We start from the raw sequence: 56,506 nt of genomic DNA on the forward strand, positions 1-56,506 counted from the left end.
GTCAGAAGGGCGTCCAGTTCAGTCTTCACAAACCGATCTTGGATGCCCTTCGTCACGCCCGCCGGACATCACCAAATTTCACATCAACGATCTAGGGCCTGTTCGTCGTCCGGACCAACTTTGGCCGAACGTTCACAACTCCACCCGTACGACCTTGCCGCCGTCCTCGGTGGGGTGGACCTCCCAGTGGTGGACGAACCGGTCCACGATGTAGAGGCCGCGGCCATCGGTGCCGGTCAGCTCGGTCGCCTTCATGACGACGGGCTCGGGCGACTCGTCCCAGACCTCCAGGACCGGCGTGCCGTCGTCGCGCCGGAAGCGCACGCCCACGACCTGGTCGGGGCTCGACGCGCGGATCGCGTTGGTCACCAGCTCTGACACGACCAGCCGGACCGTGTAGTCGTCGCCCAGTCCCCACAGCGCCCACACGGCCGCGGCAAGGTCGCGGGCCTCCTTCACCGCCGTGAGCACCGGCTTGAGGACGAGCGTGAAGATGAACGGGTCCTCCTGTCGTTCGCTGCCGTCCACGCCGCCGTCTCCGTTCATCGAGATCTGTGAAGTAGTGACCACGATGAGTGACATCGGAGTACGTTGACCACGTTCCGGTGAACTTCTGGAAATCAACGGCGATGGACGGTCACGCGTGAACATCAACGAACCTCCCGACCCGCGGTCCTCCCTGTGGGGTGCCATGGCCTACTTCCTGCGCTTCCAGCGCATGGAGAAGGGGCAGTCGGGCTACGCGCTCGCGGAAATGCTCAACTGCGCTCGCTCATCGGTTTCCAGATTGGAGAACGGCGAGGCGAAGTTGACGCCGCAACAGGCCGACACGATCGACGAGGCGTGGCGCACGGGCGGCCTGTTCGGCGTCCTGCTCTACTACGCCGCCCGAGCCAGCGACCCCGACTGGTTCAAGACCTTCGAAGCCCTGGAATCCCGCGCCTCAGTGATTCACAGCTTCAGCGGCCAGCTTGTCCCAGCCCTCTTCCAGACCCCGGCCTACGCGCGCGCTCTACTGGTCGCTGGTCGGGCAGCAGACGTCGAGGGCGCGGTCGAGGCTCGGATGTCCCGGCAGTCGATCCTCAAGAGAGGTGAACCGCCCGAGCTGTGGGTGCTGCTGGCCGAATCGGTGATCGACTGGCCGGTCGGCGGTCCGGTGGTCATGCGCGAGCAACTCGCTCGGCTGTTGGAGCTGTCGGAGCTGCCCCACGTGACGCTGCGCGTGGTGCCTAGGTCGGCGGGTGCTTACCTGGGGCTGGACGGTCCGTTCAAAGTCATCACGGTCAGGGAGGGGCCAGCGGGCTTCATCGAGGCCCCGCACGCGGGGCGGCTGGTGTCGGACGCCGCAGAGGTCTCCCGGTTGCGCACCGGTTTCGACAGAATTGGCGCGGACGCGCTGCCGGTAGACTCCACACGGAACTTGATTCGGCGGCACATGGAGAAGATGACGTGAATCCCCCGGTGTGGCGCAAGAGCAGCCGTTCGACTGAGGGCACTTCGCCCGAATGCATCGAGGTCGCCCGGCTGGACGGAGTCGTCGGTGTCCGGGACAGCAAGGACCCGGACGGCTCGTTCCTCCAGCTGGAGCCCGAGGCGTTCGGGACGTTCGTCGCGGCGGTCAAGCGCCGTCGTTGAGTCTGGTGAGAACGTGAGTTCCCCAGTGTGGCGTAAGAGCAGCCGTTCGACACAGGGCACGTCAGGTGACTGTGTCGAGGTCGCTCGGCTTGATGGTGTTGTGGGTGTCCGGGACAGCAAGGATCCGGATGGTGCGTTCCTCAGCCTCGCGCCCGAGGTGTTCGGTGCGTTGGTGTCGGCGGTCAAGCGGCGCGGCTGAGTCAGCGGGCGTTTCCGGCGAACAGCTTGGCGACGAACGCGGTGGTGTCGGGCAGGGACGCGGCCATCGTGCCGCTGTGGTCGGCGCCCGGGTAGGCCTTGAACGTGAGCGGCTGGCCGCGGAACGACAGGTCCGCGACGAGCTTGAGGGTGAGCGGGATCGGGACGGTCGTGTCGTTCACGCCCTGCGCGATGTAGAACGGCTTGGCGTAACCGCTGACCGGCACCTCGATGACGTCCCGGAGCCGGTCGAAGAACGCCGCGTCGAACAACGACCGGTCGAGCAACTGCCCGATCCCGACGCCCTCCGTGCGCTTGACCATGTCCGCGTAGCAGAGCTCGCCCGCGTCCGCGACGATCTGCTTGCCGACCGGGGTCAGGTAACGATCCACGTCGAACGTGGGCTTGGCGGCCTTGAGCCCGGCCAGGATGTACGAGGTGTACGCGGTCAGATCCGCGAGGGGCAACTGCGGGATGTACGGGCCGGCCAGCGAGACGACGCCCTCCAGGTTGGAGGGCGGACCGGTCGCCACCGCTCCGCGGAAGTCGAGGTCGGGCGCGTAGCCGGGCGCGATCTTCGCGGTGAACAACGCCGCGTGCCCGCCCTGGGACTGGCCGATCACGACCCACTTCGCGGCGAGCGAACCGTCCACCGAACGAGCCGCCCGCACCATGTCGGCCGCCGAGTAGGCCGCGGTCCTGCCGTCCAGGTAGGGGTGGCCGCCGGGCGTGCCCAACCCGACGTAGTCGGTCGACACGACCGCGTACCCCTTGGACATCCACGTCGTCAGATAGGTGATGTCCCGCTGCGATCGTCCGGCGGTGGAGGGGGCGCAGGAGTCGCCGAGGCCGACCGTCCCGTGCGTCCAGGAGACCACCGGCCAGCCGCCGGGCGGCGGGCTGCCCTCGGGCACGAACATCGCCCCGCTGCTGAGCGCCGCGCCCGTCGGGCCGGTCGTCGTGTAGGTCAGCCGGTACGCCTTGCCCGTCCCCGGCAACCACAGGCCCGCCGGGAGCGGCGCGGAGGAGACCACTTTCCCGGTCTGCTCGGCCGCCGCCGCGGGAACGGCGAGAGTGGTGACGGCCAGGCTGCACGCGACCGCAGCGGCCAGGGCGATCCGACGCACGACGACCTCCAGGTGATCAGGCGGGATTCCGGGGCGCCGCCAAGATCACCCGACACCGTAGCGCGACCTGGGCCTTCGCGATAAGCCCCCCGACCGCATCCCGCCACCGGAGCCTCAGCGCCGCTCGGCCCGGCCTTCGCACTTCAGGACCGTGCCCTTCATCTCGGCGCGGACGAGCCTGATCTTCATCGGCCGGAGCCGGGAATCCTTGACCTTGCCGTCCAGCAACACCCGGCACCCGCGCTCGCGGCTCGCGGACCGGCAGGCCTCGAAGGCCTGCGTCGTCGAGACGACCGTGAGGACGAGCTTCCCGGCCTGATCCGTCACGCGCAGCGTGATGCTGCAGACCGGCTCGGCCCCCGAGGTCGGCGTCGACGTCGGGGCGGGGGTGCTCGGCGCCGCCGCGACCCGGGTCTGAGCGGGCTCGCCGCCCCGCACGACGAACGGAACGGCGCCGCCGACGATGACGACGGCGGTGGCCACGGTCACGGTCGCCCGGCGACGCCGCCGCACCCTCCTGCCACGCCGTTCGATCGTCGCGACCAGATCCGGGGCGGGCTCGGACCCGCCACGTTCGGCCAGCATCTCGCGCAGGTCGTTCTCACTGAAACCCATCAGATTCCCTCTCGTACGGGCACGATCGAGGGATCGACCCGGAGCTTGGCCAGGGCCCGGCTGATCTGGCTGCGCACGGTGACCGGCGAACACCCCAGGATCTCGGCGATCGCCGCGTGCTCCAGGTCGGCGTAGTACCGCAGCACCACGGCGGCGCGCTCCCGCTTGCCGAGACGGCCCAGTGCCCGCCACAACACGTCGCGGTCCTCCACCGGCACCGCGGGCGCGATCTCCTCGGGCAACCGCTCGGTCGGCACCTCTCCCCGCCAGCGCCGCCGCCACCAGGTGTTGTGCGTGTTGACCAGGATCCGGTACACGTACGGATCCGGGTCGTCCCCGACCCGCCCCCACGCCAGCCACGCCTTGGTCAGCGCGGTCTGCACCAGATCCTCGGCCGTCGCCCGGTCCCTGCAGAGCAGGAAGGCGGTGTGCGACAACCTGGGGTACCGCAGCGCCGCGTATTCGCCGAACTCCATCCGTGCCCTTCCGTCGACCTCTCGATGACTAGTACCGCCCGGCCACCCCCAGGTGTTGCGTGGCATCATCCGGACATGAAGATCTTCGTCTCGGTCGACATGGAAGGCGTCTCGGGCCTTACCGACCCCGAGGAGATGCGCGCGGGCGGGCGCGGCTACGAACGCGGCTGCGAGCTGATGACCGGCGACGCCAACGCCGCGATCCGTGGTGCGTTCGGCGCGGGCGCGACGAGCGTGGTCGTGACCGACTCGCACAGCTCCGGCAAGAACCTGCGCGCCGACCTGATCGACGAACGCTGCACGCTGATCCGCGGGCCGTACAAGCCGATGCGGATGGGGGAGGGCCTCGACGCGACGTTCGACGCCGCGATCTACATCGGCTACCACGCCCGCGCGGGCACGCCCGACGGCGTCCTCAACCACACGTGGATGGGGCGGGAGATCCGCGACCTCTACCTGAACGGCGAGATCGCGGGGGAGATCCGGCTCATGGCCGCGTACGCCGGCTCGCTGGGCGTCCCGGTCGCCCTGGTCGCGGGGGACGAGGCCGCCTGCGCCGAGGCCCGCGACGTCCTCGGCGACGTCGAGACCGTCGCGGTCAAGAAGGGCTGCGACCGCTACGCCGCCGAGCTGATCCCGCCCGCCCGCGCCCAGCAGCTCATCTACGAGGGCACCCGCCGCGCGCTGGAGAACCTGGCGGACGCCCGCCCCTACACGGTGACCGCTCCGTACACCCTCGGCGTCGACTGGGCCTCCACCTCGATCGCCCGGTCCTGCGCGTACATCCCCGGCGTCACGCTCGCCGGGCCGCGCATGACCGAGTTCACCACCGGCGACTACGAGGAGATCGTCGGCCTGCTGGGCGTCTGGTCCAGCATCGCCGGCGAGGTCGGCTGCACCGGCCTCCACTACGGCTGACCGCCGCTGAGGCCGGCCGGTCGTCCGCTACGGCCGGTCGTCCGCTAGGGCTGATCGTTCGCCGACAGGGCCTCGTAGGCGGGGGCCAGGACGTCGACCAGGTCGCGGCGGCGCACCCGTACCGGTGGCGGGGTCGCCACCTGGAGGATGAAGCCCGGCGGCACCTGAGGGGCGGGCGCCCGGTCGCGCAGCCGCGCCAGGCCCGACGGGGGAGTCCAGAACCCGGCGGCCGTCAGCGGCTCGTCGTCGGCCTCGAACGGGTCGGGCTCGGTCGCGGTACTGCGCCGCAGCGCCGCCAGCACCTGCTCCTTGGTGCGCCCGTTCCACTCCAGCACCAGGAACGGATCGTCGTCGAACGCCTCGGCCAGCAGGTAGAACACGGCCGCGGTGTGCTTGCACGGGTCGCCCCAGTCGGGACAGCTGCACATCAGGTGCAGGTCGTCCATCGACTCCGGGAAGAGGCACAACCCGAACTCGGCGAACACCCACTCGATCTCCGGCGGCATCTCGCCCGCCAGCAGCCGCGCCCGGAAGACCGCACGGGTCGCCAGCTCCGCCTCGATCGACCGCCAGTCGGAGTCGTCGATCGCTTCGATGCCGATCGCGACGTCGTACGGCTCGTCGCGCGACCCCTGCACGCGCGCGGTCACCTCGTAGGGCCGCACTTTCAGGTCGATGACCTGGCCCTTGCGGGCGTACGCGCGGCCCCGCTGCAACCTTCCCGAGTCGGCGAACGACTCGACCAGGTCGATGAACCGCCGCGACCACCACTCGGCGCCGATGGACCCCCGCCGCGACCGCGCCTTGACGCCGTCCTCGACCGGGATCGGCGGCCCGTACTCGGTGAAGTCGGCCATCAGTCGCTCACCGCCTCGGGCGACAACCGCAGCACGTCCCTGAGCTCGGCCACCGACAGCTCGGTCAGCCAGTCCTCGCCCGTGCCGACGATGGTGTCGGCGAGGGCCTTCTTGCGTTCGATCATCTCGTCGATGCGCTCCTCCATCGTGCCGACGCAGATGAACTTGCGGACCTGCACGTTCCTGGTCTGCCCGATGCGGAACGCACGGTCGGTGGCCTGGTCCTCGACCGCCGGGTTCCACCATCGGTCGACGTGCACGACGTGGTTGGCCGCCGTCAGCGTCAGCCCGGTGCCCGCCGCCTTGAGCGACAACAGGAAGATCGCGGGCTCGCGGTCCTCCTGGAACCCCTGCACCAGCTCGTCGCGCCGCTGCTTGGACGTCCCCCCGTGCAGCCACAACACGGGCCGGTCGAGCCTGCTCGCCAGGTACGGCTGCAACATCGACCCGAACTCGGCGTACTGCGTGAAGACCAGCGCCTTCTCGCCCTGCTCGAGGACCTCCTCGCAGATCTCCTCCAGCCGCTCCAGCTTGCCCGACCGTCCCTGCAACCTGGAGCCGTCCTTCAGCAGGTGCGCCGGGTGGTTGCAGACCTGTTTGAGCTTGGCCATGGTCGCCAGCACGAGCCCGCGCCGCTGCTTGTCGTCCGCCTCCGCGATCTGCTGGAGCATGTCGTCCACCGTCGCCTGGTAGAGCGACGCCTGCTCCCTCGTCAGGTTGCAGTAGAGCTTGATCTCCTGCTTGTCCGGCAGATCCGAGATGATCGACTTATCGGTCTTGAGCCTGCGCAGGATGAACGGCCGCGTGGCCCGCTTCAGCGCCAGCGCGGCCTGCTCGTCCCCGTCCCTCTCGACCGGCACCGCGAACCGCTCCCGGAAGACCGTCCGCGGCCCGAGGAGCCCCGGGTTGGCGAACTCCATGATCGACCACAGCTCGGTCAGGTGGTTCTCCACCGGCGTCCCGGTCAGCGCGATCCGGCTGCGCGCCGGGATGCTCCGCACCGCCCGCGCCTGCCGCGTCCCGCTGTTCTTGAGCGCCTGGGCCTCGTCGCAGACCACCCGCCCCCACGCGATCCCGGCCAGCATCTCCGCGTCGCGCGCCGCCGTCCCGTACGTGGTCAGCACCAGGTCGGCCTGCCGCACCGCCTCGACGAGGTCCTCGTCGCGGTGCCGCCCCGTCCCGTGGTGCACGTACACCCGCAGTTTGGGCGTGAACCTCGCCGCCTCCCGCTGCCAGTTGCCCACCAGCGACATCGGCAGGATCGCCAGCGTGGGCTCGGGCTTCCCGCCGCCTTCCCGCTCATGCACCAGAAGGGACAGAAGGGAAATGGTCTTCCCGAGGCCCATGTCGTCCGCGAGGAGGGCGCCCAGGCCCAGCTCGTCCATGAACGTGAGCCACGCGAGGCCGCGCTCCTGGTAGGGGCGGAGCTGGGCGTTGAGGTCCTCGGGGGTGGACATCGGCTCGAGCCGGCGGTCGGCCTCGCCCGACAGCAGGTCGCCGAACGTGCCGTCGGCGTCGACCCGGACGAGCGGGAGGCTCTCCTCACCGGCATGGATGACCGCCTGCATCGCCTGCGCGGCGGTCATGCGGCCCTGGCGCGGGTGGCGGAGGAACTCGAGCGCGGCCTCGAGTTGCTCCTCGTCCAGCTCGACCCACTGCCCGCGCAGCCTGACCAGCGGCGTCTTGAGCCGCGCCAGCTCCTCCAGCTCGGCCTCGTCGATCGTCTCGTCGCCGATCGCCAGATCCCAGCGGAAGTCGACCATGCCCTTCAGGTCGAAGCCCGACGACGTGGCGGCCCCCGACCCCTCACCCTCCTCGGTGCGGGTCGTCAGCTTCATACCGAGCCTGCCCTTGCCCGCCCACTGCGGCAGCAGCACCCCGAACCCGGCGGCGGCGAGCATCGGCGCCGCCTGCCGCAGGAACCGGAACGCCCCCGCGGTGTCGAGCACCACCTCGGCCGGAACGGGGGAGTCGAGCGCCGGAGCCATGTCGGGGAAGAGCCGCAACGCCCGCCCCAGCCCCGCCAGCAACGTCTCCTCCGCCTGCTCGACCAGCCCCGCCTCGCCCGCCCACACCATCGACGCCGGGACGTAGAGACTCGGGTCGTCCGTCCCCTGCAACGCGAACTCGACCCGCCAGGCCCCTCCGTCCCCCATCCGCCCGGCCGCACCCGCGCCGGCGCCGTCCTCCAGCCCCGGGTCGGCCGCACCGACCCCGTCCCGCCGCTCCGTATCCGCGCCCGCCGAACCGAGGTGGACCACCTTCGCGAGGTGGTCGTCGGCATCCACAGCAGCCGCGGGGACCGCGTCGCCGACGCCGGCTCCCACGTCGGGCTCTCTGCCGGATCTTGCGCCGGAGTGCGCGCCGTGGCCCGTGTCTTCCGCTGGGCTGAGCGGCGTCCGGGGACGGAGTTGGGTGACGGTGGCCAGGAGGTCGGTGGTCGAGTAATCGGAGAGTTCGCTGTCGTGGTCGTCGGCGGGCTCGAACTCCTCGAACTCCTCGGGGTCGTCCGCGCCGGGCTCGGCGAGGCGGAAGCAGACGCGGAGCGGGCCGGAGGGACGGCGGGCGGCGGCGGCCCACGCGTTCAGCTCGCTCATGAGCTCGTCGGCGTTGTCGCGAGGCTCGCGCGGGACGACCGGGTCGGGGCCGGTGAGGGCCTCGAACCAGCGCTCGGCGAGGGGGACGCGGTCGGGGACCTTGCCCTTGCGCGGCGGCAGGAGCGGGTGGGGGACGAGGCCGCGGACCGTCGTGTCGACCAGGCCGGAGAGCGCCTCGCGCAGGACGTGCGCGGCGGGGCGGCCTCCGTCGGCGGCGCGGCAGGCCGACGGCATCGCCTGGGCCAGGGAACGGAAACGCGCCACGTCATCGATCACGGGCTGCCAGCGCGCGACGAGGTCGCCGTCCTCGCGGACGAGGGACGGCAGCACCAGGCCGCGTGCCGTCAGATGCGCCGCCTCGTCGGCGACGAGGCAGAGGAAGCGCAGGTCCGTGCCGGGGACCACGTCGCCCGCGTCCTCGGCCGACTGGAGCAGCGCCATGGCGGGGAACGGCTCCAGGACGAGCGCGGGCACACGCCACTCGCGGAGCTCCGGCTCGCCCTCGAACGGCTCGGGCCCCAGCTCGGCGGACGGCAGCGGGTGGTCGCCGTGGGTGGGGAGCGCCATCGTCAGCTCGACCCGGAACGCGCCCCGCACGAGCGGCTCGTAGGACGTTCCGGTGAAGTCGCGGGTGGCGAAGGGGTGCACGTCGGTGTCGGCGCCGTGCGGACCTGTGCGTTCGGCCCACAGGCAGAGGGCACCGCCATGCCAGGTGGCGTGCGCGACGAGCATGAACGTGATCCCCGGGAGAGCTGCGATGAACGGCAACCGAAGTTACCAGCGAGCTCCGACAGAACGGGCGAGGTCGACCGTTACCGGTAGGAGCCTTGACGTGATCGCGGAGATCCTGATCGAGACGTTCCAGCGTACGACCCCTGGGCTGGAGCACCGCCGGCGCTCGCCGCGCAGGCCTTCGATTCGTGAGTCCGTGGCTTTGATCTGAGCCTTGAGCTCGTTGCGAAGGCCCGACTTCGGGGGCGTTAGGCTCGGGAGTGATCGGTGAACGGAATCGCGGGAGGTCGGCGTGGGTGAGTTCGTGCGGGTCGAGGTCGCGGACGGGATCGGGACGATCCGGCTGGACCGGCCGAAGATGAACGCACTGAACGCCCAGGTGCAGCGGGAGCTGATCGAGGCGGCGCGGCAGGTCACCGAGGACGGCGACGTGAGCGCCGTGATCCTTTACGGGGGCGAGCGGGTCTTCGCGGCGGGGGCCGACATCAAGGAGATGGCCGAGCTCTCGTACGCGGGCATGTCGGGCGGGCCGTCGCGGCTGTTGCAGGAGTTCACCAAGGAGCTCGCCGCGATCCCGAAGCCGGTCATCGCGGCCATCACCGGGTACGCCCTGGGCGGCGGGCTGGAGGTGGCGCTGACGGCCGACTTCCGGGTCGCCGGGGAGGGCGCCAAGGTGGGGCAGCCCGAGATCCAGCTGGGGATCATCCCGGGTGCCGGCGGAACGCAGCGGCTGACGCGGCTGGTAGGACCCGCCAAGGCGAAGGACCTGATCTTCTCGGGGCGCCATGTGAAGGCCGATGAGGCGCTGGCGATCGGGCTCGTCGACCGCGTCGTGCCTGATGAGGACGTCTACACGGCGGCGAAGGAGTGGGCGGCGACCTTCGTGGGCGGGCCCGCGCTGGCGCTGCGGGCGGCCAAGCAGGCGATCGACGCCGGGTTCGAGGTCGACCTGCGGACCGGCCTGGAGATCGAGCGGGTGCAGTTCTCGGCGCTGTTCGCGACCGACGACCAGCGGGACGGGATGAAGAGCTTCATCGAGGAAGGTCCCGGCAAGGCCGGGTTCACCGGTCGTTGAGCTCCTGCGCCGCGATGACCTCGTCCGCGTAGAGGGTCGTCCAGCGGCCCAGGGCGGTGATCGGTTCGAGGAGACCGCGGCCCGGTCCGGTCAGCTCGTACTCGACGCGGGGCGGAGCCTCGGCGTAGCGGTGCCGCACGACCAGGCCGTTGGCCTCCAGCCGCCGCAGGGTCTCGGTGAGGACCTTCTGCGAGATGCCGCCGATCTCCTCGCGAAGCGCTCCGGGACGGCGCGGGCCCTCGCGCAGCGCGTACAGCACGACGCTCGTCCAGGCGCCGGAGAGCAGGTCGAACGCCAGCCTGGCCTGGCAGTCGGCGAGCAGGTCGTCCACAAGCATGCCCTTCCCGATGCGCACCGGATGGTGCCTGACGGAACGCCTAGCGTCCAGGCCGAACGGTAATCGACCTGGAGGCGGACATGCGGATCGGGATCCTGGGCGCGGGCAACATGGCGGAGGCCCTGGGCGGACGGTGGGTGGACGCGGGCCACGAGGTGATGATCGGGGCGCGTTCAACGGAGAAGGCGGCGATCCTGGCGGAACGCATCGGGGCCGGGGCGGGGACTCTGGAGGAGGCGGCCGCCTTCGGCGAGGTCGTCCTGCTGGCCGTCTGGTACGCGGGGGCGCAGGACGTGGTGCGGCAGGTGGACGTCCAAGGGAAGGTCCTCATCGACTGCACGAACGTCTGGAGCGACATGACGTTCAGGCTCCTCACCGGCAACGGCCCGTCGGGCGCCGAACTCATCGCGGAGGCGTCCAAGGCGCGTGTCGTCAAGGCGTTCAACCTGTGCCACGAGAGCGTCTGGCGCAAGACCCCGTTCGAGGGGACGGTCCTGGGCGTTCCCATCTGCGGTGACGACGAGGAGGCGCTGGCCTTGGCCGAACGCCTGGTGCGGGACGTGGGCTGCGAGCCCCTGACGGGAGGAGGCCTCGGCAGGGCGGGGCAGCTGGAGGCCACGGCGGCGTTCGTCGTCGGCCTCTACGCCGCGGGCGCGGACCCAGCGTCGATGCTCCCGCCCCTGGCGCACGCGGGCGGTGACCCGGAGCCCCTCACTCCCTAGGCCCGGCCCGCGCGGCCGGACGCGGAGCCCGACGAGGTGAGCTCTCGTTCGATCTCTTCCAGGGTGCGGTTGCGGGTCTCGGGCACGCGGGTGACGAAGAAGACGATGCCGGCCACCGACAGCCCGGCGTACAGCCAGAACGTCCAGGAGCGGCCGATGGCCTCGATGAGTTGCAGGAAGTAGTACGACACCAGGAAGTTGGCCGCCCAGTTGAAGAGGCTGCAGACCGCGATCGCCCGGCCCCGGACGGCGAGCGGGAAGATCTCGGAGATCATCAGCCAGAAGACCGGGCCCAGCCCGACGGCGAACGAGGCGATGTAGACCAGCAGGGCGACCAGCGCCAGCCAGGGCGCCTCGTCCTGCCAGCCGAAGCCGAAGAACGCGGCGAGCAGGGCGAGCGCGACGGTGAGGCCGGCGGTGCCCACGATCAGCAGGGTGCGCCGGCCGACCCGGTCGAGCAGCAGGATCGCGATGACGGTGAAGACCACGTTGGTGACGCCGACCGTGAGGGCCTGCGCGATGGCGTCGGACGCCTCGAGACCGGTGTAGGTGAGGATCGTCGGCGAGAAGTAGATCACCGTGTTGACCCCGACGAACTGCTGGATCACCGCGAGGCCGATGCCGACGATCATCATGGGGCGCAGGGCCGGGCGGACCAGGTCGCGGAAGCCGGTGCGGCCCTCGCGCGCCACCACGTTCTCGATGTCGTCCAGTTCGGCCTCGACGTCCTCACCCCGCCGGGTGCGCTCCAGCACCTCCCGCGCCTCGTCGCGGCGGCCCCGCTGCATCAGCCAGCGCGGGCTGTACGGGACGACCAGCATGCTCAGCACCAGCACGACGCCGGGCGCGGCGCCGACGCCCAGCATCCAGCGCCAGCCGCCGTCGACGTTCCGCAGCGCGAAGTTGACCAGGTAGGCGACCAGGATGCCGATGGTGACCATCAGCTGGTTGTAGGAGACGGTGCCGCCGCGGATCCTGGGCGGCGTGTGCTCGGCGATGTAGAGCGGGACCACCGCGGAGGCCGCGCCGACCGCCAGGCCCAGCACGACTCGGGCCGTCACCAGCTGGCCGGACGTCTGGGCGAGCGCGGCGGCGAGCGCCCCCGCGACGTAGATGACGCCGGAGATCAGCAACGTCCAGCGGCGGCTGATCAGGTCGGCCAGGCGGCCGCCCGCCAGGGCGCCGACCACGGCGCCGGCGAGAAGGCCGGCGACGATCCACGACTGGGCGACCGCGCCGGCGTCGAGGTCCTCCTTGATGTAGAGGAGGGCGCCGGAGATGACCCCGGTGTCGTAGCCGAACAGCAGCCCGCCGAGCGCCGCGAGCATGGAGATCTTGAGAACGAAGGGGTTGCGGGACGCCTCTCGTACGTAGCCAGGCACTTCTCCTCCTCGGGACACGCCTCGGCTACCCGCGACATATCGCCGCAAACGAGGCCGCGGGTCGCTACGATCTGCCGCCATGCGACAGGCGTACCGAACGGCGCTGGTCACCGGCGCGTCCAGCGGGATCGGGGAGAGTTTCGCGCGGCTGCTGGCCGGCCGCGGCACCGATCTGGTGATCGTCGCGCGCCGGGCGGACCTCCTGGACGGGCTGGCCCGCGAGCTGGTCGAGCGTTACCGGGTGGGCGTGGAGGTGCTGGCCGCCGACCTGACCGATCCCGTTCAGCGCGGCGAGGTCGAGGAGCGGCTGCGCGCCGACCCGGTCGAGCTGCTGATCAACAACGCCGGGTACGGCGCGTTCGGGCCGTTCCCCGAGCTGTCCCTGGACGACCAGCTCGCCGAGGTGGAGCTGAACGTTGTCGCGCTGATGCGGCTGACGCACGCGGCGCTGCCCGGGATGGTCGCGCGGGGGCGCGGCGGGGTGCTGAACGTGGCGTCGATGGCGGGGTTCGCGCCCTCGCCGGGCAGCGCGGTGTACGGGGCGACCAAGGCGTTCGTCGCCTCGTTCTCCGAGAGCCTGCACGCCGAGCTGGCGGGCGGGGGCGTCCACGTGACCGCGCTGTGCCCCGGATTCACCCGTACGGACGAGGAGTCCGAGCCCAGCCTGCTGTGGCTGCGGCGGGCGGACGTGGCGCGGGCCGGGCTGGACGCGGTGTCGGCGGGACGGGCGATGTGCGTGCCCGGGCTCCAGTACAAGGCGGCGCTTCCGGCGTTGAAGCTGGTGCCGCGGCCCCTCCTGCGGGCCGCCGCCAACCGGATGTGGCAGCAGGCCTCGGACAGCCGGTGAGCCCGTTTCCTATACAGGAGTGACAAGCGGAGTTCCCGTTTACCTACAACAATCCACATGCGTGATTGTGACTCGGGTGACTTGACGCGCCTCGCCCTGATCGCGAAATATCGAACCTACGGTTTCGTAGGTTGTGTGCGCCCGGCCGGCCCATCCGTGCCGCCGCGGAAACGGCGCCTCGCACGGCGCACCACCGTCGTCCAGCGAAGGAACAGCATGCCCGTCCCGCCCGAAGACAAGCTCCAGACCAACCTGATGCTCGAACTCGAGGGTCTGGTCGAGAAAGAGGTCGACCGCCACCTCGAGATGGCCAAGGAATGGTTCCCGCACCAGTACGTGCCGTGGGGCCAGGGCCGTGACTTCGACGGGCCGCTCGCCGGTGAGGAGTGGACGCCCGACCAGACCTCGCTCGGCCAGGCCGCCCGCGAGTCGCTGATCGTCAACCTGCTGACCGAGGACAACCTGCCCGGCTACCACAACGCGATCGCCACCGTCTTCGGGCGCGAGGGCGCCTGGGGGTTCTGGGTCAACCGCTGGACCGCCGAGGAGAACCGGCACGGCATCGTCATCCGCGACTACCTGACGGTCACCCGCGCGGTCGACCCGATCGCGCTGGAGCGCGCCCGGATGAAGCACATGCAGGAGGGGTACGCGGCCGACCACGGCGACTCGTTCCTGCACGGCGCCGCGTACGTCGCGTTCCAGGAGCTGGCCACCCGCGTCGCGCACCGCAACACCGGCAAGGTCTCCGGCGACCCGATCTGCGAGCAGATGCTGACGCGGGTCGCGGCCGACGAGAACCTCCACATGATCTTCTACCGCAACCTGATGGGCGGGGCCCTGGAGGTCGCGCCGAACGAGGCCATGCGGGCGATCACCGACGTGGTCAAGAACTTCCAGATGCCCGGCCACAGCATCGACGGCTTCCTGCGCAAGTCCGTGATCATCGCGAACGCGGGGATCTACGACCTGCGGCTGCACCACGACGACGTGCTGCGGCCGGTGTTGCGCAAGCTCGGCGTCTTCGAGCTGGAGGGGCTCAGCGGCGACGGCGAGAAGGCCCGCGACGAGCTCGGCGAGTTCCTCGACCAGCTGGACGAGGCCGCGACCAAGTTCGAGACCCGCCGCGAGGAGCGCCGCGCCCGCCAGGCCGCCAAGCAGGGCTGACCCCGCCCGCCCGGCACCGGCCAGAAAGATCGATAACGGCACGGTCACATTCGGAACGCGGCGCCGATTCCCGGCGTCGAAGGGTGTATGGGGACTCAGGGGACTCGCCGGCGGCTCGGGGCCTACCGCCTGCTCGGCGAGATCGGCCGGGGGAGCACCGCGGTGGTGCACCTGGGGATGGACTCCTTCGGCCGGGAGGTCGCGATCAAGGAGCTGTCCGACGACTTCGCGGGCGAGCAGGAGGCACGGCTGAGGCTGGCCCGCGAGATCGAGGCGCAGCGCCGGGTCGACAGCCCGTACGTGGCGTGCCTGCTGGACGCGGGCGTCGACGCCGGGCGGCCGTACGTCGTCACGCAGCACGTGCCGGGCCAGCCGCTGGGCGACCTGGTCGAGGCCTACGGGCCGCTGCGCGGCGAGCGGCTGCTGCGGTTCGCGCGCGGCCTGGTGCTCGGGCTGGCCGCGGTGCACGACGCGGGCGTCCTGCACCGGGACGTGGCCCCCGGCAACGTGATCGTCCTCGGCGACCGGCCCACGCTGATCGACTTCGGCATCGCGCAGGCGGCCGGCGCCGACCAGATCACCCGTCCCGGGATGGTCATCGGCACGCCCGCCTACATGGCCCCGGAGCTCATCGAGGGCGAACGCGCGGCCGCGGCGGCCGACGTCTTCTCGTGGGCGGCGACGGTGGCGTACGCGGCGACCGGCCGGCACCCGTTCGGCCGCGGCACCCTGCACGGCGTGTGCTTCCGCATCCTGCGCGGCAAGGCCGACCTCGAGGGCGTGCCCGAGCCCGTCGCCTCGCTGCTGAAGCTGGGGCTGCGCCGCGATCCCGCCACGCGTCCCTCCGCCCGCTGGTTCGCGGGCGCGCTCGCCCAGTGGACGGTCGGTCTCGCGGAACGGAACCGCGAGGTCACGGTGCGGCACCGGGCCGTGGCGTGACGCCCCGCGGATCCGCGTGCCGGACGTCCACCCGCCGTCCGGAGCGGGTTGTAGGGTTTCGTAAACGATGAAGGGGGTTGTCACGTCCGGGGAGAGGATCGGCCACTACCGCGTACTCCGAACGTTGGGGGAAGGCGGCATGGGCGTCGTGCATCTCGGCGTCGATCCCCAGGAACGCAACGTGGCCATCAAGGTGCTGCGTCCACAGGTCGCCGGTGACGCCACGGCGCGCCGACGGCTGGCCCGCGAGGTCGACTCGATGCGGCGGGTGCACAGCCCGCACGTCGCCGAGATCCTCGACGCCGACGTGACCGCCGACCGGCCCTACATCGTGACCCAGTACGTTCCGGGCCGCACCCTCGAAGAGATCGTCGAGGAGAACGGCCCGATCTTCGGCCAGTCGTTGCAACGGCTGGCCACCGGCCTGGCCTCGGCGTTGTCGGCCATCCACGGCGCCGGCATCGTGCACCGCGACCTCAAGCCGGGCAACGTCATGCTGGTCGACAGCGAGCCCGTCGTGATCGACTTCGGCATCGCGCAGGCGGCCGACGCGACCCGGCTGACCGCGACCGGCATGGTCATCGGCACCCCCGGCTACCTGGCGCCCGAGATCATCGAGGGCGAGGACGCCGGCCCGGCGTCCGACGTGCACGCCTGGGCGGGCACGCTCGCCTACGCCGCCACCGGCCGCCCGCCGTTCGGCTCCGGCACGTTCGAGTCGATCTTCTACAAGATCATGCAGGGCGCCCCGGACCTGGACGGCATGCCCGAGGCGATCCTGCCGGTCGTGCGCTCGGCGATGGCCCGGCACCCCGCCGAACGGCCCACCGCCGTCACCCTCGTCCAGCTGACCCGGCGCATCCACCTCGAAGCCACGATCACCGACCAGACCCGGGTCGACGAGCACTACACCCGGCCGGACAACACCTCGCAGCAGGTCGAGCAGCCGGCGCAGCCGTCCGACCACGCGCGGCAGTTCGCCATGCCGGTGCGGAGCCAGACCGAGTCCGGGATCAACGCGGTGCCGCCGCCCGCGCCGGCGCCGCCCACCTCGGGCCCGCGCGCGATGCCCGCGCCCGTCTCGTCGCAGCCCAGGGACTTCGTCGGCCAGCTCCCGCCGGCCGCGCCCCCGCCCGCGCCGCCGCCGCCGGCGCCGACCCCGCAGGAGTACGGCTACAACCAGCCGCAGACGCGCCCGCGGCGCGGCGGCCTGCCCCCGCGCCAGGAGGTCGCGCCCTACGCGCAGCCGCAACACCAGGACACCCAGCAACGCCCCGACGTCCAGCAGCGCCGCCCGGACGTCCAGCAGAGGCCGCCCGCGCCCGAACCCCGTGACGCGCCCACGCGCCGTGACAGCCCCGAGCGCCGCAAGCCCTACGGCTGGTACCGGGTGATGAGCTTCCTGGTCCTGGTCGCGCTCCTCGGCTTCGCCCACATCGCGCCGCTGCTCGCGGTGGGCCTCACCATCGCCGGTGTCCTGGTGCTCCGCGCGGGCGACAAGGCCGCCAAGGGCATGGAGGGCAAGCGCACCCGCCGCGGCCCCCGCGCGGGCGACGCCCTGGCGGCCACGTTCAAGTCGCCGCTCCACCTCCCGGGCGCGGTGATGATGACCCTCCTGCTGGCGCCGCTGGCGCTGATCGCGGGCGGCATCCTGCTCGGCGTCCTGATGTTCACCAACGACGCGATGACCGCCTCGCGCGCCATCGCCTACTCGGCCATGCTCGTGGTCGGCCTCCTCTGCCTCGCGCCCGGCAGCGGCGCGCCGCGGCGCCAGATGGCACGCCTGTGGGGCGCCCTGCTGCCCCGCACCGAGGCCGCCGTCGTCGGCGCCGTCGTCCTCGGCCTCTTCGCCGGCGTTCTCGTCCTGCTCTCGCAGCAGCAGCCGCCGGACACCACCCCGCTCAACGGGATGAGCCAGAACCTCGAAGACCTGCGCGGCGACGTCCGCGAGCTGATCGCGGGGATCCCGTTCCTCTGAGGCCATCGCCGATAGGGTGGCCAACCGATGAGCAAGGAAACGATCGGCCAGTACCGGCTGCTGTCCCGCCTGGGCGGCGGTGACGCCCACCGCGCGACCAGCCCGGCCGGCCGTGACGTCGCGATCCGCCTGCTGCCCGCGGAGGCCCGCGAACGCCTCCGCCTGGACCTGCCGCGGATGTGCGCCGTCCGCAGCCCGTACGTGGTCGACGTCCTGGACGGGGAGCCCGACGCCGACCCCCCGTACGTCGTCACCCGTTTCGTCCCGGGCCGCCCGCTGCCGGACGTCATCGCCGCCGAGGGCCCGCTGACCGGCCGCGCCCTCCACCGCCTGGCCCTCGACCTGGCCAAGGCCCTCGCCGCCATCCACGAACGCGACCTGGCCCACCGCGCCCTCCGCCCGCGGGACGTCCTCGTCGTGGACGGCTCGCCGGTCATCGTCGACTTCGCCCTCGAGGCCCTCGTCCCGCCGTCCGCCGACATCCGGGCCTGGTCCGCCGTCGTCACCCACGCCGCCGGGGGTGAGCCCCCCGAGTCCCTCCACCCCCTCCTGGCAAAAGCCTCCGCCGACACGGGCCTCACCGCCCAAGCCCTGGTAGAAGCCCTCACCCCCCTGATCCCGACCCCCCGCACCACCGAACCAACACCCCTGACCCGAACCAGCACCCCCCACCCGCCCGCCACCCCGCCCAACGCAACAGTTACCCCGTCCGACACGACGGCCACGCCGTCCGGTGCAGCGGCCCTCCCGCTCGACGTGGTGGTCGCCCCGGGAGACGCGGCGGTCGTTTCAGCCGATGCGACGGCAACTCCGGCCAGTGTCTCGGTCGCCTCGCCCGACGTGGCGGCGGCTTCGGCCGATGCGGCGGCCGGCCCGGCCGGCGGCTCGGCCACTCCGGCCGGCTCGGCCACGTCGGTCGCTTCGGCTGGGGGGATCGGTGGGCCTGGGGTGGCTCGGGTGGCCGCGGGGTTCGGGGTGGCCGAGTCCTGGGCTCGGCTGCTCACGGCGATGGTGGTGGTGATCGCGGCCGGGATGACGGTGATGGTGCCGGTGCTCGGGATCGTGGGGTCGGTGGCGGCCGTCGTGGTGTTGCGGGCCCTGACGCGCAACTGGGCGGCGGCGGCCGGGCGGACGCTCGTCTCGCTGCCCTACGCGGGGGCGGTCGGGGCCGCGGTGACGTTGGGGCTGGCGTCGGTCTCGGCGGTCGGGGTGGAGGTCGATCCGCTGGCGGCCTGCGGGCTCGGGGCCGGGGCCGGCGTGGCGGCGTTGTGGGCGGCGCCCGGTGTGACCGGGCCGCGGCGTGGGATGGAAAGCCTGCTGGGTAGTGTGGCCAGGACGCCGCGGGTGATCGCGGCGGCCGGGGTGCTGCTCGGGGCGGCGGCGTTCCTGGCGGCGGTCGGGGCGATCTCGCTCACCACGAGCTTCGCGCCGATGTACGGGCTGCAGAGTTCGCTGGAGAGCGCGGTCGGCCAGGTGCAGACCCGTCTCGGGTGAGTGCCGTACGTCTCACCGACTGGGATTTGGTCTCCAGGTTACTCCCCGGTAATATAGGTATGGCACGGCTAATCAGGGACCCGGAGCCGAAGCACGTTCGGGTGTTTGGCAGGCTGTGAGCATCAGCCCGCGTCGACCCGCCATGGGCGGCGCCCCTCTGTCCGCTGCCCCAGCGGCCAACTGATAGCAGGGAGGTCGGCCACCGGCCATGAACATCGTCGTCCTGGTGAAGCAGGTTCCCGATACGGAGAGCCCGCGCAAGCTGAAGTCCGATGACAGCACGCTCGACCGTGGTGCCGCGGACGGTGTGATCAACGAACTTGATGAGTACGCCATCGAAGAGGCGCTGCGCATCAAGGAGGCCCAGGGTGGCGAGGTTACCGTCCTCACCATGGGCCCCGACAAGGCGACCGACTCCATCCGCAAGGCCCTGGCCATGGGCGCCGACAAGGCCGTGCACCTGATCGACGACGCGCTGGCGGGCTCGGACGCCCTCCAGACCTCGTACGCGATCCAGCAGGCCCTCGGCCGTACCGGCTTCGACCTGGTCGTGCTGGGCTCGGAGTCGACCGACGCGCGGACCGGCGTGCTCGCCGCGATGCTCGCCGAGCGCCTGGGCGTCCCGCAGCTGTCGCTGGCCAACAAGGTCGAGATCGACGGCTCCGCCATCAAGATCCAGCGGCAGACCGACTACGGCTTCGACAAGGTCGAGGCGAGTCTGCCCGCGGTCGTCAGCGTGGTGGAGAAGATCAACGAGCCGCGTTACCCCTCGTTCAAGGGGATCATGGCGGCCAAGAAGAAGCCGGTCGACACGATCGGCATCGCGGACGCCGGCATCGACGCGTCGCAGGTGGGCCTGGCGAACGCGGCGACCGAGGTCGTCGACTTCGCCGAGGCGCCCCCGCGCGCCCAGGGCCAGATCGTCACCGACGAGGGCGACGGCGGCGCGAAGATCGCCGAGTTCCTCGCGTCGAAGAAGTTCGTCTGAGCGGGGAAGGGGATTAAAGAACGATGGCTGAGATTCTCGTCCTCGTCGACCACGTCGACGGCGAAGTCAAGAAGGTCTCGCTCGAGCTGCTGACCGCGGCCCGTCGTCTGGGCGAGCCGGCCGCGGTATGGGTCGGCCCGGGCGTCGAGGGTGCCAAGGACAAGCTGGCCGAGTACGGCGCCGCCAAGGTCTACGTGGCCGCCGACGAGGAGCTGACCTCGTACGTGGTGGCCCCCAAGGCCGCCCTGCTGGCCCAGCTGGTGGGCGACAAGTCCCCGGCCGCGGTGCTCGTCTCCGCGACGGCCGAGGGCAAGGAGGTCGCCGGCCGGCTGGCGGTCAAGATCGGCTCCGGCGTCCTGACGGACGTCGTGGACGTGACCGACGGCGCCGTCGCCGAGCACTCGATCTTCGGTGGCGGCATCATCGCGCACGCCAAGGTCAAGACCGGTACGCCGATCGTGGCCGTCCGTCCCAACTCCATCGCGCCCGAGGCCGCCCCCGCGGCCGGTGCGGAGGAGGCGGTGTCGGTGACCCTGTCGGACGCCGACAAGGCCGCCAAGATCACCGAGAAGGTCGTCCAGGAGAAGGGCGAGCGCCCGGACCTCACCGAGGCCGCGATCGTCGTCTCCGGCGGCCGCGGTGTCGGCGGTGCGGACAACTTCAAGATCATTGAAGACCTGGCCGACTCGCTCGGCGCGGCCGTGGGCGCGTCCCGCGCCGCGACCGACGCCGGCTGGTACCCGCACTCGTTCCAGGTCGGCCAGACCGGCAAGACGGTGTCGCCGCAGCTCTACATCGCGGTCGGCATCTCCGGCGCCATCCAGCACCGGGCCGGCATGCAGACCTCGAAGACGATCATCGCGATCAACAAGGACGCCGAGGCGCCCATCTTCGAGCTCGTCGACTACGGCATCGTGGGCGACCTCTTCCAGGTCGCCCCGCAGCTCACCGAGGAGATCGGCAAGCGCAAGTAAGCGCTCCGATCCCACGACGCGGCGCCCCGCCCCGGCTCGGCCGGCGGCGGGGCGCTTCGTCGTGATCGCGTCCAGCCGTTCCCGCGCCTCGGGGGCGGCCCGTTTCCCGAAGCCTGAACGCCTTGGATAAGGTTTGTGAACGTCTATTCATGAACTGGGAGGGTGCGTCGTGGCCAGGCCCCGGACGACGAGCGACGAGGAGATCCTCGCGGCCACCGCGCGGGCGGTCGGGCGGCACGGGACGGGGGCGCTGACGCTCGCGATCGTGGCCAGGGAGGCGGGGTTGTCGCCGGCCACGCTGGTCCAGCGGTTCGGCTCCAAGCGCGGCCTGCTGCTGGCGCTGGCCAGGCACGCGGCGGAGGGCGGCCCGGCGTTCGAGGACGCGCGGCGCGCGCACGACGCGCCCCTGGCGGTGCTCCACGCGGCGCTGGCGGGGCTGGCCTCGGGCGTCCGCACGCCCGAGCGGATGGCCGGCAACCTGAGCTTCCTGCAACTCGACCTGACCGACCCGGAGTTCCGGGAGTACGCGGCGGAGGCGGCGCGGCGCATGCACCGCCAGATCGCCGGGCTGATCACCGAGGCCGCCGTCGCGGGCGAGCTGGCCCGCGACGTGGACGCCGCCCGGCTCGCCCGCGCCGTCCAGGTCGCCTACAACGGGACGCTCATCCTCTGGTCGCTGACCGGCGGAGACCCTCTGGAGGAGGTGCTGCGCGCGGACGTCGAGGCCGTCCTCGCGCCCTATCGGCGTTAGTAAACGAATATTCATTTACAAATCCGCTCAGATCGTCTACGGTCGATCACATGAGCTTCGACGGACATGTCTTCATCGGTGTCAGCCTCGACGGATTCATCGCGCGTGCGGACGGCGACCTCGACTGGCTCAACGCCCGGGGCGAGGCCGCGGAAGGCGACCTCGGCTACCAGGCGTTCATCGACGGCGTCGACACCGTCGTCATGGGCCGCGCCACCTACGAGAAGGTGCTCACCTTCGGCCAGGACGCGTGGACGTACGACGGCAAGCACATCGCCGTGCTCAGCACCCGCCTGCCCGCCGACGCCGACCCGCGCGTCACCGTCCACCGCTCGCTGGACGAGCTGGCCGGAGACCTGGAGGCCCGCGGGCTCAAGCACGTCTACGTCGACGGCGGCCAGGTCGTGCGGGCGTTCCTGCGCGCCGGGCTGGTCACCGACCTCACCATCACGACCGTGCCGGTACTGATCGGCTCCGGCCTGCCCCTCTTCGGCGAGCTCGACGCCGACATCGACCTGACCCTGCGTTCCACCGCCGACATGGGCGGCGGCGTCGTCCAGTCCGTCTACGAGATCAAGCGCTAGGAACGTGTGGGGGCGGGGGACGCCGGAGGCTTGTAGGGGATGGCCGCGAGGATCTCCGGCCTGAGGAGATCGTGCGCCTCGGCGTACGGGATCCTGGCCGTGACCGAACCGCAGGCGCCCGCGTACCCCAGGGCGACGGTGTCCACGAACACGTGCAGGGAGGCCCTGGTCAGGGAGACCGCCACCGCGTCGCCGCGAAGGCGCGCCGCCGTGATCGAGCCGGTGTTGACGGTGTCCGCGGGGCAGTACGCCCGGCCGGGCAGGTGCGCGCGGACCCGCCGGTCGAGCGGCCGCGGCGCCCTCTGGACCTCCGGCCGGAAGAGATCGGCCGACCTGTACGCGGTGCCGTTCTCCAGATCCACGGTCGCCGTCACGGACTGGTTCCAGCCCGTCCCCACCGGGCCCAGCACGTCGGTCGCGTAGAGCACCGACAGCAGCCTGGGGCCGCGGAGCTGGATCGTGGTCCGGACCGTGGTGGTGAACGCGGCGTTCGGCACGTTGCCGAGGATCTCGCGGGAACGGGCGAAGCGGGCGTCGAGCGGTGCCTGGAGCGCCTGGTTGATCCGCCGGCCGATCGCCGGATCCCGGTGGCCGGCGACGGTGACGACCTGGCCCTGCGCGCGCCACGTCGCGCCCCCGGGCAGCGTCCGCGGCGTCGCGGGAAGTGCCTGGAGGGCGAAGCTCAGGGGGGTGGCCGGCGCGGTGGGCGGCGGCGCCGGACGGGATTCGGCGCCGTCGCCGCGGGTGACGACGTAGCCGACGCCGCCCGCGACCCCCGCGACGACGAGCGTGCCGGCGATGGCGGTCGCGCCCTTGACCCCGAGGACGCCCGCGATGCCCTTGCCTCCCGTCGCGGCGCCCGTCCCCGCCGCTCCGGCCGCCGTGCCCCCCGCGCCGGCGGCCCCGCCCCCGGCCGGCGCGATGCCCGCGGCGGCCAGCGGGAAGAGCATGGCGAGCGCGGCGGCGGCCCCGGCGAGGGCGCGGACACCGCGTTGCTCCCAGTCGGGTCCGTACGCGGCGGACGCGGCGGTCTCCAGTTCGGTGACGAACGCGGTAGCGCCCTCGGGGCGTCCCCACGGGTCCTTGGCCAGGCCGCGCGTGATCAGCGGGCGCAGCGGACCCGGTGCCTCGCCGGCCGGGATCTCGCCGCCGAGGTGGAGGTCCCGCAGCTCAGGCCAGGAGCCGGCGGTGAACGGGCGCCGTCCGGTGACGCATTCGAAGAAGACGCACGTCGCGGCGTAGACGTCGGTGGCGGGAGAGGCGGGTTCGTCGCGCCATTGTTCGGGTGCCATGTAGGCGGGCGTTCCGGAGCGTCCGGTCTCGCCCGCGTCCACCGCGATGCCGAAGTCGATCAGCTTGCTCGACCCGTCCGCGCGGACGATGACGTTCGCGGGCTTGTAGTCGCGGTGCACCACGCTCACGTCGTGCGCGGCGGCGAGGCCCAGCAGCGAGCCCTTGAGGACGGTGAGCGACGCCTCGGCGGTCAGCGCCCCCTGCCGGGCGAGGACCTCCTCGAGTGAGACGCCGTCGACGGCCTCCATGACGATCGCCGCACCTTCCGGCGCTTCCACCAGGCCCCACATCTGCGCGATGTAGGGGGTGCGGAGGCGGCGCAGCAGGTCGGCCTCCCCGCGAAAACGTTCCCGGAAGCGGGCGTCCTCGCGCAGGCTCTCCGACAGGTATTTGATGGCGGCGGGCGCGCCGGAGTCGTCGTGCCGCGCGAGCACCACCCGTCCCTGCGCGCCCTCGCCGAGCAGCCGCACCTCGCTGTAGCCGGGCACCGACCATGTGGCCATGCGACGCCCCCATCAGAAGAGCCCACAGGGGTTATACCGGCCTGGAACGTGCTACTCCCCGCCCCGGCCGAACGTGGTCCGGCGGCCGGTCAGGATCGGGTCGGTGCGGGGGAGCCCTGCCCGGCCGGCTTGTAGGGGATCGCCGCGAGGATCTCGGGCTTCAGGAACGCCGTCAGCCGGTCATAGGGGATCTTGACCGAGGTCTGGCCGCACGCCATCTCGCGGGCCTCCAGGGTCCCGGGCGCGTCCACGATCACCTCGAGCTCCTTCGGCCACAACGCGAAGATGACCGCTTCCTTCTGGAAGTCGGGGATGCCGTAGCCCATCTGCGACAGGCAGGTCCGGCCCGCGTCGGCCCCGGCCACCAGGCCCGAGATGCTCACCATGCCGGTCTTGCTGAGGGCGGACGGAGCGATCATCTCGGCCGCGTTCTTGAAGACGGCGCCGGTCCTGAGATCCACGGTGACGGTGCGGGACCGGTTCCAGCTGGCGTGGCTGACCTCCCTGGACCGCAGCACGATGTCGTACCGGACGGAGAGGTAGCGCGGGCCGCGCATCCTGATCGCCGGCTTGATCGTGGCGGACGCCGGAGACGCGTTGAACGACTTCAGGGCCCGGCTGTACTCGGTCTCGCGGGTGCTCACCGGGGCGAGGAGAGCGTCGTTGATGCGCTTGGTGAGGGCCGGGTCCGCGCCGCCCTTCACCTGGACGATCTGGCCGGTGCCCGTCAGCGCCGGAGACCCGACGGTCGCCTGGTGGGCCGCGAGCGCGAAGCTCAGCGGTGGTGGCGGCGGTGGCTTCTCGTCGCCGGTCGCGACGTAGTACCCGGCCCCGCCCGCGACGCCGGTGACGACGAGCGCGCCCGCGATGGCGCTCGCGCCCTTGACCCCGACTACTCCCAGGACGCCCTTGCCGCCCGCGGCGGTGGCCGCGCCCGCCGCGCCCGTCCCCGCACCGCCCGCCGTTCCCGCCGTCCCTGCCGCGCCCGCGCCGCCCGCCCCAGCCGCTCCCGCACCGCCTGCTCCGGCCGCGCCCGCGCCACCTGCGCCTGCGGCTCCGGCCGCGCCCGCTCCGGCGGCGCCGGCGGGCGCTATGCCCGCGGCGACGAGCGGGAAGATCATGGCGAGCGCGGCGGCGGCTCCGGCGAGAGCGCGGACACCGCGTCCTTCCCAGTCGGGCCCGTACGCGGCGGACGCGGCGCCCTCCAGCTCGGTGACGAACGCGGCGGCGCCCTCCGGGCGTCCCCACGGGTCCTTGGCCAGGCCGCGCGCCATCAGCGGGCGCAGCGGCTCGGGCACCTCCGCGACCGGGATCTCACCGGTGAGGTGCAGGTTCATGAGGCCCGCCTGGCCGTCGGCGGCGAACGGACGGCGCCCGGTGACGCACTCGAAGAAGACGCACGCCGCGGCGTAGACGTCGGTGGCGGGGGAGGCGGGTTCGTCCCGCCACTGCTCGGGCGCCATGTAGACGGGCGTTCCGGAGCGTCCGGTCTCGCCCGCGTCCACCGCGATCCCGAAGTCGATCAGCTTGCTGAGCCCGTCGCCCCGGACGATCACGTTCGCCGGCTTGTAGTCGCGGTGCACCACGCCGATGTCATGCGCGGCCGCCAGCCCCAGCAGCGAGCCCTTGAGCACGGCGAGCGACGCCTCGGGCGTCAGCGCCCCCTGCCGGGCGAGGACCTCCTTGAGCGAGGCGCCGTCGACGGCCTCCATGACGATGGCCGCGCCCTGCGGAACCTCGACCAGCCCCCACATCTGCGCGATGTAGGGGGTGCGGACGCGGCGCAGCAGGTCGGCCTCCCCGCGAAAACGTTCCCGGAAGCGCGCGTCCTCGCAGAGCCGTTCGGACAGGTACTTGATGGCGGCGGGCGCGCCGGAGGCGTCGTGCCGCGCGAGCACCACCCGTCCCTGCGCGCCCTCGCCGAGCAGCCGCACCTCGCTGTACCCCGGTACCCGCCACGCCGTCATCCCGCCGCCCCCTCGCTCAGAGATCACCAAAGGGGTTATACCGGATCGAAAGCTCCCGCCCGCGCTCATGCGGCGAAGGAGTGATCAGGCGGCGACGGGTGCGGGGGCCTCCTCGGCCACCGGGACCGCGGCGGTCTCGCCGGCGGCGTCGAGCGGGTCGGCCGCGTGGCGCGAGGCGGCGTCGCCCGGGCCGAGCGGCACGAACCGCGCACCGAACGCGATCATCAGGGCGAGCACGACCACGATGCCGACGCCGACGCGCAGCGAGGTGGACTCCGCCAGGAAGCCGACCACGACCGGGCCGAGCAGCAGTCCGCCGTAGCCCATCGCGCCGACCTGGGCGACCGCGGCGGCCGGCTGCCCGGGCGCTGCGGTGCCCGCCAGCGAGATCGTCGTCGGGACGACCGTGCAGACCACCAGGCCGGTGACGAAGAACCCGGCGATCGCGACCGGCGCCGACGGCGCGAACACCACGATCGTCATGCCCAGCGCGGTGCCGATCCCCGCGGCCGACAGCAGGCGGCGGGTTCCCAGGCGGGTACGGAGCCGGTCGCCGCCGAGGCGTCCGATCAGCATGGCCAGCTCGAACATCGGGTAGCCGAGCGCCGCGACGGCCTGGGTGGAGCCGAGCTCGTCGTGCAGGAGCAGCCCGCTCCAGTCGGCGATCGACCCCTCGGCCATGAACGCGATGAACGCGAGCACGCCGATCAGGTAGACGGCGAGCGGCATCCGGGCGCGGCGGCCGTCGGCGGAACGCACCGGGGCCACGGGGTCGGCCAGGTAGGTGCGGCCGAGCGCCAGGGCGAGCGGGAACGTCAGGATCGCGGCGACCAGCACGGTCGCGGTGAAGCCGAGCCCGGCGGCGGCCGTGGCGACGCCGAAGAGCCCGCCGCTCATGGCGCCGACGCACCATCCGGCGTGCATGCCGCTCATGATCGGCCGGCGGTACGCCCGCTCCACCACGGTGCCCTGCGCGTTCATCGCGATGTCGGTGATGCCGAACGTCATGCCGAACAGGGCGACGGCGATGAGCAGCGTCCCGTACGAGGGCGCGAGCGCCACGAACACGTAGGAGGCCGCGGTCAGCGGCAGGGCGACCCGCAGGGTCTGGCGGCTGCCCGCTTTCGCGATGACGGCGCGCAGGCCCTGCATGGCCACGATGGCGCCGACACCCCAGATGAGGACCACGATGCCGATCTCGCTCTCGCTGGTGCCGAACTTGGCTGCCAGAGCGGGCATGCGGGCCACCCACACGCCGCAGAGCAGACCTGCCAGCGCAAAGGTCAGGAACGTTCCAAGGCGAGCGCGGAACAGCATGGTTCACCTCTTTCGAGTCTCGGTGGGGCGCGCTCAGGGCGCGGCCGCGCACACGGGATGTCGCCGAACGCGGGGAGGGCCGTCAGGAGCCGGCCGGGCGCAGGGCAGGGTCGGATCGGGGGTCGTCAGTGCGTCATGAAGTTCAGTGCGTCATGAAGTTCAGTGCGTCATGCACCGGTGGGTCGTGAACGGGACCGGAGGGCGCACGCCGCCCGGCTCCGCGGGCGCGGGGCCCGGCTTCGAAGCCCGGTCCCTCGGGTCAACCCGCGTCGAGCAGGGCCAGCAGCCGCTGTCTCAGCGCCGCGAGCTCGGCGTCCCCGTACACCTCGGGGGCGTGGCTCATCACTTCCCAGAGGCCCTCGGCGGCGAGCCGGACGACGCTCGCGGTGACCGGGTCGGGATCCTCACCGCGCCCCCGGCCGTGCCAGCGCGCCATCGCCTCGTTCAGCGGCTCGGCGAGCTCGGGATCGGTGGCCGCGGCCGTGATCGCCGACCATCGTCGGTGGGTCCGGTCGCCCTCGGTGAACACCGTGAACGTCGCCTCGACGTAGGCCCGCGTGTACGAGCCGGGCGAGCCGTCGTCGTGCTCGGCGATCAGGTCGTCGAACTCCTCGATGACCCGGGTCACCAGCGCCTTGACCAGGGCTTCCTTGGTGGGGAAGTGGTAGAGCAGCCCGCCCTTGCTCACGCCGGCGCGGTCCGCGACCGCGGCGAGCGTGAGCGCCTGCGTGCCGTGCTCGCTGAGCACGGTCTCCGCGGCGTCGAGGAGGGCATCTTTTTTCATGACTTTTTAACTGTACCGACCGGACGGTACAGTCGGCAACCCGCGACGGGGGTCGGCGGACGTGATGTACGAGACACCTGGGACGGCTCTCCGGGACGGCGCGAACGTGCCCCGCGCCGACGGGGAATCCGGCCCGCGCGGATAGTGTTGACCGCGTGGTGACCTACCTCGACCATGCGGCGACGACCCCCATGCGCCCCGAGGCCATCGCCGCGATGACCGCCGAGCTCGGCGAGCTCGGCAACCCGTCCTCGCTGCACGCCGCCGGGCGCCGCGCCCGGCGGGTGGTGGAGGAGTCGCGGGAGATCATCGCCGCGGCCTTCGACGCCCGGCCCAGCGAGGTGATCTTCACCTCCGGCGGCACCGAGGCCGACAACCTCGCGGTCAAGGGCCTCTTCTGGGCCCGGCGGGCCGCCGACCCCGCCCGTACCCGGGTGCTGGCCTCGGCCATCGAGCACCACGCCGTCCTCGACGCGGTGCAGTGGCTCGCCGACCACGAGGGCGCCAAGGTCGAGTGGCTGCCGTGCGACGAGTCCGGCCGGATCCGGCCGGAGACGCTGCGCGCCGCGCTCGCCACCGCCCCGGACGACGTCGCGCTGGTCACGGTGATGTGGGCCAACAACGAGGTCGGCACGGTGCAGCCCGTCGCCGAGCTCGCCGCGGTCGCGCGCGAGCACGGCATCCCGTTCCACACCGACGCCGTCCAGGCCGCCGCGCAGCTCCCGGTCGGCTTCGCCGATGCCGGCGCGCAGGCGCTCACGATCAGCGGCCACAAGCTCGGCGGCCCGCTCGGGGTCGGCGCCCTGCTGCTGGCCAAGGGCACCGACCCGGTGCCGGTGCTGCACGGCGGCGGCCAGGAGCGCGACGTCCGGTCCGGAACGCTCGACACCCCCGCGATCGCCGGCCTCGCCGCCGCGGTGCGGGCCTCCGCCGATCACCGGGACGAGCACGCCCGGCGGCTGGCCGAGCTGCGCGACCGGCTGATCCACGCCGTCCGCGCGGCCGTGCCCGACGCGGTGCTCAACGGCGACCCCGCCGACCGGCTCCCGGGCAACGCGCACTTCTCGTTCCCCGGGTGCGAGGGCGACGCCCTGCTCATGCTGCTCGACGCGCGCGGCATCGCGTGCTCGACCGGCTCGGCGTGCTCGGCCGGGGTGTCCCAGCCGAGCCACGTGCTGCTGGCCATGGGCGCCGATCCCGAACGCGCCCGGGGCTCGCTGCGGTTCACGCTCGGCCACACCTCGTCCGACGGCGACGTCACCGCGCTCGCCGAGGCGATCGGCCCCGCCGTCGAACGTGCCCGCCGCGCCGGCCTCACCTGAGGGCCGGTTTCACCGGAGGCGGGCCTCACCTGAAGAAGGGGCGGCTGCCGTCCAGCAGCCCGCGCGCCTTGAGCTCGGGAGGGCTCGGTCTTCACGATCCGGCTCCCGGCGCTCGAACATCAGATCGACGGATGAACTTTGCCGGTGTTTGACCTCTTCGGCTGAGGGGACTGCATGTCCGTTCACTGAATGAGGAGAAGGCGATGACGTCGAACGTGATGGGACGCGGGGCGCGCGGAGCGGACCGCAAGGCGGCGGGACACCCGTGGTTCCACCGGCTCTCCCGGCTCGGGCTGGCCGCGCGCGGCGTGCTGTACCTGCTGGTCGGCTGGATCGCCATCCAGGTCGGCCTGGGCGACAGCGGCGGCAAGGAGGCCGACAAGGGCGGCGCGCTCCAGGAGGTGGCGAGCAAGCCGGGCGGCACCGTCATCCTGTGGGTGATGGTCGTCGGACTGGCCGGGCTGGCGTTGTGGCGCTTCTCGGAGGCGCGCTTCGGGCGTCCCGTCCCGGACGGCGACAAGGCCCACAAGCGGGCGGTCTCGTTCGCCTGGGGCGTGGCCTACACGTTCACCTTCGTCGGGGCGCTGTCGTACGCGCTCACCCACAAGTCCAGCTCCAGCGACCAGCAGTCCAAGACCTTCACCGCGAAGGCCATGAGCGAGCCCGGCGGACGCTGGCTGGTGCTCGCCATCGGCGTCGGGGCGGTCGGCTACGGCGGTTACAAGCTGGTGCGGGCCCTGCGGCGCAAGTTCCGCAAGGAGCTCAAGACGCACGAGATGAGCGCCCGGGTGCAGAAGGTCGTCGAACTGCTCGGCGTGGTCGGGCAGAGCGCGTGGGCCATCGTGCTGGCGGGCATCGGCGCCTTCCTGGCGTACGCCGCGATCACGTTCGACCCCGACAAGGCCAAGGGCCTGGACGGCACGCTCCGCGAGCTGGCGGGCACCCCGGCCGGGCCGTGGCTGCTCGTCGCCGTCGCCGCCGGGCTGGTCGTCTACGGGATCTTCTCGTTCGCCGAGGCCCGCTGGCGCAAGGTCGAGGCCGTGCGCTCCTAGGGCTGGAACGGGCCGAGGCTGCGCCAGCCGGGGTCGGGGGTCGAGGCCACCTTGGCCTTGCCCTCCGACCAGGCCGCGGCGAGCTGGTCGAGCTCGGCGATCACACCCGAGTCGGGATCGGCGTACAGGTGGTAGACCCGCAGCCCGTCGCCGGTCTCGCGGACGGCCAGCACGGCCCGGTCGCCCAGGCCCGCCAGCTTCTTCTCGAACTTGCGCAGCGCCCCCGCCGAGGGGTCGACCGGCAGCCGATCCGGGTTGCTGTGGGAGTAGGGCACCGAGATCGCCACGTGCTGGTCGCACAGCGGGTAGTCCTGCCGGTGCAGCGGGAACCTGGCGCGCAGCTGGGAGGGGTGCCCGCGCGGCGTCCGGCCCTCGCCCGACAGCCAGGCCGCCTCGCGGAAGTCCTCGGTGACCTGCTCGACCACGACCGGCAACATCGTCGGCGGCAGCGCGTCCATCGGCGCGTCGGTCGCGATGCGCACCTCGCCGATCCAGCGGGCCACGTCGTCCTCGCCGAGTGCCCAGTCGAGGACGTGCAGGGCCACCTGGACCTGCTGCTCCTCGGCCACGAACAGGAAGTCGGGGTGGTAGGCGGTGATGTCGACCCGGCCGCGCAGCTGGTCGGCGCGCATGCCGAACCGCACGTACTCCAGGTCGAACTCGTGGTCGCCCAGCAGGAGCTGCTGGGCGAGCATCTCGTGGTCGGCCTGCCGCGCCGGGTGGAACTTCCAGCCGCCGCCCGCGGGCGCGGCGCGGAACCAGCGCTCCGACAGGCCGCGCAGCTCGGGGTCGCCGCCGCTGCTCACGGTCAGGGTCGGGCCGTCCTCCTCCGAGCCGCCGATCTCCCACTGCAGCTCGGGGTGGATCTTGTGGACGCGGCGGGAGAGCTCCTCCACCTGGTCGGTCGACAGGCCCTCTCCGAGGGAGGCCTCGATCGAGGGGCGGGTCCGCGCCCACCACTCCCAGAAGTCGATGATCGCGGGCAGCGGGGTCGCGGAGGAGACGTCCCGGGGACGGCGAAAGATTCCCATGGCGGGCTCATCGTACGCGGAATCGATGTCGCTCCGCCCCCGCCGCCTGCTTACCCTGGAAGGGTTATGACTCTCCGCGTACTGGCCGCCATGTCCGGCGGCGTCGACTCCGCCGTCGCCGCGGCCCGCGCCGTCGAGGCGGGCCACGACGTCACCGGCGTGCACATGGCCCTCTCCAGCAACCCGCAGTCCTACCGCACCGGCGCCCGCGGCTGCTGCACGCTGGAGGACTCCCGGGACGCCCGCCGGGCGGCCGACGTGATCGGCATCCCGTTCTACGTCTGGGACCTGGCCGAACGTTTCCACCACGACGTTGTCGAGGACTTCGTGTCCGAGTACGCGGCCGGCCGCACGCCCAACCCGTGCCTGCGCTGCAACGAGAAGATCAAGTTCGAGGCGCTGCTCGACAAGGCGATGGCGCTCGGCTTCGACGCCGTCTGCACCGGCCACTACGCCCGCCTGTCCCAGGACGGCGTGCTGCGGCGCGGGGTGGACGAGGGCAAGGACCAGTCGTACGTGCTGGCGGTCTGCACGCCCGAGCAGCTCGCGCACGCGCTCTTCCCGCTGGGCGACACCACCAAGGCCGACATCCGCGCCGAGGCGGCCCGCCGCGGCCTCCAGGTGGCCGAGAAGCCCGACAGCCACGACATCTGCTTCATCGCCGACGGCGACACCAAGGCGTTCCTGGCCGAACGGCTCGGCAGCGCGCCCGGCCCGATCGTCGACCAGGACGGCACCACCGTGGGCGAGCACGAGGGCTCGTACGGCTACACGATCGGCCAGCGCAAGGGTCTGCGCCTCGGCACCCCCGCGCCGGACGGCAAGCCGCGCTACGTGCTCGACATCTCGCCGGTCACCAACACCGTCACCGTCGGCCCGCGCGAGGCCCTCGACGTGACGGAGATCACGGCCGGGCGCCCGGTGTGGCTCGGCGAGGTGCCGTCCGGCCCGTTCGGCTGCCAGGTCCAGCTGCGCGCGCACGGCGAGGTGTACGACTGCGTCGCCGAGGCCGCCGGAGACCGGGTCGTCGTCCGCCTCGCCCGCCCCGCGCGCGGCGTCGCGTCCGGCCAGGCCGCCGTCCTGTACGAGGGCGACCGCGTGCTCGGCTCCGCCACCATCGCCGACACCGCCCGCGTCCCCGCCTGACCGCCGATCCGCGCCGGCCCGCACACCGGCGCGCACACCGGCCCGCACACCGGCGCGCACACCGGCCCGCACACAGACCCGCACACCGGCCCGCACGTCGTCCGCACCGGCGCCGTACGCCGATCGCGGCGCCGGGAATAATGCGGCCGGTTCGCGCGCAGGTACTGGTGCCTGCACGACCCGCGCTGAGGAGGACTGGTGGAATTCGGTGTCTCGACGTTCGTGACCGATGACGGGATCGCGCCCGCGGAGCTCGGCCGTGCCCTGGAGGAACGCGGGTTCGCCTCGCTCTTCCTCGCCGAGCACACGCACATCCCGGTCAAGCGGGAGACCCCCTGGCCCGGCGGCGCCGACCTGCCGCGCCACTACTACCGGACGCTCGACCCGTTCGTGGCGCTGACCGCCGCCGCCACGGTGACCGAACGGCTGCGCGTCGGCACCGGCATCGCCCTGGTGATCCAGCGCGACCCGATCCACCTCGCCAAGGAGGTCGCCTCCCTCGACCGGGTGTCGAACGGACGGGCCGTCTTCGGCGTGGGCGCGGGCTGGAACCGCGAGGAGATGCGCAACCACGGCACCGACCCCAGGACGCGCATGAGGCTGCTGCGCGAGCGCGTCCTGGCCGTCAAGGAGCTGTGGACCAAGGACGAGGCCGAGTTCCACGGCGAGTTCGTCGACTTCGACCCCGTCTTCTCCTACCCCAAGCCGGTCCAGGAGCCGCACCCGCCGGTGCTGGTCGGCGGCTCGGGCCCGACGACGTTCGACCGGGTGGTCGAGTTCGGCGACGGCTGGATGCCCATCTACGGCCGGGGCACCGGCGAGCTGCCGGGCCAGATCGCCGAGCTGCGCTCGCGCGCCGGCCGGGCGGTGCCGGTCACCCTGTTCGGGGTGGTCCCCAAGCCGGAGATCGTCGCCGAGCTGCGGGACGCGGGCGCGGACGAGATCCTCTTCAACCTGCCGACCGAGCCCGCGGCCGAGACGCTCGCGCGGCTGGACCGGATGGCCGAGCTCATCTGATCTTTCACTAGGGTTCGTGACGTGGACTTTCCGTGGGGACCAGGAACGGCGACCGGGGTCGGCTCGTACCCCGGGATCGACGCGGCCGAGACGATCCGTGTCGTGCTGGGCGAGCTGCCCGGGCTGCCGCACCTGCCCGAGCTGCCCGCCCGCGGCCCCGGCGCCGACATGATCGGCCGGACCGCCGGGCTGCTGGTCGACCTGGCGGTCCACGTGGAGCCGTCCGGCTGGCGGTTCTCCGACCGGCCCGGCCGCGACACCCGCCGGTCGCACGACCACCTGGTGCGCGACCTCGACCTGCTCGAAGAGGTGGCCGAGGGGCGCACCGGGCCGCTCAAGATCCAGGTGTGCGGGCCGTGGACGCTGGCCGCGGGCATCGAGCTCAGGTCGGGCGACCGCGCGCTCAAGGACCCGGGCGCGGTCCGCGATCTGACCGCCTCGCTCGCCGAGGGCGTCGCCCGGCACGTCGCCGACGTACGGCGGCGGCTGCCGGGTGCGGAGATCCTGCTGCAGCTGGACGAGCCGTCGCTGCCCGCCGCGCTCGCCGGGGAGATCCCGTCCGCCAGCGGGTTCTCGCGGCTGAGGCCGGTCGAGCCGCCGGTCGCGGAGGAGATGATCCGGCGGGTGATCGAGGCGCCGGGCGCGTTCCCGGTCGTGCACTGCTGCGCCCGGGACGTCCCCTACACGCTGCTGCGCGGCGCCGGGGCCAAGGCGATCTCGGTCGATCTGGCCCTGGTGCCCCGCGCCGACGACGCCCTGGGGGAGACCATCGACGCGGGCGTGGCGCTCTTCCTGGGCGTCCTGCCCGGCACCGACACCGTGCTGCCGCGCCTCCAGGCGACCGCCGCGCCCGTGCGCGAGTTGTGGCGGCGCTTCGGGTTCCCGGAGAGGCGGCTGGCCGAGCAGGTCGTGATCACCCCGGCGTGCGGGCTGGCGGGCGCGTCGCCCCGGTACGTGCGGTCCGCCCTCGAACGGTGCCGCGAGACCGCCCGAACCCTGTACGAGGCCCCCGAGTCCTGATCGTTCGGGGCGGTCCGGCCCATACCCGCCGGATCGTCCGGCGGGGAGCTCCGCGCTGGTCAGAACGTGCGTGCCGTGCGGGTTGGATTGTCGGTCCCGCACGCCAGAATGGGGGGCATGAGCATTGACGGCGTTCCGACCGAGGCGGCCAAGCGGCATGCGGAGCTGAGCCAGGAGCTCGACGAGGCCAACTACCGGTACTACGTGCTCGACAACCCCACGTGGACCGACGCCGAGTACGACCAGAGGCTGCGCGAGCTCCAGGCCCTGGAGTCCGACCACCCCGAGCTCGTCACCCCCGACTCGCCGACGCAGCGGGTCGGCGCGCCGATCGTCACCGACTTCGCCACCGTCGCGCACCTCGAGCGCATGCAGAGCCTCGACAACGCGATGGACGCCGACGAGCTGCTCGCCTGGGACGAGCGGGTCGTGCGCGAGGTCGGCGAGGTCGCCGGCTACCTGTGCGAGCTCAAGATCGACGGCCTGGCGATCGCGCTGGTCTACGAGAAGGGCCGGCTGGTCCGCGGCATCACCCGCGGCGACGGCCGCACGGGCGAGGACGTCACCAACAACATCCGGACGATCGCCGCGATCCCCGGGCGGCTGGCGGGTTCGGGCTGGCCCGACACGCTGGAGGTCCGCGGCGAGGTGTTCCTGCCGGTGGAGGGCTTCGAGCAGGTCAACGCCGCGCAGGCCGAGGAGGGCAAGGAGCCGTTCGCCAATCCGCGCAACGCGGCGGCCGGCTCGTTGCGGCAGAAGGACCCGCGGATCTCCGCCAAACGTCCGCTCAGCATGCTCGTGCACGGCTTCGGGGCGTGGGAGGGCGGCGACGGCAGGCGGCCCGAGAGCCAGTCCGAGGCGTACGAGATGATGCGCGGGTGGGGGCTGCCGGTCAGCGACCGCTACAAGGTCGTCGACGGGCTCGACGCCGTCCGCGACTACATCGCCCACTACGGCGAGCACCGGCACGAGCCCGCGTACGAGATCGACGGCGTCGTGGTCAAGGTCGACCAGTTCGCGCTGCAGCGGCGGCTGGGGTCGACCTCGCGGGCGCCGCGCTGGGCGATCGCCTGGAAGTACCCGCCCGAAGAGGTCAACACCAAGCTCCTGGAGATCAAGGTCGGGGTCGGCCGCACCGGGCGCGTCACGCCGTACGGCGTGATGGAGCCGATCAAGGTCGCCGGGTCCACCGTGGCCTACGCCACGCTGCACAACGCCAACGAGGTCAAGCGCAAGGGCGTGCTCATCGGCGACACCGTGGTGCTGCGCAAGGCGGGCGACGTGATCCCCGAGATCGTGGCGCCCGTGACGGGCCTGCGCGACGGGTCCGAGCGCGAGTTCCAGATGCCGTCGCGCTGCCCCGAGTGCGACACCGAGCTGGCGTACGAGAAGGAGGGCGACGCCGACATCCGGTGCCCCAACGCGCAGTTCTGCCCGGCGCAGCTGCGGGAGCGGCTCTTCTTCCTCGCCGGCCGCAACGCGCTCGACATCGACGGGCTCGGCTACGTGGGCGCGACCGCGCTGACCCAGCCGCTGGAGCCGAGCGACCCGCCGGTCAGGAACGAGGGCGACCTGTTCCACCTGACGGTCGACCAGCTCCTGCCGATCCGCACGGTCGTCCGCGAGATGCGCACCGGCCTGCCCAAGATCGACCCCAAGACGGGCGAGGAGAAGGTCGTCACGTTCTTCGCCAACGAGGAGGGCGAGGCCAAGAAGCCGGTCGAGATGCTCTTCGAGGAGCTGGAGAAGGCCAAGGAGCAGCCGCTGTGGCGGGTGCTGGTGGCGCTCTCGATCCGGCACGTCGGCCCGCGCGCCGCGCAGGACCTCGCCCGCGAGATGCGGTCGCTCGACCGCGTCTTCGGCGCGACGGAGGAGGAGCTGCACGCCGTCGACGGCGTCGGCCCGGCCGTCGCGGCCTCGATCAAGGCGTGGTACGAGGTCGACTGGCATCGCGAGATCATCGAGAAGTGGCGTGCCGCGGGCGTGCGCATGGAGGACGAGGGCGCCGACGAGGGGCCCAGGCCCCTCGAAGGGGTGACGGTGGTGGTCACCGGGTCGCTGGACGACTTCAGCCGCGACTCGGCGATCGAGGCGATCCAGAGCCTCGGTGGCAAGGTCACCGGATCGGTCTCCAAGAAGACGGGCTTCGTGGTCGTCGGCGACAGTCCGGGGTCCAAATACGACAAGGCAGTCAAGTTGGGCGTTCCGGTCCTGGATGAGGAGGGGTTCCACGTTCTGTTGTCGGATGGGCCAGATGCGGCCAAAGGCGTAACCCTGAGCACGGACGAATGACGCGGTGTGGCGGTACAGGGGGCTACCAGGGAGTAGTTACTCAACGGTACTGTTCCACTACCCACTGGTGGCGTTAGGGTGCGGATTGGGCATAACGGAACGTACGCAATTGGTTTCGCGAAGTTGAGCAAACGTCGTACTCTCCCTCTGGTTAGACACACCGAACCTCCGGCGGTGTGAACGGGGCGGGGAGCGCGGCGGCGGCACCCCGGCGGCACACCCGGCCGGGGGCGGCACAGACGACCCGGCACCCGGGCGGGCCAGTGGCCCGGGGAGCCGGCACACCGGACCCCGGCGCGGGCGGTCCGGGGGACGGGCACACCGGCCCCCGAACGGCGCGGCCCGGTCCGCACAACTCAGCCGGACCCCGCCCCAGGGGCTCGGGCATCGAGGCCCGAGCCCCCCGGACCGACCCCCCGGACCCCCCGAGGATGTGATGAAGGACCCGAACAACACGCGGAACACGATGCCGCGCAGGGGCTCGCCGCTGTGGATCTTCTTCCTCGTCGTCATCTCCCTCGGCGCCGGGGCGTTCGTGTTCACGCTGTCCCGGCTCACCGCGTCCGACCTCGACGCGCTCCTCGGCATGCCGGTCATCCTGATCCTCGCCGCGTTCATCGTCTTCGGCGAGCTCCGGCCGATCATCACGCCCGGGTCCACCGAGAACAACGGGGCCACCACCTCCACGACGTTCTCGTTCGCCGCGCTGCTCTACGCCGGGCTGCCCATCGCCGCGGTGCTCCAGGCCGCCGCCGTCATCACCTGCGGGGTGTTCCGCGGCCGCACGCCGCACCGCATCGCGTTCAACGTCGCCCAGTACACGCTCAGCCTCGGCGCCGCGCAGGTCGCCCTGCTGCTGTGCGGCATCCACGCCACCCCGTCCGCCCTGTGGGTGCCCCAGGGCGACGACCTGCCGGCGATCGCGCTGGCGGGCACCGTCTACTTCGTCTGCAACGACACCCTGGTCGGCGCCGCGGTCGCGCTGCACGCCCGGGTGCCGCTGATCAAGGCCCTGCGCTGGGACCTCGGCTACCAGGTCCTGGTCCACCTCGCGCTGCTCGGCCTCGCGCCGCTGATGGTCGTGGCGATGGACCGCTCGGCCGCCTTCGTGCCGCTCATCGTGCTGCCGTTCATCGCGGTCTACCTCAACGCCTCGGTCTCCGTCCGCCGCGAGCACCAGGCGCTGCACGACGGCCTCACCGGCCTGCCCAACCGCAAGATGCTGATCATGCGCACCGAGGAGGCGCTGGCCGGCGTGCGCGCGGCGGAGGGCACCGCCCGGCGGCTCACCGGCATGGTCGCCGCCGGCCGGGGCAAGCAGGGCGAGCCGACCCAGCGGGCCGGGCTGTTCCTCCTCGACCTCGACCGGTTCAAGGAGGTCAACGACACGCTCGGGCACCCGACCGGCGACCGCCTGCTCCAGCTGGTCGCGCACCGGCTCACCCACAGCGTGCGCCCCGGCGACCTGGTGGCCAGGCTCGGCGGCGACGAGTTCGCCGTCCTCCTGCCGACCGTCCGCGACGCCGCGGCCGCCCGCGAGGTCGCGGCCCGCCTGCGCGCCGCCCTCAGCGAGCCCGTCCGGCTCGACGGCCTCTCGTTCGACCTCGAGGCCAGCGTCGGCATCGCGCTGTTCCCCGACCACGCGCCCGACTTCGAGCTGCTGCTCCAGCGCGCCGACGTCGCCATGTACAACGCCAAGGAGAGCCGCAACGGCGTCGAGGTCTACGAGGCAGGCAAGGACCGCAACTCGCCCGCCCGCCTCGGCATGCTCGGCGATCTGCGCCGCGCCATCGACCGCGGCGAGCTGGAGCTCTTCTACCAGCCCAAGATCTCGCTGCTCGACGGCCAGCTCGTCGGCATGGAGGCGCTGATCCGCTGGCGCCACCCGGAGCAGGGGCTGCTGGAGCCCGCGCACTTCCTCCAGGTCGCGGAGCAGACCTACCTGATGCGGGCGATCACCCACTACGTCGTGGACGCCGCCCTCGCGCAGGCGTCCGCCTGGTGGAAGGACGACCTGTCCGTACAGGTCGCGGTCAACGCCTCAGGCCGCGACCTCCTCGACACCGGGCTCACCGAGACCATCGAGAACGGCCTGCTCGCCCGGGGCCTGCCCGCCGCGGCCCTCCAGCTGGAGATCACCGAGCGGATCCTGATGAACGAGCCGGCGTACGCGTCCGAGACCGTCCGCGCGCTGGCCGAGCTGGGCATCCCGCTCAGCCTCGACGACTTCGGCACCGGCTACTCGTCCCTGGTCCGCCTCAAGCGCCTGCCGGTCGAGGAGATCAAGATCGACTCCTCGTTCGTGCAGCGCCTCTCCGGCTCGGCCGAGGACGCGGTCATCGTGCGCTCCATCGTCGACCTCGTCCGCACGCTCGGCCTGCGCTCGGTCGCCGAGGGCGTCGAAGACCCGCAGACCGCCCGCCTCCTGCGCGAGATGGGCTGCGACGCCGCCCAGGGCTGGCACTTCGGCCGCCCCATGGACGCCGCCACGGCCACCGAGTGGCTGCGTTCGACGCTCACCCGGCCCCGCTCCTCGCCTGACGGCTCGGCCCGGATCGCGTAGCGCCCAACGGGTCGGACGCGGGGTCCTGGAGGTCAGTAGCCGGGGCGGCGGGTCTGGGGGTCGCGGTAGGCGGGGTCCTCGTAGTAGCGCTCCTCGCGGATCGCAGGCGCGGGCGGCGCGGCACGGCGCCGGGCGCTGGCGATGCGTGCGATACCGATGATCAGGCCGATCAGCCCGCCCAGCATCAGGATGATGCCGACGATGCGGATGTCGACGCCGCTGAACTCGTAGTTGACGGCGTAGGCCAAGATCGCACCAATGATGATCAGGGCGATGCTGCCACCGATGGTCACGGCGCTCTCCTCTCGTTCGTCCTCGGACGTTCGCACCCATCTGTTCCCCACGAGGCGGGATGAAACGGGAGACCGGGACGAGCTTGGGGGCAGAACATCGTTCCGGGGGCGTCCGGCCAGGAAGCGGCGACGGGCGGCGCGGGCGGCGCGGCGGTAAACCGGTCGGTCGGAGGCCGGTGGGGCCCATAGGATGGCGGGCGAACCCAATCGATCGCCAGGAAACGGTTTCCTATGTCCGCCATCACCCGTGACGAGGTCGCGCACCTCGCCCGGCTGTCCCGGCTGGCGCTCGGCGAGGATGAGCTCGATCACCTCGCGGCCCAGCTCGACCAGATCATTTCCGCGGTCGCGCGGGTGCAGGAGGTCACCGCGGAGGACATCCCGCCGACCTCGCACGCGCTGCCGCTGACCAACGTCTACCGGGCCGACGAGGTCCGGCCCTCGCTGACGCCGGAGCAGGCCCTGTCGGGCGCCCCGGCCGCCGAGGAGCAGCGCTTCCGGGTTCCGCGGATTCTGGACGAGGAGGCCTGACCGGTGAACGTCATGGAGCGCAGCGGAATGAAGGTCGCCGGTCAGGCGGCCTTTTCCGGGGGGCCCTGGGGGTCGTCCCCCCTGGAGGTGAACTGATGGGGGAGCTGGTCAGGAAGTCGGCGGCCGAGCTCGGCGCGCTGATCGCGTCCGGTGAGACGTCCGCGGTGGAGGTCGCCCAGGCGCACCTCGACCGGGTACGCGCCGTCGACGGCGAGGTGGGCGCGTTCCTGCACGTCGACGCCGAGACGGTGCTCGCGCAGGCGCGCGCGGTCGACGAACGGCGCGCGGGCGGCGAGACGCTGGGCCCGCTGGCGGGCGTGCCGATCGCGCACAAGGACGTCTTCACCACCACGGACATGCCGACGACCGCGGGATCCAAGATCCTCGAGGGCTGGCGGCCGCCGTACGACGCGACGGTCACCCGGCGGCTCCGCGAGGCGGGGCTGGTCATCCTCGGCAAGACCAACATGGACGAGTTCGCGATGGGCTCCTCGACGGAGAACAGCGCGTACCACGTGACCCGCAACCCCTGGGACCTCAGCAGGATCCCCGGCGGTTCGTCCGGCGGCTCCTCGGCCGCGGTCGCCGCCTACGAGGCGCCGCTGTCCACCGGCACCGACACCGGCGGCTCGATCCGGCAGCCCGCGTCGGTGACCGGCATCGTCGGCACCAAGCCCACCTACGGCGGCTCGTCCCGCTACGGGGTCATCGCGTTCGCGTCCTCGCTCGACACGCCCGGGCCGTTCGCCCGCAACGTGCTCGACGCCGCGCTGCTGCACGAGACGTTCAGCGGCCACGACCGGATGGACTCCACGTCCATCGACCAGCCGGTGCCGCCGATCGTCGAGGCCGCGCGCCGCGCCGACGTCAACGGCCTGCGCGTGGGCGTGGTCAAGGAGTTCGCCGGCGACGGTTACCAGGCCGGGGTGCTCAACCGCTTCAACGAGGCGGTCGAGCTGCTGGAGTCGCTCGGCGCCAAGGTCGTCGAGGTGGCCTGCCCGAGCTTCACCTACGCGCTGCCCGCGTACTACCTGATCGCGCCGTCGGAGGCCTCCTCCAACCTGGCACGCTTCGACGCGATGCGCTACGGCCTGCGCGTCGGCGACGACGGCACGCGCAGCGCCGAGGAGGTCATGGCGCTCACCCGCGCGCAGGGCTTCGGCCCCGAGGTCAAGCGCCGCATCATGCTCGGCACCTACGCGCTGTCGTCCGGCTACTACGACGCCTACTACGGCAAGGCGCAGCAGGTCCGCACGCTGATCTCGCGCGACTTCGAGCGCGCGTACGAGCAGGTGGACGTGCTGATCTCGCCGACCACGCCGACGACCGCGTTCCCGATCGGCGAGCGCGCCGACGACCCGATGGCGATGTACCTCGCCGACCTGTGCACGATCCCGTCCAACCTGACGGGCAACGCGGCCATCTCGGTGCCCGCGGGGCTCGCCGACGAGGACGGCCTGCCGGTCGGCCTGCAGATCATGGCCCCGGTGCTCGGCGACGACCGCGTCTACCGCGTCGGCGCCGCCGTCGAGAAGGCCCTGGAAGACCGCTGGGGCGGCCCGCTGCTGGCCAAGGCCCCCGAGCTCGCGGAGGTCGCCAAGTGAGCACCCCGACCGTGGTGAAGTACGAAGAGGCGCTGACCCGCTACGAGCCGGTGCTCGGTCTCGAGACCCACATCGAGCTGGGCACCGCGTCCAAGATGTTCTGCGGCTGCCCGACCACGTTCGGCGGCGAGCCCAACACCCAGGTCTGCCCGGTCTGCCTCGGCCTGCCCGGCTCGCTGCCGGTGACCAACCGCGCCGCCATCGAGGGCATCATCAAGATCGGCCTGGCGCTCGACTGCGACATCGTCGAGTGGTGCCGGTTCGCCCGGAAGAACTACTTCTATCCGGACATGCCGAAGGACTACCAGATCTCCCAGTACGACGAGCCGCTGTGCGTCGACGGCCACCTGGACGTCGAGGTCGAGGGCGAGACGTACCGGATCGAGATCGAGCGCGTGCACATGGAGGAGGACACCGGCAAGTCGTCGCACGTCGGCACCACCGGCCGCATCCAGGGCGCCGAGTACTCCCTCGTCGACTACAACCGCGCCGGCATCCCGCTCGTCGAGATCGTCACCAAGCCGATCCCGGCCACCGGCGACAAGGCGCCCCTGGTCGCCCGCGCCTACGCGACCGAGCTGCGCGAGCTGGTCCGCGCCGTCGGCGTCTCGGACGTGCGCATGGAGGAGGGCTCCATGCGCTGCGACGTCAACGTGTCGCTCATGCCGCGCGGCGCGTCCGAGTGGGGCACCCGCACCGAGACCAAGAACGTCAACTCGCTGCGTTCGGTCGAACGGTCCGTGCGTTCCGAGATCGAGCGCCAGGCGGCCGTCCTCGACGCCGGCGGCAAGGTCACCCAGGAGACCCGCCACTTCCACGAGGACACCGGCACCACCACCAGCGGCCGCAGCAAGGAGGAGGCCCAGGACTACCGGTACTTCCCGGAGCCCGACCTCGTCCCGATGGCGCCGTCCCGCGAGTGGGTCGAGGAGCTGCGCGCCACCCTGCCCGAGCTCCCGGCGGCCCGCCGCAGGCGCGTCCAGCAGGAGTGGAGCCTGTCCGACCTGGAGCTGCGCGACGTCGTCAACGCCGGCGCCGTCGACCTCATCGACTCCACCATCGCGGCCGGCGCCGACGCGCGCTCCGCCCGCAAGTGGTGGATGAACGAGCTGTCCCGCCAGGCCACCGAGCAGGGCGTCGACCTCGCGTCCCTGCCCATCACGCCCGAGCAGGTCGCCCGCGTCCAGGCGATGGTCGCCGCCGGCGAGCTCAACGACAAGCTCGCCAAGAAGGTCTTCGATGGCGTCCTGGCCGGCGAGGGCACCCCGGACGAGGTCGTCGCCGCCCGCGGCCTCAAGGTCGTCAGCGACGACGGCGCCCTGGCGGCCATCATCGACCAGGTGATCGCCGACAACGCCGACGTGGCCGACAAGGTCCGCGGCGGCAAGGTCGCCGCCGCCGGCGCCCTCGTCGGCGCCGTCATGAAGGCCAGCCGGGGCCAGGCCGACGCCGGCCGCGCCCGCGCGCTGATCCTGGAGAAGCTCGGCGTCTCCTGACCCTCTGCCGGGACTCGGCTAGACGGCCGAGTCCCGGTAGAAGTCGAACACGTCGACGTCCTCCCGAGACCACGTGGCGACCATCTCCTGCGGCCCCTCCGCCTGGATGAACCGGAACTCGTCCTCGGTGACGGGCATGAGCGTCATGAACTTCAGCGTGGCCTCCCCGTCCGCGTCCCGGAGCACGTCGAACCCCTGCTCCGCCAACGGATGCGGCATCGCCAGCGCCCCCACGATCTCCGTCTCGGGGATCAGCGGCCCGTCGTTCAGGTACCCGCTCCCGTACGCCAACCCCCGCTCCCTCCGGATGCAGCTCTCCGCGACCACGTGCACGAGGTAACCAGCCTCGTGACTCTGCTCGGGCACCGCGGAGCAGACGAACTCCTGCGGCAGCCCGTCCCCGAACTTCTGGAACCGCAGCCCGGTCGTGGCCGCCGACACCAGCTCCCACTCGGGATGGTGATGGATCCCGGTCGCGAACCCCCGCTTGTCACCCCTCACATCCGGCGGCTCCGCGCGCACCACCTTCCCGAGATACCGCTCCACATGCTCCAACAACCCCTCGAACCGCGCCGGATCCGCATAAGGAAACCCCATCCCCGCACCCTAACGACGCCCCCAAGCCCCCCACCGCCCCTGACCGACCCCTGGCGAATACTCGCCGAGCGCCCACAACCCGGCTCCAGCACTCCCTCGAAAGGGCCCATGATGCCGTCGCTCCCCGAAGACAGTTGGCTGCTGAGCCTTCGACCGCAACCCGCCCCGGTGACCGCGAGGGAGTACGAGGCCCTCCCCGAGGACATCTCCAGGACCATCGAGATCGTGGACGGCTATGTCGTCCTCTGCGAAGCGCCATCGCCTGCGCACCAGAAGGCGTCCCGCCGCCTTGCCACCCTGATCGAAGAGCACGCTCGCGTCGCGATGAAGCGAGGACATGGCCCCCTCGCCGTCGACAACTCTGTGGACGTGCGGTTGCGAGACGTTCCGCTGTCCAACCTGCGCTCTGACGTGGTCCTCTACCGCTGCCCGGACCGGGATCGCGGAGAACGCCTGCGAGCGGGGCACGTCCTCCTGGTCGCCGAAGTCGTGTCCCCCGGCTCAGAGACACGGGACTCCACCGGCAAGCCCGGCGTGTACGCCAAGGCGGGAATCCCGAATTACTGGATCGTGCGGCTGGACGACACCGGTGTCTCCATCATCGAGCGGTACCGCCTCGACCATGCCTCCAGGCTCTACAAGCACGTGGGCACGTTCATGAAGGACGAGGGCGGCAAGCCCGAAGTGAGCAACCCCATCTCCCTCACGATCGACTGGCAGGACCTGGAGTTCTGATCACCGTCCGAGCCTGAACAGGCTTGTCGGTGGTGGCCGCTAGGTTGCGGCCATGTCTGGAGAATTTCCACCGCTTCCGCCCGGCCTGCCGCCAGGAGGCTTGGTCGAGCCTGAGGACGTGGACGACGGGCGGCCGAGGGGCCGTGAGCCTCTATGGGTATCCGACGAGCCGCAGGCCGGTGCCGCGGAGCTGTGGAGGCGCCCGACCTGGAGGTGGCCGTCGCCGGCCCGCCCAAGATGATCGAGGACGCGCGGCGGGTGGCCGACGAGCATCTGGCGTTCTGCCCGGACAACGTCTGGCAGGGGCCTGGCGACTATGAGGCGTACGTGTCCCTTCTGGTGGAGGAGGGGCGCTGGCGGTTCTGGTGGGATTGAGGGTTAGGGGAGGGGGACGGTGAGGATCCGGTCGTCGCCTGGGTTGGGGTCGCCTCGGCCGTCTTTGTTGCTGGTGGAGAACCAGAGGGTGCCGTCGGGGGCCAGGGCGGTGGTGCGGAGGCGGCCGTAGCGGTCGGTGAAGTGGGCGGTGGGGCGGGCGGCCTTGCCGTCGGCGGTCAGCGGGACCTGCCAGAGGCGGGCGCCGCGGAGGCCGGCGGCCCACAGGGAACCCTTGGCGTAGGCGAGGCCGGACGGTGAGGACTCGTCGGTCGACCAGGTCAGGAGGGGGTCGGTGTACTGCGGTTTGCCGCCGACGCCCTCGACCTCGGGCCAGCCGTAGTTCTTGCCCTTCTCGATGCGGTTGATCTCGTCGTAGGTGTCCTGGCCGAACTCGGTGGCGTACATGCGGCCCTGCTCGTCCCAGGCCAGGCCCTGGACGTTGCGGTGGCCGTAGGTCCACACGCGGTTGCCGAACGGGTTGCCCGGGGCCGGCCTGCCCTCGGGGGTGACGCGCAGGATCTTGCCGCCGAGGGAGTCTTTGTCCTGGGCCAGGTGGGTCTCGTAGACCTCGCCGGTGGCGACGTAGAGGTAGCCGTCGGGGCCGAAGGCGATGCGGCCGCCGTTGTGGTTGCTCCCCTTGGGAATGCCGGTGATCAGGGGCTCCAGCCGGCCGACCTTGTCGTCGTAGCGGAAGCGGACGACGCGGTTGTCGTCGTCGGCGGTGAAGTGCAGGTAGACCAGGCGGTCGGTGGCGAACGCGGGGGAGACGGCGACGCCCATCAGGCCGCCCTCGCCCTCGGCGGACACGCCGGGCACGGTGCCGATCGAGGTGGCCCTGCCGTCCTTGGTGACGCGCAGGACGCGGGCGCTGTTACGTTCCGTCACCAGGGCGTCGCCGCCGGGCAGGAAGGCGATGCCCCAGGGCACGGCGAGGCCGGTGGTCACGTCGCGGGGCTGGCCGAGCCCGGTGGACGTCGCGGTGGGGGTGGCCGTGGCCGGGGGAGGCGTGGTGCCGGTGCCCTCGCCGCCGGGGGAGCCGGAGCAGGCCGCCACCAGCGGCAGGACCAGGATCATCGTTGCTTTTCGCATGGGACCGCCCTTCGTTCTTTAGTACGGACGAGGGCGCGTCCCCGTTCCGTCATCGCAGAGGTACGACGATCACCCCATCGTTGTCGCCGTTGTCGGTGGTGAGCCAGAGCGACGTGCCGTCGGGTGCGGGAACGACCGAGCGGATGCGCCCGTATCGTCCCTTGAAGAGGGGAATGGGGCGTCCCACGACGCCGTTGCGCAGCAGCGGGACCTGCCAGAGGCGCTCGCCGCGGAGGGCCGCGACCCACAACGAGCGCTGCGCGTACGCCAGGCCGGACGGGGAGGCCTCCGAGGGCGTCCAGGTGAGGACCGGGGGTTTGAAGCGGGCGGCGTCGCCGCCCATGCCCTCGACCTCCGGCCAGCCGTAGTTGCGTCCCTTGACGATGCGGTTGACCTCGTCGAAGCGGTCCTGGCCGAACTCGGTGGCGAACAGCCGCCCCTCGGTGTCCCAGGCCAGGCCCTGCACGTTGCGGTGGCCGTAGCTCCACACCAGCGAGTTGAACGGGTTGCCGGGTGCCGGCTTGCCGTCCGGCGTCATGCGCAGGATCTTGCCGCCGAGGGACTTCTTGTCCTGGGAGTGCTTCTCGCGCCCGACCTCGCCGGTGGAGGCGTACAGCAGGCGGTCGGGGCCGAACGCCAGCCGCCCGCCGTTGTGGTTGCCGCCCTTGGGGATGCCGGTCACGATGACCTGCGGCTTGCCGATGCCGGTGGTGTAGTGGAAACGCGCGATCCGGTTGTCGGACTTGGCCGTGTAGTAGACGTACACCCAGGTGTCGGTGGCGAAGCCGGGGGAGACGGCCACGCCGAGCAGGCCGCCCTCGCCGCCCGCCGACACGCCCGGGATCTTCCCGACCTCGGTGACCTTGCCCTTCGGCGTGATCCGCAGCAGCTGGGCGGTCTCCCGTTCGGTCACCAGCGCGTCGCCGCCGGGCAGGAACGCCAGCCCCCAGGTCACCTCGCGCCCCTTGACCAGCACGCGCGGCTCGCCCGGCCGGGCGGTCCCGGTCGAGGTGGACGTGGGCCGGACGGACTGGGCGCCGGAGGGCGAGGAGCCTCCGGCCGTTCCGCCGCCGCCGTCCCCGCTGCACGAGGTCACGGTGAGCAGAGCGGTCACAAGGGTCGCGAGACCGGAAACGCGGCGCATAGGGCAATCAAGTCACAAGCCGGACGTGCCGCACAACGCGACACCGTCGTCGTGACGTCACCGTTCCCTACGGAGCGTGACGACGGACAAACGCCCCGCTTAGGTGACGATCCATGACGAGACCTCGCGGTATGCGGAATCCGCGAAGGTCTTTGTCGCCGGGTGGACGCTGAGCCTCAATCGCTCCGTGACCTACGGAACGTACATTGAGCAACACGGTGATCCCGCACTGCAGCAATGTCGCTGACCGGTGGCCGGCGCAGGCGATGCGCTCGCCGCGTCCCTGGCGCACGACCTGCGCGGGGCACGACCCGCCACATACCGAGCGTTATCCGAGCGGCCGGGCGATGTCCCAGGAGCCCGAGCGGTTCCAGGGACGCTTCATGACCAGCAATCACACGTGCAGCGGAGTGGCTGCGGGGGCAGAACGCTCCCATAGGCAGGAAGGGACACGGCGCGATGAGCGGCGACGACGCTCGGGAGGCGGTGGGGCGCGAAGGCGACGCGGAGACGCGGAGCTCGCGCCGTCATCCACCGCCCTCGACGGTCCCCATCGGCATGGCCGTGGTCCTCGGCCTGCTCTACGCCACCGGGTCGCTGCTCGGCTGGGGCGGTGCCACCCTCACCTCGTGGGCCGAGGTCGTGGCCGCCGCTGCCGCCGCGGCCTCGTTGCTGACCGCCGCCCGGCAGCCGCCGGCGCCGGGCCGGCGCCGCTTCGCCCTCCGCCGGCCCGAGACGCTCCAGGCCGAGACGCTCCGGCCCGAGACGCTCCAGGCCGAGCCGCCGCCGGCCGATACACACCTGCCCGAGACGCGGCAGCCCGACGGTGACGTGCCCGGCCGGGGCCAGGCCGAGACGCAGTGGCGCGCCTCCTGGCGCTGGTACGGCATCGCCGCGGCCTGCTGGTTCGCCGGCGCGCTGGGGTCGGCCCTCTCGGCCTCGTCCGGCCGCAGCGCCATGTCGTTGTCGGTGTTCGACCTCTTCTACCTGGCCGCCGTGATCGCGCTGATGGTCGGGCTGGTCGCGCCGATCCGGCTGCCCCGGGACGCCCGTACGTGGCTGAGGTACGCCGGCGACACCTACATCTGCGTGTGCGCGCTGTTCGTGCTGGGCTGGGTGGCCCTCTTCGGCGACCTCTACCAGCAGTCCGGCGAGACGCCCGCCGAGTTCGTGCTCGAGCTGCTCTACCCGCTGGTCGGCATCGTCCTGGTGTGCGGCGCGCTGTCGTTCGTGCTGGGCGCGGCGCGCGGGCACCGGCGGTCGGCCTGGATGGGCTACCTGGCGCTGGTGGCGTTCGCCGCCGCCGACATCGTCAGCCTGACGGTACGGCTGCGCGGCGGCGCCGTGGCCGACGACCCCGCCGACATCCTGCGCGTGGGCGGCCTGCTGCTGCTCGCGCTCGTTCCCTGGGCCGGCCCGGACGGCGTCCGGGCGCGCCGTGAGGGGGCCGCCGCCGGACGCGACGGCGCCGACGAGGCCGGGCGGATGATCGGGCCCGGCATCGCGCCCGCCGCGGTGGCCGCCGCCGCGACCCTCTTCGTCGCGGGCCGCGGCCTGGCCGGGACGGACGGGCTGGAGCCGGTGGTCTCGCTGGTGGCCGGGTCGGCGACGATGGTGCTGCTGGCCCGGCTGGCCGGGCTGCTGCGCGAGAACGACTCGCTGCGCCGCGCGGTCGATACCGGCGAGGAGCACTTCCGGGCGTTGTCGGAGAGCATCAACGACGCGGTGCTGATCTGCGACCTCGACGCCGTCGTCCAGTACGCCAGCGCGGGCGCCCTCCGCACCTACCGCTACAGCGCCGACGAGCTGCTCGGCCGGCCGCTGGACGAGATCGTCCACCCCGAGGACCTGCCCCGGGTCCAGGAGGTCTTCACCGAGTTCCTGGACGCCGAGGAGAACCCGCCCGGGGCCGACGACGACCCGCCGCCCGACACGTTGCGGGTGTCGTGCCGGGTACGGGCGGCCGACGGCACGTGGCTGCCGACCGAGTCGACCATCTCCCGCTACAGCGGCACCGGCGAGGCGCCGGGACGGCTGCTGGTGACCACCCGTGACCTGAGCGAGCAGGCCGCCCTGCAACGCCAGGTCACGCATCTGACGTTCCACGACGGGCTGACCGGCCTGCCCAACCGCGCCTACTTCGAGGAGCGCACCCGCGAGGTGTTGTCGCGCCGGGACTGCGGCGGACGCGTCGCGGTCGTCTTCGTCGACCTCGACGGCTTCACCGCGGTCAACGACTCGGCCGGGCACGCGGCGGGCGACCAGGTGCTGGCGCAGGCCGCGCGGCGGCTGCGCTCGACGGTCCTGGCCGACGACACCGTGGCCCGCTGGGGCGGGGACGAGTTCGCCGTCCTCGTCGAGGACCAGGCGGACGCGGCCGCGGCGGCGTCCGGGCGCGGCCAGGTGGGCGACACCCGGTCGGCGGTCGAGCTGGCCGAACGTATCCTCCGCGTCCTCACGATCGACCCCTACCGGGTGGGCAGCAAGGGGATCATCCTCACCGCGAGCGTGGGCATCGCCTTCCTCGACGACGGGGAGGAGCCGCTCGCCGTCGCGGTCCCCGGCGACGCCCCCGAGCGTCGGCTCCGCCGCGACGCCGCCGAGCTGATCCGCAACGGCGACCTGGCGATGGCGCGCGCCAAGGAGCTGGGCGGCGGCCGGGTCGAGGTCTTCGCCCCGCACATGCACGCCGACGTGGTCCGCCGGCTCGAGATCGGCAGTGACCTCCAGCGGGCGCTGGCCGAGGAGGAGTTCACCGTCGAGTTCCAGCCGGTGGTCGAGCTGGCCACGTCCCGCGTCACCGGGGTCGAGGCGCTGGTGCGGTGGTGGCGGGGCGGCGACGCGGTGCCGCCGGAGGAGTTCATCGGCCCGGCGGAGGTCTCCGGCCTGATGATCCCGCTCGGCGACTGGGTGCTGCGCGAGGCCTGCCGCGAGGTGGCGCGCTGGCGGCGCGAGTCGTGGGACGTGGGCCTGTCGGTCAACTTCACCGCCCGCCAGATCGCCGCGCCGCGCTTCGTGGAGTCGGTGGCGGCGGCGCTGGAGGAGACCGGGCTGCCGCCGCAGGCGCTCACCGTGGAGGTCAAGGAGGAGGTGCTGGTCGAGGACGCGGGGCAGAGCGTGGAACGCCTGTCGGCGCTCCGCGACCTGGGCGTCCGGCTCGCGATCGACGACTTCGGCACCGGCTACGCCTCGCTCGCCTACCTCGGCCAGCTCCCGGTCGACATCATCAAGATCGACCCGTCGTTCGTGGCCGGGCTGGGGTCCGACGAGACCCTCACCCTGCTGACCCGGACGATCGTGCGGCTCGGCCGCGACCTGGGCTTGACGGTCGTCGCCGAGGGCATCGAGCGGCCCGAGCAGCTCGAGCTGCTGCGCGAGATGGACTGCCCGCGCGGGCAGGGCTTCCTGGTGGCCAGGCCGATGGCGGCCGGACGGGTGGAGTCGCTGGTCCGCACCAATCTCGGCGGGCCCGACGTGCCCGGCGGCACCGGCCTTCCGCTGGAGGGCACGGCCCTGTCACCAGGCTGAACGCGCCCGTCCAGGTGTCTCAGATGCCGAGACGATATGTCCACGGATTTGACCAGCGGCGGGAAGTCGGCGAAAGTGGCACCGTGCAGAGCGGTTCCATCATCCTCGTAGTACTTGGTCGGCGCGCAGGCTGATCAAGCACTTCCACCTGCGCGCGCCCCTCGACCGCCACCCGGCGGCGGGGGTTTTTTGTTGGCCAGAGGCTCTTTCCGTTCGACTCTCCCCAAGGAATCAGGAACATGACGACCGAACAGATGACGGGAGCCCAGGCGCTGGTCCGCGCACTGGAGAACGTCGGCGTCGAGACGGTGTTCGGCATCCCGGGAGGGGCGATCCTCCCGGCCTACGACCCGCTCTTCGACTCCAAGAAGCTGCGCCACATCCTCGTCCGGCACGAGCAGGGGGCCGGGCACGCCGCGCAGGGCTACGCGATGGTGACGGGCAAGGTCGGCGTGTGCATGGCCACCAGCGGCCCGGGGGCGACCAACCTCGTCACGCCGATCTCCGACGCCTACATGGACTCGGTCCCGATGGTCGCGATCACCGGCCAGGTGCCCAGCGCGTCGATCGGGACGGACGCCTTCCAGGAGGCGGACATCGCCGGCATCACGATGCCGATCACCAAGCACAACTTCCTGATCACCAAGCCCGAGGACATCGGCCGCACGATCGTCGAGGCGTTCCACATCGCGTCCACCGGCCGGCCGGGCCCGGTCCTGGTCGACATCTCCAAGGACGCGCTGCAGGCCACGTTCGCCTTCGAATGGCCCGTCCAGATGCAGCTTCCGGGCTACCGGCCCGTCACCCGGCCGCACTCCAAGCAGGTGCGCGAGGCGGCCCGGCTGATCACCGAGGCCGAACGCCCCGTCCTCTACGTCGGCGGCGGCGTCATCAAGGCCGGCGCGTCGGCCGAGCTCAAGGTCCTCGCCGAGGTCACCGGGGCCCCCGTCATCACCACCCTGATGGCCAAGGGCGCGCTGCCCGACAGCCACCCGCTGCACATGGGCATGCCGGGCATGCACGGCAGCGTCGGCGCGGTCGGCGCGCTGCAGAAGGCCGACCTGCTGATCGCCCTGGGCGCCCGCTTCGACGACCGGGTCACCGGCAAGCTCGACGGCTTCGCCCCGTTCGCCAAGGTCGTGCACGCCGACATCGACCCGGCCGAGATCTCCAAGAACCGGCACGCCGACGTCCCGATCGTCGGCGACGCGCGCGAGGTCATCGCGGATCTGATCGTCGCGGTGCAGAACGAGCACGGCAACGGCCGCAAGGGCGACTACGAGGACTGGTGGCGCCAGCTCAACGCCTGGCGCGAGACCTACCCGCTCGGCTACGACCAGCCCTCCGACGGCTCCCTGTCGCCGCAGCACGTCATCGAGCGCATCGGGCAGCTCGTCGGCCCGGACGCCTACTACGTCGCGGGCGTCGGCCAGCACCAGATGTGGGCCGCGCAGTTCATCAAGTACGAGCGGCCCGGCGCGTTCCTCAACTCCGGCGGCGCGGGCACCATGGGCTACGCGGTCCCGGCCGCGATGGGCGCCAAGGTCGGCGCGCCCGAGACCCAGGTCTGGGCGATCGACGGCGACGGCTGCTTCCAGATGACCAACCAGGAGCTGGCCACCTGCGCGATCGAGGGCATCCCGGTCAAGATCGCGGTCATCAACAACGGCAACCTCGGCATGGTCCGGCAGTGGCAGACGCTCTTCTACAACGAGCGTTACTCCAACACCAACCTGCACTCGCAACGTTCGCCCGAGATCGCCTCCGGCAAGACGATGATCCCGGACTTCGTCAAGCTGGCCGAGGCGTACGGTTGCGTGGGCCTGCGCTGCGACTCGCCCGAGGACGTCGACGCCACCATCGCCAAGGCGATGGAGATCAACGACGCCCCGGTCGTGATCGACTTCGTCGTGCACCAGGACGCCATGGTCTGGCCCATGGTCGCCGCGGGCACCACCAACGACGACATCAAGATCGCCCGTGACCTGGCCCCCGACTTCGAGAACGGAGAGTGACGAGATGAGCCTGCACACGCTCTCCGTCCTGGTGGAGAACAAGCCCGGCATCCTGGCGCGGGTGGCGGCGCTGTTCTCCCGGCGCGGGTTCAACATCGAGTCGCTGGCCGTCGGCACCACCGAGCACCCGGAGATCTCCCGGATGACGATCGTGGTCAACGTCGAGGAGCTCCCGCTGGAGCAGGTCACCAAGCAGCTCAACAAGCTGGTGAACGTGCTCAAGATCGTCGAACTGGACTCCTCGCAGTCGGTCCAGCGCGAGCTCGTCCTGGTCAAGGTGCGCGCCGACGCCGAGACCCGGTCGCAGGTGCTGGAGACCGTCCAGCTGTTCCGCGCCAAGGTCGTCGACGTGGCGCCGGACGCGGTGACCATCGAGGCCACCGGCAACCGCGACAAGCTGGACGCCTTCATCCGCGTTCTCGAGCCGTTCGGCATCAAGGAGCTGGTGCAGTCCGGCATGGTGGCCATCGGCCGCGGGGCCCGTTCCATCACCGACCGCTCGCTGCGCGCCATCGAGCGCAGCGCGTGAGCGTACCCATCACCGAAAGCGAAAGGCAGCAGCACAGTGGCTGAGATGTTCTACGACAACGATGCCGACCTGAGCATCATCCAGGGCCGGCACGTCGCCGTGATCGGGTACGGCAGCCAGGGGCACGCGCACGCGCTCTCCCTGCGCGACTCCGGCGTGGACGTCCGGGTCGGCCTGGCCGAGGGCTCCAAGAGCCGCGAGAAGGCCGAGTCCGAGGGCCTGCGGGTGCTCACGGTCGCCGAGGCGGTCGAGGAGGCCGACCTCATCATGATCCTGACGCCGGACCACCTCCAGCGCGGGATCTACGAGGAGCACATCAAGCCCAACCTGGTGGACGGCGACGCGCTGTTCTTCGGCCACGGCCTCAACATCCGCTACGGCCTCGTCGAGCCGCCGGCGGGCGTGGACGTCTGCATGGTCGCCCCCAAGGGCCCGGGCCACCTGGTCCGCCGCCAGTACACCGCGGGCCGCGGCGTGCCGGTCATCGTGGCCGTCGAGCAGGACCCGACGGGCAACGCCTGGCCGCTGGTCCTCTCGTACGCCAAGGCCATCGGCGGCCTGCGCGCGGGCGGCATCAAGACCACGTTCACCGAGGAGACCGAGACCGACCTGTTCGGCGAGCAGGCCGTGCTGTGCGGCGGCCTCTCCGAGCTGATCAAGGCCGGGTTCGAGACCCTGATCGAGGCCGGCTACCAGCCCGAGGTGGCCTACTTCGAGTGCCTGCACGAGGTGAAGCTGATCGTCGACCTCATGTACGAGGGCGGCATCTCCAAGATGTACTGGTCGGTGTCCGACACCGCCGAGTACGGCGGCTACAGCCGCGGCCCGCGCGTGGTCACCGCCGAGACCAAGGCCGAGATGAAGAAGATCCTCGGTGAGATCCAGTCCGGCCAGTTCGCCAAGGAGCTCGTCGCCGAGTTCGAGGGCGGCCAGGTGCAGTTCGGCAAGTACCGCGAGGAGCTCGCCCAGCACCCGATCGAGAAGACCGGCGCCGCCCTGCGCCCGATGATGAGCTGGCTGAACGACTGACGAGCCGGCCAAGCGGCTGAGCAGGCCGTACGCGAGCGCGTAGCGACGAAGCGGGGAACGCCCACCGGGCGCCCCCGCTTCTCGCGTTCAGCGGTGCCTCGCGGTGCCTCGCGGTGCCTCGCGGTGCCTCGCGGTGCCTCGCGGTGCCTCGCGGTGGCTCGCGGTGGCTCCGCGGTGGTGGCTCCGCGGCGGCGGTCAGCGGGTGAGGCGCCGGCGGAGCTTGGCGCGCAGGGGAGCGGCCTTCTCGTCGCCGCGGATCAGCACGGCGAGGTGGCCGCCCCTGGTGAAGTAGAGCGTCGCCGTCGTGCCGGAGTCGAGCGTGCGCCGCTGCGGCTCGGTCTTGACCTTGTCGCACCTGATCGTGCCGAACCGGGCCGCGCGCGTGACGCCCAGGGCGGATGCGGCGACGTGCACGTCCCAGCGGCCGGGGCCGACCCCGGCGGCGGTCAGGTCGGCCTGCGCCTCGAAGCAGTCGTCCGCCAGCGCGTCGGCGGGGAACCGGTGCTCGACCTCGGTCCGGCGCTCGCGCAGGATCACCTCGACCTTGGTCTCGCGGGCCTCGATGCGCTCGATCCGGGCCAGGCCGCGCACCCGCAGCCTCTTGCCCTGCCAGGACGCGGCGTCCAGCCGGTGCTCGGCGCCGACCTCGCCGGTGATGTCGGCGTCCTGGCGCGGGACGCCGCGCAGGTAGGGGTAGACGGCGTACACGCGGCCGCCCACCACAACGGCCCCGACGGTGACGCCGTCGATCTCGTCCCGGATGAGGCGTTCCAGCTCGTCCTGGAGGCCGTGCTGGATGCAGAACGCGCGCAGCCGGAAGCCGACGGGGAGCGCGGCGCGCGCGGCGTCGCTGAGCGCCTCGTCGCCGAGCGCCTGCCGCGTGCCCTCGAAGAGCCGGAGGCGCCGGGGGGCGTCCATGTCGAGGAACCGGTGGTCGTACACGCGCAGGACGTCGTGGAGCACGCTGATCGCGCTGTCCGAGGTCACAAGACCCTCCTGTGGGGCGGGGACACCCGGTTACGGTAAGGGCCCGGCAGATCGCCCACAGTGAAATCGGGTCAGCGTGTCGCGGGATGCATACTCGGTATTGCGGTGGCCATACCAAGTATGCATACTTGGTACGCATGTCCATCCGCCACGGAATCCTCGCGCTCCTCGCCCAGGGGCCGCGCTACGGCTACCAGCTGCGCGCCGAGTTCGAGTCGTCCACCGGTTCGACCTGGCCGCTCAACATCGGGCAGGTCTACTCCACGCTCTCGCGGCTCGAACGCGACGAGCTCGTCACCCGCGTGGGGGCCGACGACGAGGGCCGTTTCGTCTACCGGATCACCCCGGCCGGCGAGGACGACGTGCGGAGCTGGTTCGCCACCCCGGTGGCCCGCGCCGACCGTCCCCGCGACGAGCTGGCGATCAAGCTCGCGATGGCGGTGACCACGCCGGGGATCGACGTCCGGCAGGTGGTGCAGGCGCAGCGCACCGCCACGCTGCGGTCGCTCCAGGACCTGACGCGGCTCAAGGCCGACGGCCCCCCGCTCCCCGCAGACCCGGGCGACCGCGCCTGGCGCCTGGTGCTCGAATCCATGATCTTCCAGGCCGAGGCCGAGGTGCGCTGGCTCGACCACTGCGAGACCTACGTCGCCCGCATCGAGCACGCCGAGCCGCGGGCCGAGGCCCCAGCCCCCGAGCCCGCCCCCGGCGACGACTCCGGCATCTCCCACACCTCGAAGGGAGGACGCCGATGAGCGTCCTGGCCCCAGGCGGTGGCACCTCCGGCGGCGCCGTCGACGGCGGCGCGGCCCCGAGCGACGTCCTGGTCCTGCACGAGGTGTCGCGCGACCACG

51 protein-coding genes (1 of these 51 cut by a window edge) are annotated in these 56,506 nt (G+C 72.0%); 33 read left to right on the top strand and 18 right to left on the bottom strand.

The window, feature by feature from the left end:
• Positions 1-132: 132 nt before the first annotated feature.
• A complete protein-coding gene (locus tag ABZ810_RS10325) occupies positions 133-582 on the bottom strand; it encodes an ATP-binding protein (protein ID WP_358401725.1) in 450 nt (149 codons plus the stop codon).
• Positions 583-643: 61 nt separating this feature from the next.
• On the opposite strand from ABZ810_RS10325, the gene ABZ810_RS10330 reads away from it, so the two are divergent.
• From ABZ810_RS10330 to ABZ810_RS10340, 3 genes are read left to right on the top strand one after another with little or no spacing between them, the layout of a single operon-like run.
• Positions 644-1,453 (top strand): helix-turn-helix transcriptional regulator, encoded by an 810-nt coding sequence (locus tag ABZ810_RS10330; protein ID WP_358401726.1) that lies wholly within the window; start codon positions 644-646, stop codon positions 1,451-1,453.
• Positions 1,450-1,635 carry a DUF397 domain-containing protein gene (locus ABZ810_RS10335; RefSeq protein WP_358401727.1) on the top strand — a complete coding sequence of 62 codons (186 nt, stop codon included), beginning with the start codon at positions 1,450-1,452 and terminating at the stop codon, positions 1,633-1,635. Before ABZ810_RS10330 ends, ABZ810_RS10335 begins: the two co-directional genes overlap by 4 nt.
• Before the next feature lie 25 nt (positions 1,636-1,660).
• Positions 1,661-1,834 carry a DUF397 domain-containing protein gene (locus ABZ810_RS10340; RefSeq protein ID WP_358402844.1) on the top strand — a complete coding sequence of 58 codons (174 nt, stop codon included), beginning with the start codon at positions 1,661-1,663 and terminating at the stop codon, positions 1,832-1,834.
• 1 nt (position 1,835) lies between these two features.
• Here the strand turns inward: ABZ810_RS10340 and ABZ810_RS10345 are convergent, their stop codons facing one another.
• From ABZ810_RS10345 to ABZ810_RS10355, 3 genes are all read right to left on the bottom strand, one after another.
• Positions 1,836-2,960, bottom strand: coding sequence for a lipase family protein (locus ABZ810_RS10345; protein WP_358401729.1), 1,125 nt, complete (start codon positions 2,958-2,960; stop codon positions 1,836-1,838).
• 114 nt (positions 2,961-3,074) lie between these two features.
• Complete coding sequence (locus tag ABZ810_RS10350) at positions 3,075-3,575, bottom strand: hypothetical protein (RefSeq protein WP_358401731.1); 501 nt, start codon at positions 3,573-3,575, stop codon at positions 3,075-3,077.
• Positions 3,575-4,051 carry a SigE family RNA polymerase sigma factor gene (locus ABZ810_RS10355; RefSeq protein WP_358401733.1) on the bottom strand — a complete coding sequence of 159 codons (477 nt, stop codon included), beginning with the start codon at positions 4,049-4,051 and terminating at the stop codon, positions 3,575-3,577. Before ABZ810_RS10355 ends, ABZ810_RS10350 begins: the two co-directional genes overlap by 1 nt.
• 75 nt (positions 4,052-4,126) lie before the next feature.
• Between ABZ810_RS10355 and ABZ810_RS10360 the strand changes: the two genes are divergently transcribed.
• On the top strand, positions 4,127-4,969 hold the full coding sequence (locus ABZ810_RS10360) for a M55 family metallopeptidase (protein WP_358401735.1): 843 nt from the start codon (positions 4,127-4,129) through the stop codon (positions 4,967-4,969).
• Between the two features lie 44 nt (positions 4,970-5,013).
• On the opposite strand, the gene ABZ810_RS10365 is transcribed toward ABZ810_RS10360, so the two are convergent.
• Both ABZ810_RS10365 and ABZ810_RS10370 read right to left on the bottom strand, forming a co-directional pair.
• Positions 5,014-5,826 carry an SWIM zinc finger family protein gene (locus ABZ810_RS10365; RefSeq protein WP_358401736.1) on the bottom strand — a complete coding sequence of 271 codons (813 nt, stop codon included), beginning with the start codon at positions 5,824-5,826 and terminating at the stop codon, positions 5,014-5,016.
• Complete coding sequence (locus ABZ810_RS10370) at positions 5,826-9,155, bottom strand: DEAD/DEAH box helicase (RefSeq protein ID WP_358401738.1); 3,330 nt, start codon at positions 9,153-9,155, stop codon at positions 5,826-5,828. Before ABZ810_RS10370 ends, ABZ810_RS10365 begins: the two co-directional genes overlap by 1 nt.
• A gap of 292 nt (positions 9,156-9,447) precedes the next feature.
• Between ABZ810_RS10370 and ABZ810_RS10375 the strand changes: the two genes are divergently transcribed.
• On the top strand, positions 9,448-10,230 hold the full coding sequence (locus tag ABZ810_RS10375; protein ID WP_358401740.1) for an enoyl-CoA hydratase-related protein: 783 nt from the start codon (positions 9,448-9,450) through the stop codon (positions 10,228-10,230).
• On the opposite strand, the gene ABZ810_RS10380 is transcribed toward ABZ810_RS10375, so the two are convergent.
• The gene (locus ABZ810_RS10380; protein ID WP_358401742.1) at positions 10,217-10,585 is read right to left on the bottom strand and encodes a helix-turn-helix domain-containing protein; all 369 of its coding nucleotides are present in this window, start codon (positions 10,583-10,585) and stop codon (positions 10,217-10,219) included. The genes ABZ810_RS10375 and ABZ810_RS10380 overlap by 14 nt on opposite strands.
• 62 nt (positions 10,586-10,647) lie before the next feature.
• Between ABZ810_RS10380 and ABZ810_RS10385 the strand changes: the two genes are divergently transcribed.
• Entirely contained in the window at positions 10,648-11,289 is a 642-nt protein-coding gene (locus tag ABZ810_RS10385) for an NAD(P)-binding domain-containing protein (protein WP_358401744.1), read from the top strand.
• On the opposite strand, the gene ABZ810_RS10390 is transcribed toward ABZ810_RS10385, so the two are convergent.
• Entirely contained in the window at positions 11,286-12,671 is a 1,386-nt protein-coding gene (locus tag ABZ810_RS10390) for a sugar porter family MFS transporter (protein WP_358401746.1), read from the bottom strand. The genes ABZ810_RS10385 and ABZ810_RS10390 overlap by 4 nt on opposite strands.
• 79 nt (positions 12,672-12,750) lie before the next feature.
• Here ABZ810_RS10390 and ABZ810_RS10395 point away from each other — a divergent pair, with 79 nt between their 5' ends.
• The 9 genes from ABZ810_RS10395 to ABZ810_RS10435 all read left to right on the top strand — a co-directional run bounded on the left by ABZ810_RS10395 (position 12,751) and on the right by ABZ810_RS10435 (position 22,393).
• Positions 12,751-13,518 carry an SDR family oxidoreductase gene (locus ABZ810_RS10395; RefSeq protein ID WP_358401748.1) on the top strand — a complete coding sequence of 256 codons (768 nt, stop codon included), beginning with the start codon at positions 12,751-12,753 and terminating at the stop codon, positions 13,516-13,518.
• Between the two features lie 216 nt (positions 13,519-13,734).
• A complete protein-coding gene (locus ABZ810_RS10400; RefSeq protein WP_358401750.1) occupies positions 13,735-14,685 on the top strand; it encodes an acyl-ACP desaturase in 951 nt (316 codons plus the stop codon).
• Between the two features lie 87 nt (positions 14,686-14,772).
• The gene (locus tag ABZ810_RS10405; RefSeq protein WP_358401751.1) at positions 14,773-15,624 is read left to right on the top strand and encodes a serine/threonine-protein kinase; all 852 of its coding nucleotides are present in this window, start codon (positions 14,773-14,775) and stop codon (positions 15,622-15,624) included.
• A 67-nt stretch (positions 15,625-15,691) separates the two neighbouring features.
• Positions 15,692-17,602 (top strand): serine/threonine-protein kinase, encoded by a 1,911-nt coding sequence (locus ABZ810_RS10410; protein WP_358401753.1) that lies wholly within the window; start codon positions 15,692-15,694, stop codon positions 17,600-17,602.
• A 27-nt stretch (positions 17,603-17,629) separates the two neighbouring features.
• Positions 17,630-19,096: a protein kinase gene (locus ABZ810_RS10415; protein WP_358401754.1), complete on the top strand. Its 1,467-nt coding sequence runs from the start codon at positions 17,630-17,632 to the stop codon at positions 19,094-19,096.
• 208 nt (positions 19,097-19,304) lie between these two features.
• Positions 19,305-20,084, top strand: coding sequence for an electron transfer flavoprotein subunit beta/FixA family protein (locus ABZ810_RS10420; RefSeq protein WP_358401756.1), 780 nt, complete (start codon positions 19,305-19,307; stop codon positions 20,082-20,084).
• Positions 20,085-20,107: 23 nt separating this feature from the next.
• Entirely contained in the window at positions 20,108-21,058 is a 951-nt protein-coding gene (locus ABZ810_RS10425) for an electron transfer flavoprotein subunit alpha/FixB family protein (protein WP_358401758.1), read from the top strand.
• Positions 21,059-21,227: 169 nt separating this feature from the next.
• A complete protein-coding gene (locus ABZ810_RS10430) occupies positions 21,228-21,809 on the top strand; it encodes a helix-turn-helix domain-containing protein (RefSeq protein ID WP_358401760.1) in 582 nt (193 codons plus the stop codon).
• 50 nt (positions 21,810-21,859) lie between these two features.
• Positions 21,860-22,393, top strand: a complete 534-nt coding sequence (locus tag ABZ810_RS10435) for a dihydrofolate reductase family protein (RefSeq protein ID WP_358401762.1) — start codon at positions 21,860-21,862, stop codon at positions 22,391-22,393.
• Here ABZ810_RS10435 and ABZ810_RS10440 read toward each other — a convergent pair.
• The 4 genes from ABZ810_RS10440 to ABZ810_RS10455 all read right to left on the bottom strand — a co-directional run bounded on the left by ABZ810_RS10440 (position 22,390) and on the right by ABZ810_RS10455 (position 28,257).
• The gene (locus ABZ810_RS10440; protein WP_358401764.1) at positions 22,390-24,189 is read right to left on the bottom strand and encodes a serine/threonine-protein kinase; all 1,800 of its coding nucleotides are present in this window, start codon (positions 24,187-24,189) and stop codon (positions 22,390-22,392) included. The two genes, ABZ810_RS10435 and ABZ810_RS10440, sit on opposite strands and share 4 nt — an antisense overlap.
• 89 nt (positions 24,190-24,278) lie before the next feature.
• Positions 24,279-26,183, bottom strand: a complete 1,905-nt coding sequence (locus tag ABZ810_RS10445; protein WP_358401766.1) for a serine/threonine-protein kinase — start codon at positions 26,181-26,183, stop codon at positions 24,279-24,281.
• Between the two features lie 57 nt (positions 26,184-26,240).
• The gene (locus tag ABZ810_RS10450) at positions 26,241-27,473 is read right to left on the bottom strand and encodes an MFS transporter (RefSeq protein WP_358401768.1); all 1,233 of its coding nucleotides are present in this window, start codon (positions 27,471-27,473) and stop codon (positions 26,241-26,243) included.
• A 259-nt stretch (positions 27,474-27,732) separates the two neighbouring features.
• Positions 27,733-28,257, bottom strand: a complete 525-nt coding sequence (locus tag ABZ810_RS10455; RefSeq protein ID WP_358401770.1) for a TetR/AcrR family transcriptional regulator — start codon at positions 28,255-28,257, stop codon at positions 27,733-27,735.
• 158 nt (positions 28,258-28,415) lie between these two features.
• Here ABZ810_RS10455 and ABZ810_RS10460 point away from each other — a divergent pair, with 158 nt between their 5' ends.
• Entirely contained in the window at positions 28,416-29,579 is a 1,164-nt protein-coding gene (locus ABZ810_RS10460) for a cysteine desulfurase family protein (protein WP_358402845.1), read from the top strand.
• Between the two features lie 203 nt (positions 29,580-29,782).
• Entirely contained in the window at positions 29,783-30,631 is an 849-nt protein-coding gene (locus ABZ810_RS10465; RefSeq protein ID WP_358401772.1) for a DUF1206 domain-containing protein, read from the top strand.
• On the opposite strand, the gene ABZ810_RS10470 is transcribed toward ABZ810_RS10465, so the two are convergent.
• The gene (locus ABZ810_RS10470; RefSeq protein ID WP_358401774.1) at positions 30,628-31,662 is read right to left on the bottom strand and encodes a DUF695 domain-containing protein; all 1,035 of its coding nucleotides are present in this window, start codon (positions 31,660-31,662) and stop codon (positions 30,628-30,630) included. The two genes, ABZ810_RS10465 and ABZ810_RS10470, sit on opposite strands and share 4 nt — an antisense overlap.
• 66 nt (positions 31,663-31,728) lie before the next feature.
• Between ABZ810_RS10470 and mnmA the strand changes: the two genes are divergently transcribed.
• The 5 genes from mnmA (at position 31,729) to ABZ810_RS10495 (ending at position 39,700) form a co-directional block, all read left to right on the top strand.
• Positions 31,729-32,808 carry a tRNA 2-thiouridine(34) synthase MnmA gene (gene mnmA / locus ABZ810_RS10475; protein WP_358401776.1) on the top strand — a complete coding sequence of 360 codons (1,080 nt, stop codon included), beginning with the start codon at positions 31,729-31,731 and terminating at the stop codon, positions 32,806-32,808.
• A 198-nt stretch (positions 32,809-33,006) separates the two neighbouring features.
• Positions 33,007-33,825 carry an LLM class F420-dependent oxidoreductase gene (locus ABZ810_RS10480; protein ID WP_358401778.1) on the top strand — a complete coding sequence of 273 codons (819 nt, stop codon included), beginning with the start codon at positions 33,007-33,009 and terminating at the stop codon, positions 33,823-33,825.
• 21 nt (positions 33,826-33,846) lie between these two features.
• Complete coding sequence (locus ABZ810_RS10485) at positions 33,847-34,845, top strand: methionine synthase (RefSeq protein ID WP_358401780.1); 999 nt, start codon at positions 33,847-33,849, stop codon at positions 34,843-34,845.
• Between the two features lie 117 nt (positions 34,846-34,962).
• The gene (gene ligA / locus ABZ810_RS10490; protein ID WP_358401782.1) at positions 34,963-37,137 is read left to right on the top strand and encodes an NAD-dependent DNA ligase LigA; all 2,175 of its coding nucleotides are present in this window, start codon (positions 34,963-34,965) and stop codon (positions 37,135-37,137) included.
• A 436-nt stretch (positions 37,138-37,573) separates the two neighbouring features.
• Positions 37,574-39,700, top strand: a complete 2,127-nt coding sequence (locus tag ABZ810_RS10495) for a bifunctional diguanylate cyclase/phosphodiesterase (RefSeq protein WP_358401784.1) — start codon at positions 37,574-37,576, stop codon at positions 39,698-39,700.
• A gap of 32 nt (positions 39,701-39,732) precedes the next feature.
• On the opposite strand, the gene ABZ810_RS10500 is transcribed toward ABZ810_RS10495, so the two are convergent.
• On the bottom strand, positions 39,733-39,993 hold the full coding sequence (locus ABZ810_RS10500) for a DUF6458 family protein (protein WP_358401786.1): 261 nt from the start codon (positions 39,991-39,993) through the stop codon (positions 39,733-39,735).
• Positions 39,994-40,224: 231 nt separating this feature from the next.
• On the opposite strand from ABZ810_RS10500, the gene gatC reads away from it, so the two are divergent.
• The 3 genes from gatC (at position 40,225) to gatB (ending at position 43,624) form a co-directional block, all read left to right on the top strand.
• Positions 40,225-40,524: an Asp-tRNA(Asn)/Glu-tRNA(Gln) amidotransferase subunit GatC gene (gene gatC / locus ABZ810_RS10505; protein WP_358401788.1), complete on the top strand. Its 300-nt coding sequence runs from the start codon at positions 40,225-40,227 to the stop codon at positions 40,522-40,524.
• Between the two features lie 95 nt (positions 40,525-40,619).
• The gene (gene gatA / locus ABZ810_RS10510; protein WP_358401790.1) at positions 40,620-42,128 is read left to right on the top strand and encodes an Asp-tRNA(Asn)/Glu-tRNA(Gln) amidotransferase subunit GatA; all 1,509 of its coding nucleotides are present in this window, start codon (positions 40,620-40,622) and stop codon (positions 42,126-42,128) included.
• Positions 42,125-43,624 (top strand): Asp-tRNA(Asn)/Glu-tRNA(Gln) amidotransferase subunit GatB, encoded by a 1,500-nt coding sequence (gatB, locus tag ABZ810_RS10515; RefSeq protein WP_358401792.1) that lies wholly within the window; start codon positions 42,125-42,127, stop codon positions 43,622-43,624. The genes gatA and gatB overlap by 4 nt, the downstream gene beginning before the upstream one ends.
• A gap of 18 nt (positions 43,625-43,642) precedes the next feature.
• On the opposite strand, the gene ABZ810_RS10520 is transcribed toward gatB, so the two are convergent.
• Positions 43,643-44,125 (bottom strand): suppressor of fused domain protein, encoded by a 483-nt coding sequence (locus ABZ810_RS10520; RefSeq protein WP_358401794.1) that lies wholly within the window; start codon positions 44,123-44,125, stop codon positions 43,643-43,645.
• A gap of 264 nt (positions 44,126-44,389) precedes the next feature.
• On the opposite strand from ABZ810_RS10520, the gene ABZ810_RS10525 reads away from it, so the two are divergent.
• Both ABZ810_RS10525 and ABZ810_RS10530 read left to right on the top strand, forming a co-directional pair.
• Entirely contained in the window at positions 44,390-44,956 is a 567-nt protein-coding gene (locus ABZ810_RS10525; RefSeq protein WP_358401796.1) for a Uma2 family endonuclease, read from the top strand.
• A gap of 192 nt (positions 44,957-45,148) precedes the next feature.
• Complete coding sequence (locus ABZ810_RS10530; RefSeq protein ID WP_358401798.1) at positions 45,149-45,331, top strand: DUF4253 domain-containing protein; 183 nt, start codon at positions 45,149-45,151, stop codon at positions 45,329-45,331.
• 3 nt (positions 45,332-45,334) lie between these two features.
• Here the strand turns inward: ABZ810_RS10530 and ABZ810_RS10535 are convergent, their stop codons facing one another.
• Both ABZ810_RS10535 and ABZ810_RS10540 read right to left on the bottom strand, forming a co-directional pair.
• A complete protein-coding gene (locus tag ABZ810_RS10535) occupies positions 45,335-46,420 on the bottom strand; it encodes a PQQ-dependent sugar dehydrogenase (RefSeq protein ID WP_358401800.1) in 1,086 nt (361 codons plus the stop codon).
• Positions 46,421-46,469: 49 nt separating this feature from the next.
• Complete coding sequence (locus ABZ810_RS10540; RefSeq protein WP_358401802.1) at positions 46,470-47,534, bottom strand: PQQ-dependent sugar dehydrogenase; 1,065 nt, start codon at positions 47,532-47,534, stop codon at positions 46,470-46,472.
• Positions 47,535-48,023: 489 nt separating this feature from the next.
• On the opposite strand from ABZ810_RS10540, the gene ABZ810_RS10545 reads away from it, so the two are divergent.
• The 4 genes from ABZ810_RS10545 (at position 48,024) to ilvC (ending at position 54,665) form a co-directional block, all read left to right on the top strand.
• Positions 48,024-51,092 carry an EAL domain-containing protein gene (locus ABZ810_RS10545; protein ID WP_358401803.1) on the top strand — a complete coding sequence of 1,023 codons (3,069 nt, stop codon included), beginning with the start codon at positions 48,024-48,026 and terminating at the stop codon, positions 51,090-51,092.
• A gap of 239 nt (positions 51,093-51,331) precedes the next feature.
• Complete coding sequence (locus ABZ810_RS10550) at positions 51,332-53,107, top strand: acetolactate synthase large subunit (RefSeq protein WP_358401805.1); 1,776 nt, start codon at positions 51,332-51,334, stop codon at positions 53,105-53,107.
• A 4-nt stretch (positions 53,108-53,111) separates the two neighbouring features.
• Positions 53,112-53,636 carry an acetolactate synthase small subunit gene (ilvN, locus tag ABZ810_RS10555; protein WP_358401807.1) on the top strand — a complete coding sequence of 175 codons (525 nt, stop codon included), beginning with the start codon at positions 53,112-53,114 and terminating at the stop codon, positions 53,634-53,636.
• Positions 53,637-53,681: 45 nt separating this feature from the next.
• Entirely contained in the window at positions 53,682-54,665 is a 984-nt protein-coding gene (gene ilvC, locus ABZ810_RS10560) for a ketol-acid reductoisomerase (protein ID WP_358401809.1), read from the top strand.
• A gap of 195 nt (positions 54,666-54,860) precedes the next feature.
• On the opposite strand, the gene ABZ810_RS10565 is transcribed toward ilvC, so the two are convergent.
• The gene (locus ABZ810_RS10565) at positions 54,861-55,652 is read right to left on the bottom strand and encodes a hypothetical protein (protein ID WP_358401811.1); all 792 of its coding nucleotides are present in this window, start codon (positions 55,650-55,652) and stop codon (positions 54,861-54,863) included.
• Positions 55,653-55,789: 137 nt separating this feature from the next.
• Between ABZ810_RS10565 and ABZ810_RS10570 the strand changes: the two genes are divergently transcribed.
• Together ABZ810_RS10570 and ABZ810_RS10575 are read left to right on the top strand one after the other, a co-directional pair.
• Positions 55,790-56,407 (top strand): PadR family transcriptional regulator, encoded by a 618-nt coding sequence (locus ABZ810_RS10570; protein WP_358401813.1) that lies wholly within the window; start codon positions 55,790-55,792, stop codon positions 56,405-56,407.
• On the top strand, positions 56,404-56,506 hold the start of the coding sequence (locus tag ABZ810_RS10575; protein ID WP_358401815.1) for an ABC transporter ATP-binding protein. The gene runs 677 nt beyond the window's last position; only the first 103 of its 780 coding nucleotides appear in the window; its start codon is at positions 56,404-56,406; its stop codon lies off the right edge, out of view. Before ABZ810_RS10570 ends, ABZ810_RS10575 begins: the two co-directional genes overlap by 4 nt.

Source organism: Spirillospora sp. NPDC047279 (assembly GCF_040643285.1).
In the GTDB taxonomy this organism is placed as follows: Bacteria; Actinomycetota; Actinomycetes; order Streptosporangiales; family Streptosporangiaceae; genus Spirillospora.

Coding starts and splice junctions, on each gene's coding strand:
- gatA (WP_358401790.1), top strand. CDS start 40,620: ATGGGGGAGCTGGTCAGGAAGTCGGCGGCCGAGCTCGGCGCGCTGATC.
- ABZ810_RS10385 (WP_358401744.1), top strand. CDS start 10,648: ATGCGGATCGGGATCCTGGGCGCGGGCAACATGGCGGAGGCCCTGGGC.
- ABZ810_RS10425 (WP_358401758.1), top strand. CDS start 20,108: ATGGCTGAGATTCTCGTCCTCGTCGACCACGTCGACGGCGAAGTCAAG.
- ABZ810_RS10360 (WP_358401735.1), top strand. CDS start 4,127: ATGAAGATCTTCGTCTCGGTCGACATGGAAGGCGTCTCGGGCCTTACC.
- ABZ810_RS10420 (WP_358401756.1), top strand. CDS start 19,305: ATGAACATCGTCGTCCTGGTGAAGCAGGTTCCCGATACGGAGAGCCCG.
- ABZ810_RS10365 (WP_358401736.1), bottom strand. CDS start 5,826: ATGGCCGACTTCACCGAGTACGGGCCGCCGATCCCGGTCGAGGACGGC.
- ABZ810_RS10355 (WP_358401733.1), bottom strand. CDS start 4,051: ATGGAGTTCGGCGAATACGCGGCGCTGCGGTACCCCAGGTTGTCGCAC.
- gatC (WP_358401788.1), top strand. CDS start 40,225: ATGTCCGCCATCACCCGTGACGAGGTCGCGCACCTCGCCCGGCTGTCC.
- ilvC (WP_358401809.1), top strand. CDS start 53,682: ATGTTCTACGACAACGATGCCGACCTGAGCATCATCCAGGGCCGGCAC.
- ABZ810_RS10395 (WP_358401748.1), top strand. CDS start 12,751: ATGCGACAGGCGTACCGAACGGCGCTGGTCACCGGCGCGTCCAGCGGG.
- ligA (WP_358401782.1), top strand. CDS start 34,963: ATGAGCATTGACGGCGTTCCGACCGAGGCGGCCAAGCGGCATGCGGAG.
- ABZ810_RS10440 (WP_358401764.1), bottom strand. CDS start 24,189: ATGGCCACATGGTCGGTGCCCGGCTACAGCGAGGTGCGGCTGCTCGGC.
- ABZ810_RS10450 (WP_358401768.1), bottom strand. CDS start 27,473: ATGCTGTTCCGCGCTCGCCTTGGAACGTTCCTGACCTTTGCGCTGGCA.
- ABZ810_RS10400 (WP_358401750.1), top strand. CDS start 13,735: ATGCCCGTCCCGCCCGAAGACAAGCTCCAGACCAACCTGATGCTCGAA.
- ABZ810_RS10550 (WP_358401805.1), top strand. CDS start 51,332: ATGACGACCGAACAGATGACGGGAGCCCAGGCGCTGGTCCGCGCACTG.
- ABZ810_RS10535 (WP_358401800.1), bottom strand. CDS start 46,420: ATGCGAAAAGCAACGATGATCCTGGTCCTGCCGCTGGTGGCGGCCTGC.
- ABZ810_RS10405 (WP_358401751.1), top strand. CDS start 14,773: ATGGGGACTCAGGGGACTCGCCGGCGGCTCGGGGCCTACCGCCTGCTC.
- ABZ810_RS10370 (WP_358401738.1), bottom strand. CDS start 9,155: ATGCTCGTCGCGCACGCCACCTGGCATGGCGGTGCCCTCTGCCTGTGG.
- ABZ810_RS10455 (WP_358401770.1), bottom strand. CDS start 28,257: ATGAAAAAAGATGCCCTCCTCGACGCCGCGGAGACCGTGCTCAGCGAG.
- ABZ810_RS10470 (WP_358401774.1), bottom strand. CDS start 31,662: ATGGGAATCTTTCGCCGTCCCCGGGACGTCTCCTCCGCGACCCCGCTG.
- ABZ810_RS10410 (WP_358401753.1), top strand. CDS start 15,692: ATGAAGGGGGTTGTCACGTCCGGGGAGAGGATCGGCCACTACCGCGTA.
- ABZ810_RS10325 (WP_358401725.1), bottom strand. CDS start 582: ATGTCACTCATCGTGGTCACTACTTCACAGATCTCGATGAACGGAGAC.
- ABZ810_RS10465 (WP_358401772.1), top strand. CDS start 29,783: ATGACGTCGAACGTGATGGGACGCGGGGCGCGCGGAGCGGACCGCAAG.
- ABZ810_RS10435 (WP_358401762.1), top strand. CDS start 21,860: ATGAGCTTCGACGGACATGTCTTCATCGGTGTCAGCCTCGACGGATTC.
- ABZ810_RS10570 (WP_358401813.1), top strand. CDS start 55,790: ATGTCCATCCGCCACGGAATCCTCGCGCTCCTCGCCCAGGGGCCGCGC.
- ABZ810_RS10415 (WP_358401754.1), top strand. CDS start 17,630: ATGAGCAAGGAAACGATCGGCCAGTACCGGCTGCTGTCCCGCCTGGGC.
- mnmA (WP_358401776.1), top strand. CDS start 31,729: ATGACTCTCCGCGTACTGGCCGCCATGTCCGGCGGCGTCGACTCCGCC.
- ABZ810_RS10545 (WP_358401803.1), top strand. CDS start 48,024: ATGAGCGGCGACGACGCTCGGGAGGCGGTGGGGCGCGAAGGCGACGCG.
- ABZ810_RS10495 (WP_358401784.1), top strand. CDS start 37,574: ATGAAGGACCCGAACAACACGCGGAACACGATGCCGCGCAGGGGCTCG.
- ABZ810_RS10350 (WP_358401731.1), bottom strand. CDS start 3,575: ATGGGTTTCAGTGAGAACGACCTGCGCGAGATGCTGGCCGAACGTGGC.
- ilvN (WP_358401807.1), top strand. CDS start 53,112: ATGAGCCTGCACACGCTCTCCGTCCTGGTGGAGAACAAGCCCGGCATC.